This is a genomic window from Pseudomonas sp. MCal1 (genome assembly GCF_026341415.1).
Taxonomy (GTDB): Bacteria; Pseudomonadota; Gammaproteobacteria; order Pseudomonadales; family Pseudomonadaceae; genus Aquipseudomonas.
The window spans coordinates 112,920-169,576 of record NZ_JAKUMP010000016.1 but is presented as its reverse complement, the minus strand read 5'-3'; the positions used below and the strand labels follow the sequence as shown (position 1 = coordinate 169,576).

The 56,657-nt window shown below is 61.2% G+C and carries 52 protein-coding genes (2 of these 52 cut by a window edge); 22 read left to right on the top strand and 30 right to left on the bottom strand.

Annotation, left to right across the window (positions count from 1 at the left end; all coding sequences use genetic code 11):
• Both MKZ87_RS24710 and MKZ87_RS24705 read left to right on the top strand, forming a co-directional pair.
• Positions 1-2,384 carry the 3' portion of a circularly permuted type 2 ATP-grasp protein gene (locus MKZ87_RS24710; protein WP_266202095.1) on the top strand. The gene continues 103 nt to the left of window position 1, outside the view, so the window shows 2,384 of its 2,487 coding nt (coding positions 104-2,487); its start codon lies beyond the left edge, outside the window; the stop codon is at positions 2,382-2,384.
• The gene (locus MKZ87_RS24705) at positions 2,384-3,277 is read left to right on the top strand and encodes a transglutaminase family protein (RefSeq protein WP_085685125.1); all 894 of its coding nucleotides are present in this window, start codon (positions 2,384-2,386) and stop codon (positions 3,275-3,277) included. Before MKZ87_RS24710 ends, MKZ87_RS24705 begins: the two co-directional genes overlap by 1 nt.
• A gap of 128 nt (positions 3,278-3,405) precedes the next feature.
• Here MKZ87_RS24705 and MKZ87_RS24700 read toward each other — a convergent pair whose 3' ends face one another.
• Positions 3,406-3,585 (bottom strand): hypothetical protein, encoded by a 180-nt coding sequence (locus tag MKZ87_RS24700; protein WP_085701299.1) that lies wholly within the window; start codon positions 3,583-3,585, stop codon positions 3,406-3,408.
• 68 nt (positions 3,586-3,653) lie between these two features.
• A complete protein-coding gene (locus MKZ87_RS24695) occupies positions 3,654-4,241 on the bottom strand; it encodes a TIGR00730 family Rossman fold protein (protein ID WP_085701298.1) in 588 nt (195 codons plus the stop codon).
• Positions 4,242-4,579: 338 nt separating this feature from the next.
• Here MKZ87_RS24695 and azu point away from each other — a divergent pair, with 338 nt between their 5' ends.
• Positions 4,580-5,026 carry an azurin gene (gene azu / locus MKZ87_RS24690; protein WP_085701297.1) on the top strand — a complete coding sequence of 149 codons (447 nt, stop codon included), beginning with the start codon at positions 4,580-4,582 and terminating at the stop codon, positions 5,024-5,026.
• Between the two features lie 55 nt (positions 5,027-5,081).
• Here azu and nadE read toward each other — a convergent pair whose 3' ends face one another.
• From nadE to MKZ87_RS24670, 4 genes are all read right to left on the bottom strand, one after another.
• Complete coding sequence (gene nadE, locus MKZ87_RS24685; protein ID WP_085701296.1) at positions 5,082-5,909, bottom strand: ammonia-dependent NAD(+) synthetase; 828 nt, start codon at positions 5,907-5,909, stop codon at positions 5,082-5,084.
• 4 nt (positions 5,910-5,913) lie between these two features.
• Complete coding sequence (pncB, locus tag MKZ87_RS24680) at positions 5,914-7,137, bottom strand: nicotinate phosphoribosyltransferase (protein ID WP_266202094.1); 1,224 nt, start codon at positions 7,135-7,137, stop codon at positions 5,914-5,916.
• Between the two features lie 301 nt (positions 7,138-7,438).
• Positions 7,439-7,708 carry a hypothetical protein gene (locus tag MKZ87_RS24675; RefSeq protein ID WP_266202093.1) on the bottom strand — a complete coding sequence of 90 codons (270 nt, stop codon included), beginning with the start codon at positions 7,706-7,708 and terminating at the stop codon, positions 7,439-7,441.
• A 136-nt stretch (positions 7,709-7,844) separates the two neighbouring features.
• A complete protein-coding gene (locus tag MKZ87_RS24670; RefSeq protein WP_266202092.1) occupies positions 7,845-9,305 on the bottom strand; it encodes an alanine/glycine:cation symporter family protein in 1,461 nt (486 codons plus the stop codon).
• Positions 9,306-9,481: 176 nt separating this feature from the next.
• Here MKZ87_RS24670 and MKZ87_RS24665 point away from each other — a divergent pair, with 176 nt between their 5' ends.
• On the top strand, positions 9,482-10,291 hold the full coding sequence (locus MKZ87_RS24665) for a helix-turn-helix domain-containing protein (protein ID WP_085701293.1): 810 nt from the start codon (positions 9,482-9,484) through the stop codon (positions 10,289-10,291).
• A gap of 3 nt (positions 10,292-10,294) precedes the next feature.
• Here the strand turns inward: MKZ87_RS24665 and MKZ87_RS24660 are convergent, their stop codons facing one another.
• The gene (locus tag MKZ87_RS24660) at positions 10,295-11,197 is read right to left on the bottom strand and encodes a LysR family transcriptional regulator (protein ID WP_085703413.1); all 903 of its coding nucleotides are present in this window, start codon (positions 11,195-11,197) and stop codon (positions 10,295-10,297) included.
• A 161-nt stretch (positions 11,198-11,358) separates the two neighbouring features.
• Between MKZ87_RS24660 and MKZ87_RS24655 the strand changes: the two genes are divergently transcribed.
• The 8 genes from MKZ87_RS24655 to MKZ87_RS24620 all read left to right on the top strand — a co-directional run bounded on the left by MKZ87_RS24655 (position 11,359) and on the right by MKZ87_RS24620 (position 21,358).
• Positions 11,359-12,849, top strand: a complete 1,491-nt coding sequence (locus MKZ87_RS24655; RefSeq protein ID WP_266202091.1) for an aldehyde dehydrogenase family protein — start codon at positions 11,359-11,361, stop codon at positions 12,847-12,849.
• Positions 12,850-13,014: 165 nt separating this feature from the next.
• The gene (locus MKZ87_RS24650; RefSeq protein WP_266202090.1) at positions 13,015-14,298 is read left to right on the top strand and encodes an NAD(P)/FAD-dependent oxidoreductase; all 1,284 of its coding nucleotides are present in this window, start codon (positions 13,015-13,017) and stop codon (positions 14,296-14,298) included.
• A gap of 364 nt (positions 14,299-14,662) precedes the next feature.
• Entirely contained in the window at positions 14,663-15,796 is a 1,134-nt protein-coding gene (locus MKZ87_RS24645) for an ABC transporter substrate-binding protein (RefSeq protein ID WP_085701290.1), read from the top strand.
• Positions 15,797-16,052: 256 nt separating this feature from the next.
• Entirely contained in the window at positions 16,053-16,967 is a 915-nt protein-coding gene (locus MKZ87_RS24640) for an ABC transporter permease subunit (RefSeq protein WP_085701289.1), read from the top strand.
• Between the two features lie 3 nt (positions 16,968-16,970).
• On the top strand, positions 16,971-18,272 hold the full coding sequence (gene livM, locus MKZ87_RS24635) for a high-affinity branched-chain amino acid ABC transporter permease LivM (RefSeq protein WP_085701288.1): 1,302 nt from the start codon (positions 16,971-16,973) through the stop codon (positions 18,270-18,272).
• Positions 18,269-19,141 (top strand): ATP-binding cassette domain-containing protein, encoded by an 873-nt coding sequence (locus tag MKZ87_RS24630; RefSeq protein ID WP_085701287.1) that lies wholly within the window; start codon positions 18,269-18,271, stop codon positions 19,139-19,141. The genes livM and MKZ87_RS24630 overlap by 4 nt, the downstream gene beginning before the upstream one ends.
• Positions 19,138-19,854 (top strand): ABC transporter ATP-binding protein, encoded by a 717-nt coding sequence (locus tag MKZ87_RS24625; protein ID WP_064388664.1) that lies wholly within the window; start codon positions 19,138-19,140, stop codon positions 19,852-19,854. The genes MKZ87_RS24630 and MKZ87_RS24625 overlap by 4 nt, the downstream gene beginning before the upstream one ends.
• A 739-nt stretch (positions 19,855-20,593) precedes the next feature.
• The gene (locus tag MKZ87_RS24620) at positions 20,594-21,358 is read left to right on the top strand and encodes an SDR family oxidoreductase (protein WP_085701286.1); all 765 of its coding nucleotides are present in this window, start codon (positions 20,594-20,596) and stop codon (positions 21,356-21,358) included.
• A gap of 43 nt (positions 21,359-21,401) precedes the next feature.
• Here the strand turns inward: MKZ87_RS24620 and MKZ87_RS24615 are convergent, their stop codons facing one another.
• The 7 genes from MKZ87_RS24615 to MKZ87_RS24585 form a co-directional block, all read right to left on the bottom strand.
• Positions 21,402-22,535: an AGE family epimerase/isomerase gene (locus tag MKZ87_RS24615; RefSeq protein WP_266202089.1), complete on the bottom strand. Its 1,134-nt coding sequence runs from the start codon at positions 22,533-22,535 to the stop codon at positions 21,402-21,404.
• Positions 22,536-22,730: 195 nt separating this feature from the next.
• Positions 22,731-23,303 (bottom strand): HupE/UreJ family protein, encoded by a 573-nt coding sequence (locus MKZ87_RS24610; RefSeq protein WP_085703420.1) that lies wholly within the window; start codon positions 23,301-23,303, stop codon positions 22,731-22,733.
• Between the two features lie 27 nt (positions 23,304-23,330).
• Entirely contained in the window at positions 23,331-23,945 is a 615-nt protein-coding gene (gene ureG, locus MKZ87_RS24605; protein WP_007950645.1) for an urease accessory protein UreG, read from the bottom strand.
• Between the two features lie 22 nt (positions 23,946-23,967).
• Positions 23,968-24,642, bottom strand: a complete 675-nt coding sequence (locus MKZ87_RS24600; RefSeq protein ID WP_085703421.1) for an urease accessory protein UreF — start codon at positions 24,640-24,642, stop codon at positions 23,968-23,970.
• Complete coding sequence (gene ureE, locus MKZ87_RS24595; protein WP_085701283.1) at positions 24,639-25,139, bottom strand: urease accessory protein UreE; 501 nt, start codon at positions 25,137-25,139, stop codon at positions 24,639-24,641. The genes MKZ87_RS24600 and ureE overlap by 4 nt, the downstream gene beginning before the upstream one ends.
• Before the next feature lie 276 nt (positions 25,140-25,415).
• On the bottom strand, positions 25,416-26,048 hold the full coding sequence (locus tag MKZ87_RS24590) for a TetR family transcriptional regulator (protein WP_007950628.1): 633 nt from the start codon (positions 26,046-26,048) through the stop codon (positions 25,416-25,418).
• A gap of 175 nt (positions 26,049-26,223) precedes the next feature.
• Positions 26,224-26,730, bottom strand: a complete 507-nt coding sequence (locus MKZ87_RS24585; RefSeq protein ID WP_085701281.1) for a hypothetical protein — start codon at positions 26,728-26,730, stop codon at positions 26,224-26,226.
• 382 nt (positions 26,731-27,112) lie between these two features.
• On the opposite strand from MKZ87_RS24585, the gene MKZ87_RS24580 reads away from it, so the two are divergent.
• The gene (locus MKZ87_RS24580; protein WP_266202088.1) at positions 27,113-29,188 is read left to right on the top strand and encodes an AsmA family protein; all 2,076 of its coding nucleotides are present in this window, start codon (positions 27,113-27,115) and stop codon (positions 29,186-29,188) included.
• A gap of 136 nt (positions 29,189-29,324) precedes the next feature.
• Here MKZ87_RS24580 and MKZ87_RS24575 read toward each other — a convergent pair whose 3' ends face one another.
• Positions 29,325-29,855, bottom strand: coding sequence for a ferritin-like domain-containing protein (locus tag MKZ87_RS24575; RefSeq protein ID WP_064379129.1), 531 nt, complete (start codon positions 29,853-29,855; stop codon positions 29,325-29,327).
• Between the two features lie 98 nt (positions 29,856-29,953).
• Positions 29,954-30,856: a LysR substrate-binding domain-containing protein gene (locus tag MKZ87_RS24570; RefSeq protein WP_266202087.1), complete on the bottom strand. Its 903-nt coding sequence runs from the start codon at positions 30,854-30,856 to the stop codon at positions 29,954-29,956.
• 119 nt (positions 30,857-30,975) lie between these two features.
• On the opposite strand from MKZ87_RS24570, the gene MKZ87_RS24565 reads away from it, so the two are divergent.
• The 3 genes from MKZ87_RS24565 to MKZ87_RS24555 all read left to right on the top strand — a co-directional run bounded on the left by MKZ87_RS24565 (position 30,976) and on the right by MKZ87_RS24555 (position 32,902).
• Entirely contained in the window at positions 30,976-31,614 is a 639-nt protein-coding gene (locus MKZ87_RS24565; RefSeq protein WP_085609212.1) for an FMN-dependent NADH-azoreductase, read from the top strand.
• On the top strand, positions 31,615-31,920 hold the full coding sequence (locus MKZ87_RS24560; RefSeq protein WP_085701278.1) for a DMT family transporter: 306 nt from the start codon (positions 31,615-31,617) through the stop codon (positions 31,918-31,920).
• Positions 31,921-32,011: 91 nt separating this feature from the next.
• The gene (locus tag MKZ87_RS24555; protein WP_085701277.1) at positions 32,012-32,902 is read left to right on the top strand and encodes an esterase/lipase family protein; all 891 of its coding nucleotides are present in this window, start codon (positions 32,012-32,014) and stop codon (positions 32,900-32,902) included.
• A gap of 96 nt (positions 32,903-32,998) precedes the next feature.
• Here the strand turns inward: MKZ87_RS24555 and MKZ87_RS24550 are convergent, their stop codons facing one another.
• Complete coding sequence (locus MKZ87_RS24550; protein WP_085701276.1) at positions 32,999-33,886, bottom strand: DMT family transporter; 888 nt, start codon at positions 33,884-33,886, stop codon at positions 32,999-33,001.
• Positions 33,887-33,984: 98 nt separating this feature from the next.
• Here MKZ87_RS24550 and MKZ87_RS24545 point away from each other — a divergent pair, with 98 nt between their 5' ends.
• The 3 genes from MKZ87_RS24545 (at position 33,985) to MKZ87_RS24535 (ending at position 36,376) form a co-directional block, all read left to right on the top strand.
• Complete coding sequence (locus MKZ87_RS24545; RefSeq protein ID WP_266202086.1) at positions 33,985-34,779, top strand: AraC family transcriptional regulator; 795 nt, start codon at positions 33,985-33,987, stop codon at positions 34,777-34,779.
• A gap of 63 nt (positions 34,780-34,842) precedes the next feature.
• Entirely contained in the window at positions 34,843-35,148 is a 306-nt protein-coding gene (locus tag MKZ87_RS24540) for a PsiF family protein (protein ID WP_065258819.1), read from the top strand.
• Between the two features lie 214 nt (positions 35,149-35,362).
• Positions 35,363-36,376, top strand: coding sequence for an AI-2E family transporter (locus MKZ87_RS24535; protein WP_085701018.1), 1,014 nt, complete (start codon positions 35,363-35,365; stop codon positions 36,374-36,376).
• Between the two features lie 115 nt (positions 36,377-36,491).
• On the opposite strand, the gene MKZ87_RS24530 is transcribed toward MKZ87_RS24535, so the two are convergent.
• Entirely contained in the window at positions 36,492-37,766 is a 1,275-nt protein-coding gene (locus MKZ87_RS24530; protein ID WP_085685051.1) for an Hsp70 family protein, read from the bottom strand.
• 293 nt (positions 37,767-38,059) lie between these two features.
• On the opposite strand from MKZ87_RS24530, the gene MKZ87_RS24525 reads away from it, so the two are divergent.
• Both MKZ87_RS24525 and MKZ87_RS24520 read left to right on the top strand, forming a co-directional pair.
• Complete coding sequence (locus MKZ87_RS24525; RefSeq protein WP_085685048.1) at positions 38,060-39,007, top strand: DnaJ C-terminal domain-containing protein; 948 nt, start codon at positions 38,060-38,062, stop codon at positions 39,005-39,007.
• Positions 39,008-39,030: 23 nt separating this feature from the next.
• Complete coding sequence (locus MKZ87_RS24520) at positions 39,031-39,336, top strand: chaperone modulator CbpM (RefSeq protein WP_266202085.1); 306 nt, start codon at positions 39,031-39,033, stop codon at positions 39,334-39,336.
• A gap of 3 nt (positions 39,337-39,339) precedes the next feature.
• On the opposite strand, the gene MKZ87_RS24515 is transcribed toward MKZ87_RS24520, so the two are convergent.
• Entirely contained in the window at positions 39,340-40,467 is a 1,128-nt protein-coding gene (locus MKZ87_RS24515) for a sensor histidine kinase (protein WP_266202084.1), read from the bottom strand.
• A 178-nt stretch (positions 40,468-40,645) separates the two neighbouring features.
• On the opposite strand from MKZ87_RS24515, the gene MKZ87_RS24510 reads away from it, so the two are divergent.
• Positions 40,646-47,671, top strand: a complete 7,026-nt coding sequence (locus MKZ87_RS24510) for an NEL-type E3 ubiquitin ligase domain-containing protein (RefSeq protein ID WP_266202083.1) — start codon at positions 40,646-40,648, stop codon at positions 47,669-47,671.
• Between the two features lie 47 nt (positions 47,672-47,718).
• On the opposite strand, the gene ureC is transcribed toward MKZ87_RS24510, so the two are convergent.
• From ureC to urtA, 11 genes are all read right to left on the bottom strand, one after another.
• A complete protein-coding gene (gene ureC / locus MKZ87_RS24505; RefSeq protein WP_085701023.1) occupies positions 47,719-49,419 on the bottom strand; it encodes an urease subunit alpha in 1,701 nt (566 codons plus the stop codon).
• A gap of 141 nt (positions 49,420-49,560) precedes the next feature.
• The gene (locus MKZ87_RS24500) at positions 49,561-49,866 is read right to left on the bottom strand and encodes an urease subunit beta (RefSeq protein WP_085701013.1); all 306 of its coding nucleotides are present in this window, start codon (positions 49,864-49,866) and stop codon (positions 49,561-49,563) included.
• Positions 49,866-50,399, bottom strand: a complete 534-nt coding sequence (locus MKZ87_RS24495) for a GNAT family N-acetyltransferase (protein ID WP_085685035.1) — start codon at positions 50,397-50,399, stop codon at positions 49,866-49,868. The genes MKZ87_RS24500 and MKZ87_RS24495 overlap by 1 nt, the downstream gene beginning before the upstream one ends.
• Before the next feature lie 5 nt (positions 50,400-50,404).
• Positions 50,405-50,938 carry a GNAT family N-acetyltransferase gene (locus tag MKZ87_RS24490; RefSeq protein ID WP_085703430.1) on the bottom strand — a complete coding sequence of 178 codons (534 nt, stop codon included), beginning with the start codon at positions 50,936-50,938 and terminating at the stop codon, positions 50,405-50,407.
• Between the two features lie 9 nt (positions 50,939-50,947).
• Entirely contained in the window at positions 50,948-51,250 is a 303-nt protein-coding gene (gene ureA, locus MKZ87_RS24485; RefSeq protein ID WP_039766748.1) for an urease subunit gamma, read from the bottom strand.
• Between the two features lie 33 nt (positions 51,251-51,283).
• Positions 51,284-52,123, bottom strand: coding sequence for an urease accessory protein UreD (locus MKZ87_RS24480; protein ID WP_085701011.1), 840 nt, complete (start codon positions 52,121-52,123; stop codon positions 51,284-51,286).
• A gap of 43 nt (positions 52,124-52,166) precedes the next feature.
• Positions 52,167-52,865, bottom strand: coding sequence for an urea ABC transporter ATP-binding subunit UrtE (gene urtE / locus MKZ87_RS24475; RefSeq protein ID WP_085685026.1), 699 nt, complete (start codon positions 52,863-52,865; stop codon positions 52,167-52,169).
• 138 nt (positions 52,866-53,003) lie between these two features.
• Positions 53,004-53,873, bottom strand: coding sequence for an urea ABC transporter ATP-binding protein UrtD (gene urtD, locus MKZ87_RS24470; RefSeq protein ID WP_416383555.1), 870 nt, complete (start codon positions 53,871-53,873; stop codon positions 53,004-53,006).
• Complete coding sequence (gene urtC / locus MKZ87_RS24465; protein WP_085701010.1) at positions 53,870-54,949, bottom strand: urea ABC transporter permease subunit UrtC; 1,080 nt, start codon at positions 54,947-54,949, stop codon at positions 53,870-53,872. Before urtC ends, urtD begins: the two co-directional genes overlap by 4 nt.
• Positions 54,949-56,451, bottom strand: a complete 1,503-nt coding sequence (urtB, locus tag MKZ87_RS24460; RefSeq protein ID WP_266202082.1) for an urea ABC transporter permease subunit UrtB — start codon at positions 56,449-56,451, stop codon at positions 54,949-54,951. Before urtB ends, urtC begins: the two co-directional genes overlap by 1 nt.
• A gap of 159 nt (positions 56,452-56,610) precedes the next feature.
• Positions 56,611-56,657 carry the 3' end of an urea ABC transporter substrate-binding protein gene (gene urtA, locus MKZ87_RS24455; protein WP_085703434.1) on the bottom strand. 1,219 nt of this gene lie beyond the right edge of the window, so the window shows 47 of its 1,266 coding nt (coding positions 1,220-1,266); the start codon falls outside the window, past its right edge; its stop codon occupies positions 56,611-56,613.

Genomic DNA, 56,657 nt, shown 5'->3' with positions numbered 1-56,657 from the left:
AATTGCAGCGCAGCACTCCGGCGCAACTGGCGCAGCGCCAGGCGTTGCTGACCCGGCAGATTCAGGAAAACGGCGTCACCTACAACGTCTATGCCGACCCCAAGGGTGCGGATCGTCCTTGGGAGCTGGACCTGCTGCCCCATGTGATCGCCGCCGATGAGTGGCAACAGCTGTCTGCCGGAATCGCCCAGCGCGCGCGGCTGCTCAATGCGGTGCTGGCGGACCTGTATGGCCCGCAACAGTTGATTCGCGAAGGCTTGCTGCCGGCGGAGCTGGTGTTCGGTCACAACAACTTCCTCTGGCCCTGTCAGGGCATTGCGCCGCCGGAGGGGGCCTTTCTGCACCTGTATGCCGTGGATCTGGCGCGCACGCCGGACGGGCGCTGGTGGGTGACGGCGGATCGTACTCAGGCGCCATCGGGTGCCGGTTACGCGCTGGAAAACCGCACCATCGTGTCCCGTGCCTTCCCCGAGATGTACCGGGATATGAAGGTGCAGCATCTGGCCGGATTCTTCCGCACCTTGCAGGAAACCCTGGCCCGTCAGGCGCCTTGCGACGATGACGCACCGCTGGTGGTGTTGCTGACCCCAGGGCGTTTCAACGAGAGCTATTTCGAACATCTTTATCTGGCGCGCCAGCTCGGTTATCCGCTGGTGGAGGGCGGTGACCTGACGGTGCGCGATGCCACGGTCTACCTGAAGACCCTCAGTGGCCTGCGCCGGGTACACGCGATCATGCGCCGGCTCGACGATGACTTTTGCGATCCGCTGGAGTTGCGCACGGATTCGGCGCTCGGCGTTCCGGGATTGCTGGAGGCGGTGCGTCAGGGCCGGGTGCTGGTGGCCAATGCGCTGGGCAGCGGGGTGCTGGAGTCGCCGGGGCTGCTGGGTTTCCTGCCGAAGATCAATCAGTACCTGTTCGGCGAAGAGCTGATCCTGCCGTCCATTGCCACGTGGTGGTGCGGTGAGGTGCCGGTGTTGGCTCAGGCGCTGGAGAAACTGCCGGAGCTGTTGATCAAACCGGCGTTCCCGTCGCAAAGCTTCGCACCGGTTTTTGCCCGGGATCTGAGCGAAAAACAGCGTGAAAGTCTCGCCGCGCGCATACAGGCCCGTCCTTATGCGTACGTTGCGCAAGAACTCGCCCAGTTGTCCCAGGCACCGATCTGGCAGCCCGAGGACGGGCAACTGCAACCCCGGGCAATCGGCATGCGCATGTACGCCGTGGCCAGTCACGACGGTTATCGGGTGCTGCCCGGTGGGCTGACCCGGGTCGCGGCCGAAGCCGATGCCGAAGTGGTATCGATGCAGCGCGGCGGCGCGAGCAAGGACACCTGGGTGCTGGGGGATCGGCCGCCGAGCGGCGAGCAGTGGAAAGCCCAGCGCAACATCGGCGTGCCTGATCTGGTGCGCCGCGATCCGTATCTGCCGTCGCGGGTGGTGGAGAACCTGTTCTGGTTCGGCCGTTACTGCGAGCGTTGCGACGACAGTGCGCGGCTGCTGCGGATCATGCTGGCGCGCTACGTCGACGGCGATGACCCGCAGGCCCTGCAGGCTGCCGTGGAGCTCGGCGAGCGACTGATGCTGCTGCCGGACGAAGGCAAGCTGCCGGAGCGCCTGCTCGCGGCACTGCTCGGCGAGGACTGGTCGTTCAGCCTGCGCTCCAACCTGCAACGCTTGCAGTGGGCGGCATCCCAGGTGCGCGGCAAGCTGTCCCGTGAAAACTGGCAGGCGCTGGTGGAGCTGCAACGCGAGGCTTCGGAGCTGGACACCGACGAACCGGATTTTGGCGAACTGCTGGATTTTCTCAACCGATTGGTGATGTCGCTGGCGGCGCTGTCCGGGTTTGCTCTCGATGACATGACCCGCGACGAAGGCTGGCGTTTCCTGATGATCGGCCGGCGGATCGAGCGCCTGCAGTTTCTCAGCAGCAGCCTCGCGGGATTCCTGCGCGGCGCCGGGGCGTTCGATCAGGCCGGGCTTGAGTGGTTGCTGGAGTTGGGGAATAGCAGCATCACCTATCGCTCGCGCTATCTGGCGGTGGCGCAATTGATTCCGGTGCTCGACCTGTTGCTGCTGGATGAGCAGAACCCCCATGCGGTGTTGTTCCAGTTGAAGCTGGTGACCCGCACCCTCAAGCGTCTGAACGATGATTTCGGTGTGCCGAGGGAGGCTGGATTGCCGCCGCTGGTCGAGCGTCTGGCGCGTTTCGACCTGAGCTGTCTGGAGAATCCGCTGTTCGGCGAATCCAGCGTGCGCGCGGCCCTCGATGGTCTGGCGGATCTGTTGCAGGAGATCGCCGACGCCAGCAGTCAGGTGTCGGATCGTCTGGCGCTGCGCCATTTCGCCCATGTCGATGATGTCAGCCAGCGCACGGTGTCCGTCTGATGAGCGCCCATTACCAGATCTTTCACGACACCTGCTATCGCTATGACAGCCCGGTGTCCCTGGCTCAGCAACTGGCGCACCTGTGGCCGCGCGAATGCGAGTGGCAGCGCTGCACCGAACAGCAATTGCTGATCAGTCCGGAGCCGACCACCCGCCGTGACGAGCAGGATGTGTTCGGCAATCCGCTGACCCGCCTGGCCTTCGAACGGCCACATGATGAGTTGCAGGTCAATGCACGGCTGACGGTCGAGGTGCTGGCACGGCCCGTGGTGGATTTTCATCAGTCGCCGGCCTGGGAATTGACGCGTAACGCGCTGACCTACAGCAGCCAGCCGCTGTCTGCTTCGTTGCTGGAAGCCTGCCGCTATCGATTCCAGTCGCCCTACGTGCACCTGAAGCGCAGTTTCGTCGAGTTCTCGGAGAGCTGTTTCCCGGCCGGCAGACCATTGATGCTGGGTGTGCAGGCCCTGATGCAGAAGATCTTCAGCGAATTCACCTTCGACGCCGAAGCAACGCAAGTCGCGACGCCACTCGTTGAAGTGTTGGAGCGCCGGCGCGGGGTCTGTCAGGACTTCGCGCACTTGATGCTCGCCTGCGTGCGATCACGCGGGTTGGCGGCGCGTTACGTCAGCGGCTATCTGCTGACTCAACCGCCACCGGGGCAGCCACGGTTGATCGGTGCCGATGCGTCCCATGCCTGGGTTTCAGTGTTTTGCCCGGTGCTGGGCTGGGTGGATTTCGACCCGACGAACAATGTGCAGCCGGCGCTGGAGCACATCACCTTGGCCTGGGGGCGGGATTTCTCCGATGTGTCGCCGTTGCGCGGGGTGATATTGGGCGGTGGCAATCACGACCCGGAAGTCCGCGTCACCGTGATGCCTCTGGAGGAGTGAAGGTCAAATGTGGGAGCGGGCTTGCTCGCGAAAGCAATATGTCAGTCACATCCATCGTGAATGTCACGGCGCTTTCGCAAGCAAGCCCGCTCCCACAGGAATTGCGTTCAGTGGTCCTGCGGTATTGCTCAGGCCTCGGGTGCCTGGTCTTTCGGTGCCTCAACATCATCATCGGTCGCCACTTCACCGTCAGGGTTCAGTGCCGCTTCTTCAGCCATCTGTTTCTTGCGCTGAAGCTTTTCCTCTTTCTTCTGTTCCTTGGCCAGGTCACGTTGACGTTTGGCGAAGGAGTAATTGGGTTTGGCCATGGGCGATCCTCTGGGGTCGAAGGTGAGGTTGAGCGGCGCGTATTCTGCCCTGTATCGGTGCCCGGCGGTTAACCGGGTTTCTGGTCGACCCATTTGGGCGTGACGGTGGGCTTCCAGTTATCGAGGGCTTCGAGCAGCGTTTGAGGCGATTCACTCACTTGCAGCATGTCACGGTGTGGTGCGCGAACGAAGCCTTCGCCGACGATGTGATCGAGAAATGCAGTGAGTTTGCTGTAGAAACCGTTCACTTCCAGCAGGCCGAGCGGCTTGCCGTGGTAGCCGAGCTGGCCCCAGGTCCAGACTTCGAACAGCTCTTCCAGGGTGCCGAGGCCGCCGGGAAGGGCGATGAACGCATCGCTGAGTTCGGCCATCCGCGCCTTGCGCGCGTGCATGCCGTCGACTACTTCCAGACGTGTCAGGCTTTTGTGACCGATTTCCTTGTCCATCAGGCTCTGCGGGATGATGCCGATCACTTCGCCACCGGCCGCCAGCGCGGCATCGGCGACAATCCCCATCAGGCCGACGGCGCCACCGCCATAGACCAGGGTCAGCTTACGTTCGGCGATAGCCTTGCCGAGGGCAATGGCGGCTTCGGTGTACGCCGGGGTGGTGCCGGCGTTGGCACCGCAAAATACACAAACGGATGTGAGAGACATGCCTTCCTCCTGGGTCAATCGGTCACAGGGTAATGGCTGGCACGCCCTGATCCAAGGGCTAGACTTCGTGTTTCGGGGTTTCATAAGTACCGCTGGCACCACAGGCGTAGGCGGCGAGCAGACTGCACAACAGGCTGTTGAAGGACATGACGGATGCTCCGGTTGAGTTGAGCCCTGAAGATACGTCCCGCCCAAACGTCTGGCTGTTAGATTGTTTCGATGAGTGTCATAGCCTGAAAGTTGTATACAATTTTTGACTCAAGTCATAGGAACTTGCGAAGATTTCAGGCAGTCTTCCAACCATTCGTGTTTTGTTAACCCTGCCTTGGAGATTCACCATGTTTTCCAAAGTTGTTGCGGTATCCCTGCTGGCGCTGGCCAGCAGCCAATTGATGGCTGCCGAGTGCAAAACCACCGTTGACTCCACCGACCAGATGTCCTTCAACACCAAGGAGATCGTGATCGACAAGAGCTGCAAGACCTTCACCGTCGAACTGACCCACTCCGGCAGCCTGCCGAAGAACGTCATGGGCCATAACCTGGTGATCAGCAAAGAAGCCGACATGCAGCCGATCGCCACCGACGGCCTGGCCGCCGGCATCGACAAGAACTACCTGAAGGACGGCGACGAGCGCGTCATCGCTCACACCAAAATCATCGGCGCCAAGGAAACCGACTCGCTGACCATCGACGTATCCAAGTTGAAGGCTGACGAAAAGTACGGCTTCTTCTGCTCGTTCCCGGGCCACATCTCGATGATGAAAGGCACCGTGACCCTGAAGTAAGCAACACAAGGTCAAAAAAAAGCGTCCCGAGGGACGCTTTTTTTATGCCCGGAATTCAAGGCGCAAACGGCATGACGCGCTTGTGATGAGTCTTTTTGTAGGTGTTGACGATGATGTCGAACGCCTCCTGACGCACCGGCTCGCCGTGCAGGAAAGCGTCGATCTCGGCGTAGGTCACGCCGTGGGACGCTTCGTCCGGTTTGCCCGGCGACAGGTCTTCCAGATCCGCCGTCGGCACTTTTTCCACCAGCGATTCCGGTGCCCCGAAGCTGCGGGCGATGGCCCGGACCTGGTTTTTCACCAGACCGCTCAGCGGTGCCAGATCGCAGGCGCCGTCACCGAACTTGGTGAAGAAACCCATTACCGCTTCCGCCGCGTGGTCGGTGCCGATCACCAGACCATGCGCCGCGCCGGCGATCGTGTACTGGGCGACCATGCGCATCCGCGCCTTGGTGTTGCCGAGCACGAAATCCACCGACACCGCGTGCTTGCCTTCGAAGGCTGCGACTTCGCTGGCCAGGGATTTCACTGCCGGGCCGATGTTGACGGTATGGCGCTCGTCCGGGGCGATGAAGTCCACCGAAGCCTGGGCATCGTGCTCATCGAACTGCACGTCGTACGGCAGGCGCACGGCGATGAACTTGTAGGCCTCGTCGCCGGTGCGCTCGCGCAGTTCACGTACGGCGCGCTGGGCCAGCAGACCTGCGGTCAGCGAGTCGACACCGCCGCTGATGCCCAGCACCAGGGTCTTGAGCCCGGAATTGGTCAGGCAGTCCTGGATGAAGGTGATGCGTCGGGCGACTTCCGCTTCGAGGGCCTGGTAATCGGCGAACGGCGGCTGAACGTTGAGCTGTTCAGCAATCTCACGCTGTACGGCTTGCATGAATTCACTCCTTGCTAGAAAGGCTGGAAACGGCAGGAACCTGGAAAACGTGTCGCAAATAGGCGACGAAATTCGGGTCTTTGCAGTAGGTCTTGCCTGGCTCGTCGGAGATCTTCGCCACCGGTTGGCCGTTGCAGGCGGTCATTTTAAGCACGATGCTCATCGGTTCGACACCCGGAATGTCACAGGTCAGGTTGGTGCCGATGCCGAAGCTGACATTGATCCGCCCCCGCAGTGCCCGGAAGATCTCCAGCGACTTGGGCAGCGTCAGGCTGTCGGAGAACACCAGAGTCTTGCTCATCGGATCGATGCCGAGCTTGTGATAGTGGGCGATGCATTTTTCGCCCCACAGCACCGGATCCCCGGAATCGTGGCGCAAGCCGTCGAATAGCTTGGCGAAGAACAGATCGAAGTCGCCGAGGAAGGCATCGGTGGTGATGCAGTCGGTCAGGGCGATTCCCAGCAGGCCGCGGTACTCGCGGACCCAGCAATCGAGGGCGGCAATCTGGCTGTCGATCAGTCGCGGGCCGAGTTGCTGGTGCGCCATGATCCACTCGTGGGCCATGGTGCCCAGTGGTTTCATGTCCAGCTCGCGGGACAGGTGCACGTTGCTGGTGCCGACAAAACGCCCGGGGAAATCGTGCTTGAGCACGTTCACCACTTCTTCCTGCACCCGGTAGGAAAACCGTCGACGGGTGCCGAAATCGGCGACCTGCAACTGCGACAGTTCTTCGGCCGAGGCGTTGGCGGTCAGCCAGTCGAACTTGCGGTAAAGCTGTTCGCGGGCCTGTTCCAGCAGCGTTTCGCGGTAGCGATAGCGGTTGCGCACTTCACTGACGATCGCCAGCAGCGGCACTTCAAACAGAATCACATGCAACCACGGCCCGCGCAGGCGGATGAACAGCTCGCCGTTCTCGATGCCGGTGTGCAGGTAGCGCAGGTTGAAACGGAACAGACCGAGGAAACGCAGGAAATCCGGCTTGAGGAACGAGATGCGCTCGAGAAAGCTCAACTGATCGGCGCTCAGACTCAACTCGGCCAGGCGCTCGACCTGAAAGCGGATCTCCGCCAGATACGGACGCAGATCCTCACTGTTACGGCAACGGAACTCCCATTCGACTTCGACGTTGGGGTAGTTGTGCAGCACCGCCTGCATCATCGTCAGTTTGTAGAAGTCGGTGTCGAGCAGGTTCTGCACGATGCGATCGGCAAATACACTCTCGCTCATAACGGGGTCTCCAGGCGGGCCGCGCATTGGCGCGGTATCAATCAATGGCGCTAGTGGCGCATATCCTGAATGAAGATTGCTAGCGATTTTTTGCTCGGTGGCCTGCTTTCGTCTTTGAAGGCTTTCGCTTTTTTTTCCTGAAGCAGTTTTTTGTTCGGGATACACATCGAGCGCGGCTTGAATGACCCGCTCAAGTCGCTCCCAGCTTTTTATGTACTCTTCGAGAAGCGAATGCCTAGGGATGAGATTTGTTTCAACCGCTTTGATCATTGCTGCCCTGAGCATTGCATAAGTGGCTGCTTCAGGCATTGGCGAAGCCCCCCTTGAAGGAAAGCTGATCGAGTGTGTCAACGCCATCCTGAAGCAATACATAAACTGGGAGTAGCAGTCGGTAAAGATCTGAGTCATTGATGTCCTTGATGGTTACGGATGTCAGAGTCTCTAAAAGGTCGACAGCCGCGCGGATTCTGAAACTGGCATCTTCGAATAGTTCGCTGGGCGCGGCGTGTGTATCTATTAAATAGGTCGGGCTGTTGGTCGAGTTGGCTTTAAGTGGGGAATAACGATTCATCGGGCGCGTCCTGATAATTGTTTTCGGCTTAATGAGTAGAAGAGCTGTTTGTTCTTTAATTCGATTCGGTGAAGTACTTGTGTATTGGTTAGCTGAGCCATCGCGGGTCAAATGGCTCAGCACTCGGCCTGATTTTTCAAGCTGATCGTGTAGTTGCTTCGTTGGTTACCGATGACGAACTGCGATTTATTGTTTGTACTTCCCTTGGTTGCGGCGGCCAGGCCAATGGGTCGAGATCAAGATCAAGAAACTTGCTGGAGTCGAAAAGGGGCGTCTTGATTCCGATACGACGCTGCTCGTCGTAATCTCGCAAGATCCGCAGGCAAACTTTAAACAGCAGTGCCATGGATACAAGGTTGACCAGCGCCAGCAACGTCATGGTGATGTCGGCGAAAGCAAGCACGGTCGAAAGATCCTCTACCGCCCCCCATAACACCAAAACCAATACCAGCGATCGGTAGAAGAACAGCGTTTTTCGGGGTTCGCCAAACATGAACCGAAGGCTGTTTTCCCCGAGGTAGTAGTTGTAGAGCATCGCCGTGAAGACGAACAGCGCCAGCACCACACTGATGAACATTCGCCCCCATTCACCGACCACGGCTGCCAACGAGTTTTGCGCCAGCGCAACGCCGTCGCCCTCAAATCCCGGCGAGTAGAAACCCGAAAGCAAAATGAGTAATGCCGTGCACGTACAAATCACGAACGTGTCGATGAATACGCTGAATGCCTGCACGACGCCCTGTGCCACCGGATGGTCGGTTTTCGCCACGGCAGCAACATTGGGAGCGCTGCCCAGTCCCGCTTCATTGGAAAACACGCCGCGTCTCACCCCCATGACTATTGCGCCGCCGACCAATCCACCAAAGGCCTGATCCAGGCCGAATGCACTGCGGATGATGGTCATCAGCATTGGCGCAACCTGATCGAACTGCAGCACGATCACATAGCTCGTAACGCCGATGTAAGCGAGAACCTTCAGCGGCACCAACAGGTCGGCTACGGCAGCTATTCGTTTTATCCCGCCCATGAAAACTACCCCGAGCAGTAGCGCCAATATGAGCCCTGACCCTATCGGCGCCAGACCGAAAGCGTCTTTCAGCGAATGTGAGACCGCATGTGATTCGAGACCATTGATTGCAAATCCAAACGTCACCAGCAGCAGAAGTGCTGCAATTGATCCGAGCCAGCGTTTGCCCAGTCCGTGCTCGATGTACCAGGAGGGCCCGCCTCGAAACAGGCCATTCCCATCGCTACGTTTGTAGAGCTGGCCCAGTGTGCATTCGAAGAAGCTGCTCGACATGCCGAGCAACGCTGTCATCCACATCCAGAACACGGCACCGGGGCCCCCCATGCTCACAGCAATCCCTACCCCGACGATGTTGCCCGTGCCCACCCGCCCGGCGAGGCTGAGGGTCAATGCCTGAAGCGAACTCAGTTGGCGACTGCCGCTGCGCCAACTGCCCGGTAAAACGGTAAACATGTGCAGGAAATATCTGAACTGGACAAACCTTGATCGGATGGTGAAATAGCTACCCAGTCCAAGGACTACAGGGATCAAAACCTTTCCCGAAAGAAAGTCGTTGATGATGTCTAGCATTCAAAGCTCCTTGCTATTGAAAGTGCTGGCGTTTTTTATTGGCTGGTCAATTCCTGAAACCTTTCAGGGCTCGTAATATCCGGCCATATTTCGTTGGGCGCAATTTCGCAAGTTGCTTAAAAGTGATGCGGGTTGCTGCTATGTTTGTGTCTTCTAAAATCGTTTCAGGAATATTTATGTGGGAGTTTCTTCCAGCTAACTTAAGGCTTTTGTGCAGTCACTACAGATCTGTCGCGGAAGTCTGTAGGAAGATTCGAATTAATCGTGGGCAATTTAATAAGTATCTATGTGGGAATAGTGTGCCTACAGCTTTCAACTTGAAAAGAATCTGCGACTTTTTCGGAGTCGAGGCGTTTGAAATAGCGCTTCCGACAGAGCAATTCATCACACTGATCGGCATGAGATCGAGGAAGCCCGGTACGGTCGAAGAACAAACTGCTTCGCAGAGAATGCTTGGACACCTGCGTCAACACTCCTCGCCGGAACTCAAGGCGCATACTGGTTACTACTATGAGTACTACCACGCTATGACGGAGCCTGGCTCGATCCTGTGCTCGCTGGTGCACGTCCGTGAAGAGGGATCAGACATCGTCTATGAGCGAAACGAGTGCTTACAGATTGCGGGTGCCGAAGGTGAGTTTGAAAGGTATCGATACATCGGGTTCGCTTACTACCTCAGAGATCGCCTGTTCCTTATCGACTACGAGTCACTGACCTCGAACGAGATCAGCCAGACCATTCTCATACCAAGCTTCAAGAGCTGCATCACTCGGCTTAACGGTCTGAAAATGGGCGTGTCCGCTGCGGATAATCGTGCTCCGGCTTGTTCGCGAGTCGTTTGGGAATATCTGGGCCAGGAAATCAATCGGATCGATGCCTATCGCCGAGTACGTCTTTATGACGTTGATGATCCGGTTATCGATGACGACCTGCGTGCGCGACTCACTCAAACCAAAGTCGTGGATGGGTTGTTTGTTATTGCCTGACCTTTAGCCAATAGGACTGTCGATCTGCTCCAGCATCCACTTCACGAAATCCCGTACCTTGGGCACTTCCGCCGCGTGTTCCGGGTAGGCCAGGTAATACGCATCGCTGCTGGGCATTGCATGCTGCCAGGGAATGATCAGTTTGCCGTCGGCCAATTCCTCTTCCACCAGAAACCTCGGCAGCAGGGCGACGCCGCAACCGACCTGCGCGGCGCGGATGCACATATAAAAGGTTTCGAAGCGCGGGCCGTGGTAGCTGTGCTCGGTCTGGTAGCCCTGGCTGTCGAACCAGTCGTGCCACGCTTGCGGGCGCGAAGCATTCTGCAGCAGGACCATATCGGTGAGTTGCGTTGGATCAGTCAACGGCGTGTCCGGCAGGCTGCCGGGCGCGCAGACCGGCACCAACTCTTCGCCGAACAACTTCAGGCATTCGGTGCCGGGGCGTGAACCCTGGCCGAAATAGAACGCCAGATCGCTGCGCCCTTGCAGCAAATCATCGGCTTCCTGTTCGTTGCACAGATCCAGATGAATCGACGGATGGCGCAGGCGCCAGCCCTTGAGGCGCGGCACCAGCCAGCGTGCGCCGAAGGTCGAGGGCGTCGAAACGCGCAGGACTTCGGTCTCGCCGCCGTAGGAACGCAGGTAATGGGTCGACATCTCGACCTGGGTCAGTATTTTTCTGACTTCCACCAGGTACAGATCGCCAGCCGGGGTCATCTGCAAACGGCGGCGCACCCGGCGGAACAACAAGTGCTGCAGCAATTCTTCGAGCTGCGCCACCTGCTTGCTGACAGCGCTCTGGGTCAGGTTCAGTTCCTCGGCGGCCCGGGTGAAACTCAGGTGCCGGGTCACGGCCTCGAAGCACTGCAACGCGGTGATCGACGGCAAGTGGCGTTTGTTCAGCATGGGCGATCCTTTTCTTGTCTTTCTGCGCAGCATGAATAAACGGAATGATATCTCGCGTAAAGGTCGTTTGTTGCACAGCCTTCCTGACGCTACAACTAAAGGTCTGCCCGGTCGTGAAAACGCGCCCGCACACATTCAGTTTTTTGCTTGAGGAGTGACCCATGGTTGCCGCATTGCTTGATCGTCTAGGTGTGAACCCGGCCCTGTACCAGAACGGCAAAGTGCCGGTGCATTCGCCCATCGACGGCAGCCGCATCGGCGCCGTGAACTGGGAAGGCCCGGCCGAAGTCGAGCAGCACATCAGTCGCGCTGATCATGCGTTCGAACAATGGCGCAAGGTGCCAGCCCCGCGTCGCGGCGAGCTGGTGCGTCAGTTCGGCGAAGTGCTGCGCGAATACAAGACCGAGCTCGGCGAACTGGTGTCCTGGGAAGCGGGCAAGATCACCCAGGAAGGCCTCGGTGAAGTGCAGGAGATGATCGACATCTGCGACTTCGCCGTCGGTCTGTCCCGCCAGTTGTACGGTTTGACCATCGCCTCCGAGCGCCCGGGCCACCACATGCGTGAAACCTGGCATCCGCTGGGCGTGGTTGGCGTGATCAGTGCATTCAACTTCCCGGTCGCGGTGTGGGCGTGGAACACCACGCTGGCGCTGGTCTGCGGCAACCCGGTGGTGTGGAAACCTTCGGAGAAAACCCCGCTGACCGCGCTGGCCTGTCAGGCGCTGTTCGAACGCGTACTGAAGAATTTCAGCGATGCCCCGGCGCACTTGAGCCAGGTAATCATCGGCGGTCGCGATGCCGGCGAAGCGCTGGTGGATGACCCGCGTGTCGCGCTGATCAGCGCCACCGGCAGCACCCGCATGGGCCGCGAGGTGGCGCCGAAAGTCGCCGCACGCTTTGCCCGCAGCATTCTCGAATTGGGCGGCAACAACGCGATGATTCTCGGCCCGAGCGCCGATCTGGACATGGCCGTGCGCGCCATTCTGTTCAGCGCCGTCGGCACTGCCGGCCAGCGGTGCACCACATTGCGGCGCCTGATCGCCCACGAATCGGTGAAAGATGAGATCGTCACCCGCCTCAAAGCCGCGTACTCCAAAGTCCGCATCGGCCATCCGCTGGAAGGCAACCTGATCGGCCCGCTGATCGACAAGCACAGCTTCGAAAACATGCAGGATGCGCTGGAGCAGGCGCTGAGCGAGGGCGGTCGGGTGTTCGGCGGCAAGCGCCAACTGGAAGATCAATTCCCGAATGCCTACTACGTGTCGCCGGCCATCGTTGAAATGCCGGAGCAGAGCGATGTGGTGTGCAGCGAGACCTTCGCGCCGATCCTTTACGTGGTCGGCTACAGCGATTTCGAAGAGGCGCTGCGCCTGAACAACGCCGTGCCTCAAGGCCTGTCGTCGTGCATCTTCACTACCGATGTGCGTGAGGCAGAGAAATTCATGTCGGCAGTCGGCAGTGACTGCGGCATCGCCAACGTCAATATCGGCCCGAGCGGTGCCGAGATCGGCGGCGCGTTCGGCGGCGAGAAAGAAACCGGCGGCGGTCGAGAGTCGGGCTCGGATGCGTGGCGCGCGTATATGCGCCGGCAGACCAATACCGTGAACTATTCGCTGGAGTTGCCGCTGGCGCAGGGCATAACGTTCGACTGACAGTTTTCTCAAAGCTATTGATCGTTCCCACGCTCTGCGTGGGAATGCTGCACCGAACGCTCCGCGTTCGCTTTCGGGACGCAGAGCGTCCCTGACTGCGTTACCACGCAGAGCGTGGGAACGATCTTTTAGGTGTGTTTGGCAGGTTTCTGTTGGAGTCTGGCAATGCCGTTACGCGAAGAATGTCTGTGGGAAAAACTCACGCCGCAACGTCCGGATAACACGGCGCTCAGGGGCGAGGTCAAGGTTGATGTCTGCGTGATCGGCGCCGGATTTACCGGGCTGTCGGCGGCGCTGCATCTGTTGGAGAAGGGCAAAAGCGTCTGTGTGCTCGAAGCCCATCGCGCCGGGCATGGCGGCTCCGGGCGCAACGTCGGACTGGTGAACGCCGGGATGTGGATCCCGCCGGACGAGATCGAGGCCGGCTTCGGCGAAGCGGTCGGCAGCCAGCTCAACCGCATGCTGGGTGCGGCGCCGGCGCTGGTGTTCAGCCTTGTGGATAAATACAACATCGATTGCCAGTTGCGCCGCGAAGGCACCCTGCACATGGCGCACAACGCCAAGGGTGAGGCGGATCTGCGCAGTCGCGAAGAACAGTGGAAGCGCCGGGGGGCGCCGGTCGAACTGCTGACCGGCAAGGCGTGTGAGCAGGCGACCGGTACGCAAAAGATCGCCGCTGCGCTGCTCGACCGGCGCGCCGGTACGCTCAATCCGATGGCTTATGTCACGGGGCTGGCCAACGCTGTCATCAACCTTGGCGGTCAGATGTTCGATCACTCCCCGGTCGCGCGTCTTGAGCGCCAGGGGCCGAAATGGTCGGTGCAGACCGAACAGGGTTCGGTGCTCACCGAGCAAGTGGTGATCGCCTCCAATGCCTACACCGAAGGCGACTGGACCGAACTCAAACGCAATTTTTTCCCCGGTTACTACTATCAGGTCGCTTCGGTGCCGCTCACCGAAGATGCCGCTCAGGAAATCCTCCCGGGCGGACAGGGCTCGTGGGATACCCGTCAGGTGTTGAGCAGCATCCGCCGTGACAAGGACGGGCGTCTGTTGCTGGGCAGTCTCGGCAACGGTAATCAGAAACCGACGTGGTTCCTCAAGGCCTGGGCCGATCGGGTGCAGCAGCATTACTTCCCCAATCTCAAACCCGTGGAGTGGGAATGCACCTGGACCGGGCGCATCGCTTTCACTCCCGATCACCTGATGCGCCTGTTCGAACCGGCGCCCGGACTGGTGGCCGTCACCGGTTACAACGGCCGTGGCGTGACCACCGGCACTGTGGTCGGCAAAGCCTTCGCCGACTACCTGTGTAACGGAAATCCTCAGGCATTGCCGATTCCCTTCGCACCGATGCAACCCCTGACGGGTGCGGGCTTGCGCAGTTGCCTGTACGAGGCCGGATTCTCGCTGTATCACGCGGGCCAGTGCCTGCGGATCGTCATCTGAGTGTTGAAAATTGTTGCGTGACGCGGCGCTTTTCAATGTAGCGACTAGCCTGTAATGGTGCGGGTTGTAGCAGTCCCGCACCAGCAGTGTGCAGTTCGGTGACGCGGGCTGTTACAGGCTGGTTGCACGTCGTTTGGTGCCGCGGTTGCAATGATGGCGCGTGCGGGTTGCGCCTTGAAAAATAATTGGTTTCACCTTCCGCGGTTTAGACGGTTGCACGCCCAATGAAAATGGGAACGAAACAGTCGAAATAACAAGAAAGCAGCGACTTTTTGAAGAATAAAAAACCGATGGCACGGCCCTTGCTCTGAGCATTCAAGTGAAGTCGCAGTGCCAACTAAAAAAAACCTTGGAGCACCACCTCATGTCCCAGACGTTTTACAAGAAAGGCTTTCTGGCCCTCGCAGTGGCTACTGCGCTGGGTGTTTCTTCGTTTGCACAAGCTGATGTGAAAATCGGCGTGGCGGGTCCGATGACGGGCGCCAACGCGGCATTTGGCGAACAGTACATGAAAGGGGCACAAGCGGCGGCCGACGCGGTAAACGCGGCGGGCGGCGTCAACGGGGAGAAAATCGTTCTGGTCAAGGGCGATGACGCCTGCGAGCCGAAACAGGCGGTGACGGTCGCCAAGGACCTCACCAATCAGAAAGTCGCCGGTGTGGTCGGCCACTTCTGCTCGTCCTCCACCATTCCTGCGTCCGAGATCTACGATGAAGCCGGCATCATCGCGATCACCCCGGGCTCCACCAACCCGCAGGTGACCGAGCGCGGCCTGAGCGCCATGTTCCGCATGTGCGGGCGTGACGACCAGCAAGGCATCGTCGCCGGCGATTACATCGTCGACGTGCTCAAGGGCAAGAAAGTGGCCGTGCTGCACGACAAGGACACCTATGGTCAGGGCCTGGCCGATGCGACCAAGGCTCAGCTGGAAAAACGCGGCGTGAAGCCGGTGCTGTACGAAGGCCTGACCCGTGGTGAAAAAGACTTCAGCGCCGTGGTCACCAAGATCCGCGCGGCCGGTGCCGACGTTGTCTACTTTGGTGGCCTGCATCCGGAAGCCGGTCCACTGGTCAAGCAACTGCGTACCGAAGGCCTGAAAGACGTGAAGTTCATGTCTGACGACGGCATCGTGACCGACGAACTGGTGACCACCGCCGGCGGCCCGCAATACGTCGACGGCGTGCTGATGACCTTCGGCGCCGACCCGCGTCTGCTGCCGGACAGCAAAACCGTGGTAGACGCATTCCGCAAGGCCGGCACCGAGCCTGAAGGCTACACCCTGTACGCCTACGCCTCGATCCAGGCACTGGCCGCCGGTTTCAATGGCGCCAAGTCCAACAATGGCGAAGACGCTGCCAAATGGCTGAAAGCCAACCCGGTCAAGACCGTGATGGGCGAGAAGACCTGGGACGCCAAGGGCGACCTGAAAGTCTCCGACTACGTGGTTTACCAGTGGGACAAGGACGGCAAATATCACCAGCTGGAAAAGCAGAAGTAAGGGCTGACGCGATCAGTTGATCCCACTCATCCCATGTGGGAGCGAGCTTGCTCCGGGCGGCGTTCCGACGAAGACGGAATCACAGGCAACATCCCTGTTGAATGTTTAACCGCTTTCGCGAGCAAGCTCGCTCCCACAGGATCCTGTGGTGGTCGGGCTGACTGCGCTCTGACAATGCTCCGACGTAAATCTGTATTTTTCCTAGAAGAACCGCGCGCCCCCGGGTGCGCAGGTTCTCACTGCGTGAGATTGCGTTATGGATGGTATTTTCCTGCAGCAACTGGTCAACGGCCTGACCCTCGGGTCGGTCTATGGCCTGATCGCCATCGGCTACACAATGGTCTACGGCATCATCGGCATGATTAACTTCGCCCACGGCGAGGTTTACATGATTTCCGCTTACCTCGCGGCAATCAGTCTGGCTCTGCTGGCTTACTTCGGTATCGAATCCTTCCCGCTGCTGATGCTCGGCACACTGGTTTTCACCATCGTCGTCACGGGTGTGTATGGCTGGGTCATCGAACGCATCGCCTACAAACCACTGCGCAACTCGACCCGACTGGCTCCGCTGATCAGTGCCATCGGTATCTCCCTGATCCTGCAAAACTATGCGCAGATCAGCCAGGGCGCCCGCCAACAGGGTGTTCCGACGCTGCTCTCCGGCGCCTGGCGCATCGATGTCGGCTCGGGCTTCGTCCAGCTGACCTACACCAAAGTCTTCATTCTCGTCGCGGCGTTCGTCGGGATGGGCCTGCTGACCTACGTGATCAAGTACACCAAGCTCGGCCGCATGTGCCGCGCTACCCAGCAAGACCGCAAAATGGCATCGATCCTGGGGATCAACACCGACCGGGTGATTTCCTATGTGTTCATCATCGGTGCAGCGATGGCGGCTCTGGCCGGCGTGTTGATCACCATGAACTACGGCACGTTCGACTTCTACGCAGGCTTCGTCATCGGCATCAAGGCGTTTACCGCCGCGGTGCTCGGCGGGATCGGCTCGCTGCCTGGCGCCATGCTCGGCGGGATCATCCTCGGGATCTCCGAGTCGCTGTTCTCGGGCCTGGTCAACTCCGACTACAAAGACGTGTTCAGCTTCTCGCTGCTCGTACTTGTTCTGGTCTTCCGGCCTCAGGGCCTGCTGGGCCGTCCTCTTGTGTCGAAGGTGTAAGCGATGTCTTCAACCACTGCAAAATCCATTGATGTGAAAAAGAGCCTGGTTGAGGCGATTCTCGCCGGTCTGATCGCCCTGATCGTGTTCGGGCCGATTGTCGGCGTGGTACTCGACGGCTACAGCTTCAACCTCGAACCGACCCGCGTGGCGTGGATCATTGCCATCGTCATGGCCGGCCGGTTTGCCCTGAGCCTGTTCCTGCAAACCCCCAGGGGCCTGAAAATCCTCGAAGGATTCGAGAGCTCCGGTTCAGGCGTGCATGTGCTGCCCGCCGATCACAAATCCAGGCTGCGCTGGATCATCCCGCTGCTGATCGTGATCGCCGTGATCGTGCCTTTCGTTTCCAACTCGTACCTGCTGGGCGTGGTCATCCTCGGACTGATCTACGTGCTGCTGGGGCTGGGGCTGAACATCGTGGTCGGTCTCGCCGGGCTGCTCGACCTGGGTTACGTGGCGTTCTACGCCATCGGCGCCTACGGTCTGGCGCTCGGTTACCAGTACCTCGGGCTGGGCTTCTGGACGGTGCTGCCGCTGGCGGCGATCACTGCCGGACTCGCCGGTTGCATCCTCGGTTTCCCGGTGCTGCGCCTGCATGGCGACTACCTGGCGATCGTGACCCTGGGCTTCGGTGAAATCATTCGTCTGGTACTCAACAACTGGCTATCGCTGACTGGCGGCCCTAACGGCATGCCGGCGCCACTGCCGACCTTCTTCGGTCTGGAATTCGGCAAGCGGGCGAAAGATGGAGGAGTGCCGTTCCACGAGTTTTTCGGCATCGCCTACAACCCGGACGTGAAGTATTACTTCATCTATGCGGTGCTGTTCCTGGTGGTGCTGGCTGTGCTTTACATCAAGCATCGTCTGGTGAAAATGCCGGTCGGCCGCGCCTGGGAAGCCCTGCGCGAAGACGAAATCGCCTGCCGCTCGATGGGTTTGAACCACGTGCTGGTCAAGCTCTCGGCGTTCGCCATCGGTGCATCCACGGCGGGTCTGGCGGGTGTGTTCTTCGCCACCTACCAAGGCTTCGTCAACCCGACCTCGTTCACCTTCTTCGAGTCGGCGCTGATCCTCGCCATCGTCGTGCTCGGCGGCATGGGCTCGACCATCGGTGTGGTGATCGCAGCGTTCGTGCTGACCGTCGCCCCGGAACTGCTGCGCGGCTTCGCCGAATACCGCGTGCTGCTGTTCGGGATCCTGATGGTGTTGATGATGATCTGGCGACCGCGCGGGCTGATCCGCATCAGCCGTACCGGGGTCACTCCACGCAAAGGTGCCATTCACTATGAGAGGACTGCGCCATGAGTGAAGTCGTACTCTCTGTTGAAAAACTGATGATGCATTTCGGTGGCATCAAGGCCTTGAGCGATGTCAGCCTGAAGGTCAAACGCAACTCGATCTTTGCCCTGATCGGCCCCAACGGCGCCGGCAAGACCACGGTATTCAACTGCCTGACCGGCTTCTACAAGGCCTCCGGCGGCAAGATCGAACTCAACGTGCGCGGCCGGCAGACCAACGTCATCCAGCTGCTGGGCGAATCGTTCAAGCCGACCGACTTCGTCTCACCGAAAAACTTCGCCAGTCGCCTGTACTACAAGATGTTCGGTGGCACCCATCTGGTGAACCGCGCGGGCCTGGCCCGGACGTTCCAGAACATTCGCCTGTTCAAGGAAATGTCGGTGCTGGAAAACCTGCTGGTGGCGCAGCACATGTGGGTCAACCGCAACATGCTGGCCGGCATCTTCAACACCAAAGGCTATCGCAAGGCTGAAAGCGACGCGCTGGACTGCGCGTTCTACTGGCTGGAAGTGGTGGATCTGGTGGACTGCGCCAACCGTCTGGCCGGTGAACTGTCCTACGGCCAGCAACGCCGTCTGGAAATCGCCCGGGCCATGTGTACGCGGCCGCAGATCATCTGCCTCGACGAACCGGCCGCCGGCCTCAACCCTCAGGAAACCGAAGCGCTGAGCGCGATGATCCGGCTGCTGCGCGACGAGCACGATCTGACCGTGGTGCTGATCGAACACGACATGGGCATGGTAATGAGCATTTCCGATCACATCGTGGTGCTGGACCACGGCATCGTCATCGCCGAGGGCGGTCCGGATGCCATTCGTAACGATCCGAAAGTGATCGCAGCCTACCTGGGCGCCGACGAAGAGGAAGTCGTATGACGCAACCCATCCTCGAACTCAAGGATCTGGACGTGTTCTACGGCCCGATCCAGGCCCTCAAAGGCGTTTCGCTGCAGATCAACGAAGGCGAAACCGTCAGCCTGATCGGCTCCAACGGTGCGGGGAAGTCGACGCTGTTGATGTCGATCTTCGGCCAGCCTCGCGCGGCGGGCGGGCAGATCCTTTATCAGGGCGTGGACATTACCCACAAGTCATCGCACTACATCGCCTCCAACGGCATCGCGCAGTCGCCGGAAGGGCGGCGGGTGTTCCCCGACATGACCGTCGAGGAAAACCTGCTGATGGGCACCATCCCGATCGGCGACAAGTACGCCAAGGAAGACATGCAGCGCATGTTCGAGCTGTTTCCGCGGCTCGAAGAACGCCGCAATCAGCGCGCGATGACCATGTCCGGCGGCGAGCAGCAGATGCTCGCCATCGCCCGGGCGCTGATGAGCCGGCCCAAGCTGTTGCTGCTGGATGAGCCGAGCCTGGGCCTGGCGCCGATCGTGGTGAAACAGATTTTCGCCACCCTGCGGGAGCTGGCGAAAACCGGTATGACCATTTTCCTCGTCGAGCAGAACGCCAACCATGCGTTGAAACTGTCCGACCGGGCCTACGTGATGGTCAACGGCGAGATCCGCCTGACGGGCACCGGCAAGGAGCTGCTGGTGAACGAGGAGGTGCGTAACGCTTACCTCGGCGGTCACTGACCGTTTGGAGTTGTCCACAAGCCCCGATGCGTGAGTGTCGGGGCTTTTTTACGTCTGCTCGTCCACTGAACACCAGGACTTTCGGGAAATTGTGGAAAACAAAATCGCCAACCTGCCAAAGCGCGACATATAGACGCTGCAAATGGCTGTTTTTCCACAGTTTTGACTTGTCCCCGTTTGCTGTGGAGCTGGCTGTGAATAACGTGGGTGTAGCTGGCTGAAAGCCTTGAAAACCGTGGCTTGCAGAGGTGTGTTTGTTTTTTGAACAGTGTGTTTTTGCTGAGGGGAAGGCCCGTTTGTCAACCTTTTTATCGAGGTGAAAAACGACGCGGATCGCTGTGGTCATTCCTGTGGATAAGTCTGTGATTAAACTCTGGAAAGACTCGGCTGAGGGCCGTAATTGCTGGCCTCGCGCAATCATGGCCATGACCGGCCGGTCGTGCGAAATGCTCTTGCCGGCACAACTGATTGTGCAGGGTCAAGCAAAAAACTTTCTGAATCGCCCGCAAAGCCTTGTGTGGCGCGGCTTTGCGCTTTCCCACTTGCCCCCGGAAACTGTGGAAGGGCTTGTGGATAACGTGCGTGCACATGGCTACAGGGCACGTTGCGTATGGCGTAGCGGCCGTTGATCAATTAATGAGCAGGATTCGGTGGTTGCCGGCTAAAGCAGGGCCGGGCATGCTGCCCGCTGATTTTCTATTCCAATGGCTGCCCCTGCGGCCGAAGCAAGGAGAACACGATGTCCAACACCCTGTTTATCACCGGCGCGACCTCCGGTTTTGGTGAAGCCTGTGCCCGTCGTTTTGCCGAGGCCGGCTGGAAACTGGTGCTGACCGGTCGTCGTGAAGAACGCCTCAACGCGCTGTGCGCCGAGCTGTCGAAGCAGACCGAAGTGCATGGGCTGGTGCTGGACGTGCGTGATCGTAAGGCGATGGAGGAGGCGATTGCCAACCTGCCGCCGTCGTTCGCCAAACTGCGCGGCCTGATCAACAACGCCGGGCTGGCGCTGGGCGTGGACCCTGCACCGAAGTGCGACCTCGACGATTGGGACACCATGGTCGACACCAACGTCAAAGGCCTGATGTACAGCACCCGTCTGCTGCTGCCACGCCTGATCGCTCACGGTCGCGGCGCCGGCATCGTCAACCTGGGTTCCATCGCCGGTAACTACCCGTACCCGGGCAGCCACGTCTACGGCGCGACCAAGGCGTTCGTCAAACAGTTCTCGCTGAACCTGCGTTGCGACTTGCAGGGCACTGGCGTGCGCGTCAGCAACATCGAGCCGGGCCTGTGCGAGAGCGAGTTCTCGCTGGTGCGTTTCGGCGGTGATCAGGCGCGTTACGACGCGACCTACGCCGGTGCCGAGCCGATCCAGCCGCAGGACATCGCCGAGACGATTTTCTGGGTACTGAATGCCCCGGCGCACATCAACATCAACAGCCTGGAACTGATGCCGGTCAGCCAGACCTGGGCGGGTTTTGCCATCGAGCGCAACAAGGCTTGAACCGGATAACGACCTGTCGCCAGCACAGCTGGCGATTTATCCGTCAGCGGAGATATTCCGCCAGACCGGCATAGCAGGTCGCCAAGTGATACGGCGTGGTCGACGGCATGTCCTTGCGGCTGACCTCGCCTCGCTCGTCGCGGCATTCATGCCAGCCACCGGTATGCAGGAAGCGCTGCTGCAACGCCTGCAATTGGCGCAGCACCGCGCTTTCACTGTCCGGGCGTAATGTCAGGGCGCGCAGGTATTCGGCCTGGGCCCAGATACGTTGGGTCGAATCTTTTGGCCGCCCGTCCATATTCAGATCAAGCATGGCCCGCACGGCACCAGACGATTGCACCACGCCGTACTGCTCGGTGAAGGCAAAGGCCCGGTCCAGCGCGGCATGCAGTTTCGAGCCGCGAAGCAGCGGCGAGGACTCCAGCAGGAAATACCACTCGAACTGATGGCCCGGCTCATACCAGTTATCCACAGCTCCCAGCGGTTTTTCCATCAGCACACCGGCTTGCGGATCAACGAAGTGCTTGTGCATGGCTGTGCATAACTCGCTCAGCGCGTGCTTGACCTGCGCGTCTTCGCGCACAGCCAGCGTCGCCAGGAACGCCTCGGCCAGGTGCATGAGCGGGTTTTGCAGCGGGCCGGTTTCCAGTGTGATCCAGTCGCGGTCGAGGCAGGCTTCATAGAGGCCGTCTCCAGTGGCGAAACGCCGGCCGATGACTTCCAGCGCGGCGTTGAGCGTGGATTCCACCAACGGCTCGCGAGACTTGTCCCAATAGTGGGCGCAAGCGAACAGGATGAAGGCGTGGGTGTAGAGATCCTTGCGCTGATCCAGCGGTTTGCCCTGCGGATCAATGCTGTAGAACCAGCCGCCGTGTTCGGCATCGTGGAAGTGTCGTTGCAGGGAGCGGAACAGCGCAGCCGCGCGGACTTCGGCGTTATCCACAACCCCGATCAGGCTGGAAAACAGATACAGCTGCCGTGCGCAGGCCATGGCCCGATAGCGCTGCGGTGGCAGCGGCTGGTGCGCGGCGTCCAACGCCTCGTAGGGCAGCGCCATGTCGGCGTTCCAGCCCGGTCCTTGCCAGAGCGGCACGATCACGTCCAGAAAGTGCTGTTGCACTTCACCGAACAGGGCGGTCAATTCAGGCAGGGAGGTGGAGCGGGAAGCGTGGGGCATGGGCGGACGTCGTCACGGCAGGGGCGATTGCGCGACATGGTAGCAGAGCAACGGCGTGATGAGACGCGGTGTCTGTCAGTCCGCCTTCGTCGGATCGCCGCCCGGACCAAGCTCGCTCCCACATTGGTTTTGCAGCGTTTACAAACCTTGTGGGAGCGAGCTTGCTCGCGAAGAGGCCTGATCAGGCGATAGAAATCATCCGGCCAGCAACCACGCACCGGTCACCGCCGAAGCCGCTCCGGCCAGTCGAACCAGCGGCGCGGCCGCCTGAGGCAGAAAACGCACGACCGCATAACCCGCAGCATGCAGTGCAGCCGTTGCGATCACGAAACCTGCGGCATAGGCCCATGGGCTCGACATGTCCGGCAGCTCCAGGCCATGGGCCACGCCATGGAACAGCGCAAACAGCGCCGTCGCCGCTACCGCCATCACCAGCGGCGGACGCACCGTCAGTGCCACCGCCAGGCCCAACGCCAGCACCGACGCGGCAATCCCGCTTTCCAGCGCCGGCAACTCCAGCCCTTCAAATCCGAGCAGGCCGCCGATCAGCATGGTACCGACGAAGGTGCACGGCAGCGCCCAGCGCGCGGCGCCTTGTTGCTGCGCCGCCCACAGACCGACGGCCACCATCGCCAGCAAATGGTCGAGGCCGCCGATCGGGTGGCTGATGCCGGCCACCAGGCCAGAGTCGCCGTGACCGGGGTGGGCGAAGGCCAGGGCCGGTGTCAGCAGCAGTGCGACGGCGCCGAGAATGCGTTTGAGTGTCATGGATAAGCTTCCTTGTTGATCAGTGAATCAGGCTGCGGTCAGCAGGCCCTGGCGTTCGATGAAGGCGATGATGTCTTCCAGGCCCTGACCGGTTTTCTGGTTGCTGAACACGAACGGCTTGCCGTTGCGCATGCGTTGGGTGTCGCTGTTCATCATCTCCAGCGAGGCGCCGACCAGCGGCGCGAGGTCGATCTTGTTGATCACCAGCAGGTCGGATTTGCAAATGCCGGGCCCGCCCTTGCGCGGCAGCTTGTCGCCGGCCGACACGTCGATCACATAGATGGTCAGGTCGGACAGTTCCGGGCTGAAGGTCGCGGAAAGGTTGTCGCCACCGGACTCCACCAGGATCAGGTCCAGCCCCGGAAAACGCCGGTTCAGTTGATCCACCGCCTCGAGGTTGATCGAGGCGTCTTCGCGGATCGCGGTGTGCGGGCAGCCGCCGGTTTCAACGCCGATGATCCGCTCCGGTGCCAGCGCTTCGTTGCGCACCAGGAAGTCGGCGTCTTCGCGGGTGTAGATGTCGTTGGTGACCACCGCCAGGTTGTAGCGCTCGCGCAGGGCCAGACACAGGGCCAGGGTCAATGCGGTCTTGCCGGAACCGACCGGGCCACCGATGCCGACGCGCAGGGGTTGTGTGTTCATGTGATTCTCCAGATAAAAGGCCCTAGGAACGGAACAGGCGGCTGTACTGGCGCTCATGGGCCATGCACGCCAGGGACAGACCGAACGCGGCGCTGCCGAGGTGTTCGGGATTGATTCGGGTGGCGTCCTGCTGCGCCTGTTGCAGCAGCGGCAGCAGTTCGCTGGTCAGTCGCTGGGCGGCTTGCTGGCCCAGCGGCAGGGTTTTCATCAGCACCGCGAGCTGGTTTTCCAGCCAGCTCCACAGCCACGCAGCGAGGGCGTCTTGCGGGCTGATCTGCCAGGCGCGGGCCGCAAATGCCCAGCACAGGGCCAGGTGCGGTTCGGTGCATTGCTCAAGAAAATCGCGGGCCGGTGCGTCGAGCTCGGGCAAGCCGTGGAGCAACTGCTGCAACGAGTAGCCCATCTGCCGACTCTCCAGATGCAGTTCGCGGGTTTCGCGGCTGGCGCGGTGGCTTTCGCAGAGCCTGCGCAATTCATCCCAGCTTTCGTTTGCCGCAGCCTGGCAATGGGCGAGCAGCATGGGGGCTTCGAACCGGGCGAGATTGAGCAGTAACTGATCGCTGATCCAGCGGCGGGCGCTGTCCGGGCTGTCGACGCGACCGTTATCCACCGCCATCTCCAGGCCCTGGGAATAGCTGTAGCCGCCAATCGGCAATTGCGGACTGGCCAGGCGCAGCAGCGCCCAGGCCGGGTTCACAAACGGACGCCGAACTGATGGAGTTTCGGCGCGTAGTTGAAGTCCTCGTCACCGTGCCGCGAATGATGATGGCCGCCACCGTAGGCGCCATGTTCCGGCTGGAACGGCGCTTCGATCGATTCCACGGCGGCACCGAGCTGTTCGAGCATCGCTTTGAGCACGTAATCGTCGAGCAGCCGCAACCAGCCGTCACCGACTTGCAGCGCAACATGGCGATTGCCCAGGTGATAGGCCGCGCGAGTCAGTTCGAAGGCGTTGGCGCAGGTGACGTGAAGCAATTGTTCGGGGCGGGCGCAGACCCGGACGATCCGGCCATCTTCGGCTTGCAGGCATTCGCCGTCGTACAGTGGTGGCTGGCCGCGCTCCAGAAACAGACCGACGTCTTCGCCTTCGGCACTGAAACAGCGCAGCCGGCTTTTGCTCCGGGCTTCGAAGCTCAGGTGCAACTCGGCGGCCCAGACGGGTTGGGGGTCGATTCTGCGATGAATCACCAGCATCGGAAAGCTTCCAGCAATGGACAATGCTCAGGCTAGAGCAAGGGGCTTGCCAATCGGACGATATGTAGGAAAACCCTGTCGGAGCGTAGCGGATGTTTCAAGATGTTGCAGGATTGTGAGGTGTTTTGGTGCATGAAGTTTTTTACATGCACCAAACAAGAGCCAGTGTGGGAGCGAGCTTGCTCGCGATGGCTTCCGCCCAGTCATATAGAGTTGACTGACACACCGCTATCGCGAGCAAGCTCGCTCCCACAGGGTATTGGGGCTGGAGAGGAATTATTCGGTACTACCAAGGCCTTGCCAGTGCTTCAACCCGATAAAGATGAAGCGCAACTGCTGGGTGATCTTCGCCTGTGGCGTCAGATGCTCGGGCAGGGCTTCGGCCGGCGGGTCGATGATGTCCGGCAGGGTGGCGAACACCGATTTGACGATCAGGTCCGCCATCACGCTCAAGCCTTCGCGATTGAGGTGCTGAAGCTTGGGCATCAAGGCCAGATCCGCCGCCAGGTCGGAGCTGATGTCCTCGCGCAAACGGCCAATGGCCTGACGCACCGGCAACGATCCGCCGTACTGCTCGCGGGCGAGAAACAGGAATTGCGAACGGTTGGCGCTGACCACGTCGAGGAAAATTCGCACCGAGGCATCGATGATCCCGCCCATGACGAATTCGTTGTGGCGCACCAGGCGGATGGTTTCGCGGAAGGTCTGGCCGACTTCGCTGACCAGTACCAGGCCGAGTTCGTCCATGTCGGCGAAATGCCGGTAGAAACCGGTGGGCACGATGCCGGCGGTTTTCGTCACTTCACGCAGGCTCAGGCTGCCGAATCCTCGGCCGCTTTCCATCAAGTGGCGGGCAGCGTCCATCAGGGCGTTGCGGGTCTGTTGTTTCTGTTCGGCGCGGGGCAGCATCGCAAGGGTGTGTTCTTAGGCAAGACAAGCGCCGCACTCTAGCAAATCGGCTTTGTCGGCGTCGAACGGCAGCGGGGGAGAGGGAACAGGGAAATTTCGGCTTCTTTAATACCGGCTGATGAAAAGTCAAAAGCCCAATCCGGGGATTGGGCTTTTTTTCCAGGCCGCCATGGGCTTAGCTCAAAGCGCTGTTGCGTTCGATCACGCGGTCACCACCACCTTCGGCCAGGGTTTGACCTTGTGGGGTTTTGTCGTAGCCGTCAGCAGCGAGGGTCTGACCTTGTGGGGTACGGTCGCCACCGTCAGAAGCCAGAGTCTGGCCTTGTGGGGTACGGTCGCTACCGTCAGATGCCAGGATTTGGCCTTGTGGAGTGCGATCCGAGCCGTCTTGAACCAGACCTTTCTCTTCCAGGCGATCACGGCCGCCTTCAGCTACGAATTGACCTTGAGGGGTTTTGTCATAGCCATCTTGAACCAGGCCTTTTTCTTCCAGGCGGTTACGACCGTTTTCAGCCAGGGTCTGGCCTTGTGGAGTGCGGTCCGAACCATCAGCGGCAACAGTCTGGCTGAACACCGAGTGGCTGGTTTTGACTTGCGGAGTCGCTTGATCGGCAGCTGGCAGAGCGAAAGCGGTGCTGGCCAGCATCGAGAGGGTAAGACTGAACAGAAGTTGGCGTTTCATGATGGGTTGCTCCTTGGGAGGGCGATAAAGTGGGTACGAGGGCAATGCTACTCTCGATAAGTCGATATAAAAGTTCATAAACACAATGGTAATAATCAACAGAATTGATTGTTCGCTTGGGAGGCTCTAGCTCGGGCGTTTCAGGCGGGCGGTTTTGCACTGCGGTGGGTATTTTCCACCCACTTGCGCCCCGCAAATGTGCGGGACCGGTAACGCCCATTCGACCGATCGGTCAGAATGGCGACCGTTTTTTGCCCTCGATAGGGCTTTGGATTAAACCTGCGGGCTGTTTGTCAGTCACAGATTTCATGAGGGCCATCATGGCCCGTCGTTTCAGCTGCGTCGTGCCAATGGATGCAGTCGTCTTCAGGAGCTTTGTGCAATGACGCGCGCGCGTAAAATCTTCGCCTGGACCTTCACCACCCTCGTGCTGCTTCTGGCGGTGCTGGTGCTGATCATCGTGTTCTTCGACTGGAACCGGATCAAACCGCCGCTCAACGCCAAAGTTTCGGAAGAACTGCATCGACCGTTTGCCATCAACGGCAATCTGTCGGTGGTCTGGCGGCGCGAACTCGACGAGGGCGGCTGGCGCGCCTGGGTGCCGTGGCCGCATGTGGTGGCCGAAGACCTGACTCTGGGCAATCCCGACTGGTCGAAGCAGCCGCAGATGGTCACCCTGAAAAGGGTTGAATTGCGCATTTCGCCGCTGGCCTTGCTGGCACAACGGGTGACGATCCCGCGCATCGACTTGACCGAACCGAACGCGCAATTGCAGCGCCTTGCCGATGGTCGCGCCAACTGGACCTTCAACTTCGATCCCAAGGATCCTAATGCCGAACCCTCGAACTGGGTGGTCGACATCGGTGCCATCGGTTTCGACAAGGGCCACGTCACCCTGGATGACCAGACCCTCAAGACCAACCTCGATCTGTTGATCGACCCGCTGGGCAAGCCGATTCCGTTCAGCGACATCGTCGGCGACAAAGCGGCGAAAACCGCACAGGACAAGGGCGGCGCGCCGCAGGATTACGCCTTCAGCCTGAAAGTCACCGGCCAGTACCACGGCCAGAAACTCGCCGGCCAGGGCAAGATCGGCGGCCTGCTGGCCCTGCAGGATGCGAGCAAACCGTTCCCGTTGCAGGCCCAGGCGAAAATCGGCGATACCAGCATCGAACTCGCCGGTACCTTGACCGATCCGCTCAATCTCGGCGCCCTCGATCTGCGCCTGAAACTGGCAGGCGCCAGCCTCGGCAACCTGTATCCGCTGACCGGCGTAACACTGCCGGACACCCCGCCGTACGCCACCGACGGTCATTTGATCGCCAAACTGCACGAGCCGGGCGGTGCGCAATTTCGCTATGAACAGTTCAACGGCAAGATCGGCAGCAGCGACATCCATGGTGATCTGGCCTACGTCGCCAGCCAGCCGCGGCCCAAACTGAGTGGTGCGCTGCTGTCCAATCAACTGCTGTTTGCCGACCTCGCGCCGCTGATCGGGGCCGACTCCAATGCCAAGCAGAAGGCCCGTGGCGGCGAAAGCAAACAGCCGGCGGACAAGGTGCTGCCGGTGGAAGAGTTCAAGACCGAACGCTGGCGCGACATGGACGCCGACGTCGAATTCACCGGCAAGCGCATTGTCCACAGCGAAGAACTGCCGTTCACCGACCTCTATACCCACCTCAAACTCAACGACGGCGAACTGAGCCTGGAACCGCTGCGGTTCGGCGTGGCCGGCGGCAATCTCGACGCGCAGATTCGCCTCAACGGTCGCACCGAGCCGTTGGAGGGCCGGGCCAAACTGACCGCGCGCAAGTTCAAGCTCAAGCAGCTGTTCCCGACCTTTGAACCGATGAAGACCAGTTTCGGCGAGCTCAACGGCGATGCCGATATCACCGGTCGCGGCAACTCGGTGGCCAAATTGCTGGGCGGCGCCAACGGCAACCTGAAGATGCTGATCAACGACGGCGCGATCAGTCGCGAGTTGATGGAGCTGGCAGGTCTCAACGTCGGCAACTACGTGGTCGGCAAGATCTTTGGCGACAAGGAAGTGAAGATCAACTGCGCGGCAGCGGACTTCGATATCAAGACCGGCCTGGCGAGCACGCGGCTGTTTGTGTTCGATACCGAGAACGCGATCATCTACATCGACGGCACGGCGAACATGGCGACCGAGCAACTGGATCTGACCGTGACGCCGGAATCCAAGGGCTGGCGCCTGATTTCCCTGCGTTCGCCGCTCTATGTACGCGGCAAGTTCATCAAGCCGGATGCCGGGGTCAAAGCCGTGCCGCTGATGTTGCGCGGAGCAGGGATGGTGGCGCTGGGTGTGATCGCTGCGCCGGCGGCGGGGCTGCTGGCGCTGGTGGCGCCGAGCGGTGGCGAGCCTAACCAGTGCGCGCCGTTGCTGGAGCAGATGAAGGCGGGCAAGGCGCCAGCAACTGTCAAACCCACCAAGTAATTGCTGCAACTCAGATCGTTCCCACGCTCTGGAATGCATCCCGGGACGCTCCGCGTCCCAACAGCGGACGCAGAGCGTCCATGGCGGCATTCCCACGCAGAGCGTGGGAACGATCGGTCGGTGGGGTTAGCGGGGATTAGAGGTCTTTCAGAATATCCGCCATGTCATCCGCATGCTCTTCTTCCTGAGCCAGGATGTCTTCGAAGATCCGGCGCGTGGTCGGATCCTTTTCACCGATGTACTGGATGATCTCGCGATAGCTGTCGATGGCGATCCGCTCGGCCACCAAGTCTTCGTAAACCATTTCCTTCAAGGTGTTGCCGGCCACGTATTGCGCGTGGGACATCTTCGACAGCAGGTCAGGGTTGAACTCAGGCTCACCGCCCAGTTGCACGATGCGCTCGGCGAGACGGTCGGCATGTTCGGCTTCCTGAGTGGCGTGCTCAAGGAATTCGTCGGCGGCGACGTTGGCTTTCAGGCCGTTGGCCATGAAGTAGTGGCGCTTGTAGCGCAGGACGCAGACCAGTTCAGTGGCCAGCGATTCGTTGAGCAGGCGCAGCACTTCTTCACGGTTGGCGCTGTAGCTTTCGGTCACCGCGCCATTTTCCACATGCTGGCGTGCGCGCTCGCGCAGGGTTTGAACATCAGACAAATGCAGGTCACTCATTTCAGTCTCCTGGAGGCTAATCCAATTGGCGTCACGTTCTGCTGACGTGATCGTTACCTGGTTGTGAGTGATAAACACCGCAAAAAGTTTTGTCGGATTCAGCGCGGGACATGCCCGGAAAGCTGTGCTTCTTCGCGCAGCCAGGCAAAAAACGCTTTCACCGGTGGATGCCGCTCACGGCCCGGTACACAGAGGGCACTGTAACCGGCACCGTCGACCTGCACTTCACCCTTGTACGGCATCAGCAAACCATTGGCGACGCTCTCCGACACCAGAATGTTGCTCGCCAGCACCAGCCCTTGCCCGGCGATGGCCGCTTGCAGGGCGTAATGCTCTTCGTCGTATTCGCGGACGGCCGGGTGCTGATTCAACCAGTTCTCGCCTGATTGTGCGCACCAGGCTTCCCAACCGTGGGCGTAGAGCTTCGAGTTGTGCCAGCGCACGCTGATCAGCGCCGGGGTGCGACGGGCGGCCAGTGCCACCTGTTCCGGCGAGCCGTACACGCCGAACGATTCATCGAAGAGGCACAACCCGTAGAGGTTCGGGTAGTCGTCGAGGCTGTAGCGCAGCACCAGATCGACGCTGGCGTCCTGATGCAGGTCGATGACTTCGCAGTGGGTGTCCAGTCGCACATTGATGTTCGGGTGCTTGGCATAAAACCGCCCCAGTCGCGGCACCAGCCACAGCGCAGCGAACGCGGCGGTGGTCGACAGCGTCAGGTTGCTGCCGCTGCGTTGCGGACGCAGCGTGTCGACGCTTTGCGCCACCTCCAGAAACGCGCCGTGCAGGCTGCGAAACAGCCGCTCGCCACCCTCGGTCAGGCGCACCTGGCGCGGCAGGCGTTCGAACAGCGCCACGCCGAGCCAGTCCTCCAGCGAGCGGATCTGATGGGAAATCGCCGTCGGCGTCACCGCCAGTTCTTCGGCGGCCGCCTTGAAACTCAACAGGCGTGAGGCGGATTCGAACGCGCGCAGGGCGGTCAGGGGCAAGGCAGCGAACATGAAAACTCCACGGATGAAATCAATTCATCCAGACTGATTTTTGCTCATTTGAGCCGATGACATGAGCGCTGCAATCTGGCGCCACACAGTCACTCAAGTCTAGCCCCGAGGAGATTCAGATGAGCAAGATTCTTGCGATCCATGCCAGCCCACGCGGTGAGCGTTCCCATTCGCGGCGCCTGGCGGAAAGTTTTCTCAGCGCCTGGCAAGTCCGTCATCCACAGGCTCAGGTCACCCGCCGTGAAGTCGGGCGGGCGCTGATTCCGGCCGTGAATGAAGCGTTTGTCGCGGCGGCGTTTTATCCGGAGCCCGAAGCACGGCCGCTGACGATGCAGGCCGATCTGGCGCTCAGCGATCAACTGGTGGGCGAGTTGTTCGATCATGATCTGCTGTTGATTTCCACGCCGATGTACAACTTCAACGTGCCCAGCGGCCTCAAGGCCTGGGTCGATCAGATCGTGCGTCTGGGCCTGACGTTCGACCATACGCTGGACAACGGCATCGCCCAGTACACGCCGCTGTTGCACGGCAAGAAGGCGCTGATCGTTACCAGTCGCGGTGGTTTCGGATTCGGCCCTGGCGGGGAACTGGAGGCGCTGAATCACGCCGATCCATGGTTGCGCACGGCGCTGGGTTTCATCGGCATCAACGACGTCACGGTGGTCGCCGCCGAGGGCGAGGAATCCGCCGAGCGCACCTTCGCGGTGTCGGTGGCCGAGGCCGAGCAGCGCTTGCTCGACCTCGCCCGGGAGTTCTAGGTGGCCTGGCTGTTTCTGCTGATCGCGGCGGGGTTCGAGGTCACGTTCGCCATGGGCATGAAGTACGCCGAAGGTTTCACCCGGCTGTGGCCGTCGCTGATCACCGTGGTTGCGGCGGTGGGCGGGGTGTACTTCCTGACCCTGGCGATGCGCGAGTTGCCGGTGAGCATCGCTTATCCGGTCTGGACCGCCATCGGTTCGCTCGGCACGGTGTTTCTCGGTTTTGCCCTGCTGGGTGAGAGCCTGACGCTGGTGAAGTTGCTGTCGGTGGGGCTGATTGTGGCGGGGGTGGTGGGGCTGAAGTAGGCTGGTCGTGGAGTTGTCATCATCGAGGAGGATGCTTGGCGGGCGTTTTGCACGCCCTGCATCCACTTACCGACCACAAGGATGTTTGCCCATGTCGCAAGATTCGGCCACACGTTATCCCCTGGTGCTGGTGCCGGGAATGCTCGGTTTTATCCGTCTGGTGCTGTATCCGTACTGGTACGGGATCATCAAGGCGTTGCGCCGGGGTGGTGCGACGGTGATTGCGGTGCAGGTGTCGCCGCTCAATTCCACCGAAGTGCGCGGCGAGCAGTTGCTGACGCGCATCGATGAAATTCTCCGTGAGACCGGCGCGGCCAAGGTCAATCTGTTCGGCCATAGCCAGGGCTCGCTGACGGCGCGTTATGCGGCGGCCAAACGTCCGGATCTGGTGGCTTCAGTCACGTCGGTGGCCGGGCCCAATCACGGTTCGGAACTGGCCGACTATCTGGCGAAGCATTACCCGGCGGACAGCGCCAAGGGCCGAGTCCTTGAGGCGCTGTTGCGTTTTGTCGGCTGGCTGATGGCGCTGCTGGAAACCGGCTACCACGGGCCGAAACTGCCGGTGGATATCCACGCCTCGCACCATTCCCTGACCACCGAAGGCGTGGCGCTGTTCAACCAGCGTTATCCACAGGGCCTGCCGCAAACCTGGGGTGGGCACGGGGCGGAAGAGGTCAACGGTGTGCGTTATTACTCGTGGTCCGGCACGTTGCAGCCGGGCAAGACCGATCGCGGCGGCAATCTGTTTGACGGCACCAATCGCAGTTGCCGGTTGTTCGCCAAAACCTTCGTGCGCGAACCGGGGCAGTGCGACGGCATGGTCGGACGCTACAGCTCGCACCTGGGCACCGTCATCGGCGATGACTACCCGATGGATCACTTCGATATCGTCAACCAGTCACTGGGTCTGGTCGGCAAAGGCGCGGACCCGGTGCGGCTGTTCGTCGAGCATGCCGCGCGGTTGAAAGCCGCCGGGGTTTAACCGTTAAACCGAGTTATCGTTCTTCGCGAGCAAGCTCGCTCCCACATTTGGAATGCGCTCCCCTGTGGGAGCGAGCTTGCTCGCGAAGAGGCCGGATCAGGCGACGCTGAGTTTGCGGCCGAGGACAGTGGTCCAGCGCTCGGAAAGAACCACACCCCCCAGCGTCAGCAAGCCACCGACCAGGTGATACATCGCCAGCTGTTCCTTCAGCACCACCGCTGCAATCAGTGCGGTGATCAGCGGCAGCAGGTTGAAGAACAGCGTGGTCCGGCTCGGCCCCAGGCGCTGCACGGCCTGCATCCACGCCAGCGGCGCGAGCATCGAGGCCAGCAGGCACGCGTAGAGCACCAGTGGAATGTTCTGCAGGGTCAGGCCGGTCTTCGGTGAAACGGCATACAGCGGAAACAGCACCACCACCGCCACCAGCACCTGCAAATACAGCAACACCAGTGGCGGCAGGCGCAGTTGCCATTTTTTCAGCAGGGTGCTGTAGATCGCGTAGGCGAGGGTGGCGATCAGCATCATCGCGTCACCCAGGTTAACGCCGTGTTGTAGCAGTGCGCCGAGGCTGCCGGACGACACCACCACCAGCACACCCGCGAATGACAGCACCGCACCGACCAATGCGCCGGCAGTCAGGCGCTGGCCGAGGCTGATGATCGCCATGGCCAGCGACATCAACGGCATCAGTGACAGGATGATGCCCATGTTGGTGGCGCTGGTCAGGGTCGCGGCGAAGTAGGCCAGGCTCTGGTAGACCGCCATGCCGAGCACGCCGAGGATGAAGATCCTGCCCAGATTCGGGCGGATCTGCGGCCAGTGCGCGATCACCTTTTTCAGCATGAACGGCGTGAACAGCAGGCCGGCGAGCAACCAGCGGTAGAAGCCGATCTCGGCGGGGAAAATTGCACCGACCGCGAGCTTGTTGATCACGGTGTTGCCGGCCCAGATGAAAATCGCCAGCAGGGGAAACGCGTATTGCATGGGAAGAGAAACCAGTACGTTGATGAACGCTGATTATCCTCTGTCTGGATACAGGCCTATACTGCGAACCGGACAACCCGCCCCTGATTCCGGACAGCATGAACAGTAAGCACATCGACCTGCTGGATTTCAGCGAACTGCCGTCGGCGGTGTATTTCCGCTATGCCGACTTCAACGCTCATGAATACGCCGCACCGCACCGCCATCCGTGGGGCACGCTGGAGTACGCGGCCCACGGTGTGCTGCACATGGATGTCGACGGCAACCGCTTCATGTCGCCGCCACAATACGCAGTGTGGGTGCCGCCGCAGGTCGAGCACAGTTTCTACAGCCATCAGCCGGTCAACTATCGGGCGGTGTGTCTGGCGCCGGAGGTGTGTTCCGACTTGCCGGCGCAGGCCTGCACCCTGGCAATCAGCGACATCCTCAAGGCGATTCTCAAGGACTTCGCCGCCCGTGATGTGAAGATCCCCGCGTTCGAGGCCGACCAGAGACTGGCTCAGGTACTGGTGGATCAGCTGCGTCAGGCGCCGGTTCACCAATGCTATTTGCCTTACGCCAGCAGCCCCGGCTTGCTGACCATCCTCGAAACCCTGCAGGCCGAGCCCGGCAACAACCAGCCGCTGGCGCACTGGGCGGCGCAGGTGCATGTCAGCGAACGCACCCTGGCCCGGCAATTTGTGCGGGAGTTGGGAATGAGTTTCGGCGAATGGCGCCAGCGGCTGCGTTATCTGGCGGCAATCGAGGCGCTGGAGTCGGCGCGCAGCGTGCAGGAAATCGCCTTCGATCTCGGTTACAGCAGCGGCTCGGCCTTCATCGCCATGTTCGCCCGGCAGGCCGGATGTACCCCGGAGCAATACCGGCGCAGTCACCTGGAGAGCAGGAAGGTGTAACAAGCTTTGACTACACTCAGCCGGAGGCCGTATCCATCGATGCGGCGACAAGGAGAAAACTCCATGAAGATGCTGCGTGTCCCTTTGTTGATGATCGGTCTGCTGCTGTGCTCCCAGGGTTTCGCCGCCACGGCGCAACAGAACAAAATGACCACCTGCAACGCCGACGCCACGGCCAAGAGCCTCAAGGGCGACGAGCGCAAAGCCTTCATGAGCACTTGCCTCAAGGCCGCCCCGGCCGCCAATGACGCCAAGACCCTGACCCCGCAGCAGGAAAAGATGAAGACCTGCAATGCCGACGCCAAGACCAAGGCCCTGACCGGCGACGCGCGCAAGGCGTTCATGAGTGATTGCCTGAAGAAAAAATAAACGCCGGAGCATTGTGGTGAGTGTGCTGGCCCTTTCGCGAGCAAGCTCGCTCCCACACCGGATTCGTGAGCAATGCAGTACAACTGTGGGAGCGAGCTTGCTCGCGAAGAGGCTGCTCGGGGCAGCGGCAATCTCAAACCCTGCATATCCCTAGTGCTCGCCTCGGATCGCTGGCAGACTGCCAATCCTTTTACGCCGTTCGTTTTGAGGCTGTATGCCAACGTTTTCTGAGCGTCATGTAGTGTTCTGGGTCAGTTGCATCATCATTTTCGGCGGCCTGTTGCTGGTGTTGCCGTTGCGATTGTTGCCCAGTCTGTTGGCAGGATTGCTGGTGTACGAGCTGGTCAACATGCTCACCCCGCAACTGCAACGGCTGATCGAAGGCCGGCGTGCGCGCTGGCTGGCGGTGGCGCTGCTGGGCACGCTGGTGGTGAGTGTGCTGACGCTGATCTTTGCCGGCGCCATCAGTTTCCTGCTGCATGAAGCGGAAAACCCTGGCGCTTCTCTCGACAAATTCATGGGTGTGGTTGACCGTGCGCGCGGGCAGTTGCCGCCGTTCATCGATGCCTATCTGCCGGCCAGCGCTGCCGAGTTCCGGGTGGCCATCGGTGAGTGGGCGAGCAAGCATTTGTCCGAACTGCAATTGGTGGGCAAGGACGCGGCGCACATGTTCGTGACGCTGCTGATCGGCATGGTGCTCGGCGCGATCATCGCCTTGCAGCGCGTACCGGACGTCACCAAGCGCAAACCGCTGGCGGCCGCACTGTTCGACCGTCTGCACCTGCTGGTTCAGGCGTTTCGCAACATCGTGTTCGCACAGATCAAGATTTCCCTGCTCAACACTTTCTTCACCGGGATCTTCCTGGCGGTGATCCTGCCGCTGTTCGGGATCAAGCTGCCGCTGACCAAGACCCTGATCGTGCTGACGTTCCTGCTGGGTCTGCTGCCGGTGATCGGCAACCTGATGTCGAACACGCTGATCACCATCGTCGGCCTGTCGCTGTCGATCTGGGTGGCGATTGCGGCGCTGGGCTACCTGATCTTTATCCACAAGCTGGAATACTTTCTCAACGCGCGCATCGTCGGCGGGCAGATCAGTGCCAAGTCCTGGGAGTTGCTGCTGGCGATGCTGGTGTTCGAGGCCGCGTTCGGCCTGCCGGGAGTGGTGGCAGGGCCGATCTATTACGCGTATCTGAAGAGTGAGTTGAAGCTGGGCGGGATGGTTTGATCCAGGCCTTGTAGCGTCTGAACCGGTCATTTCGCGAGCAAGCTCGCTCCCACAGGTTCAATTTGATCCTGTGGGAGCGAGCTTGCTCGCGATTGGCAGCGCCGCAGAAACTGGATCAGTTTACTGAGCCGTAACGTTTCATGGCTTCAATTGCCAGGCCGCTACCAATGCTGCCAAAGATATTCCCTTCGACATGCCGCGCGTTCGGCAGCATTGCCGAGACGCTATTGCGCAGCGCCGGGATACCGCTGGAACCGCCGGTGAAGAACACCGTATCGACCTGACCGACCGCCACGTTGGCGTCTGCCAGCAACTGGGTGACGCTGCCGCGCACGCGCTCGAGCTGCGATTCGATGGCCGACTCGAACAGTGCCCGGGTCAATTCAACGCTCAGACCCGGCTCGATGCGATCCAGCGCCACATGGCGGCTGTCGTTGTGGGTCAGCTGGATCTTGGTTTCTTCCACTTCCATCGCCAGCCAGTGCCCGGCGCGCTGTTCGATCAGCTTGAACAGACGGTCGATGCCGCCGGTGTCTTCGATGTCGTAGCGCATGCTGCCCAGGGCCAGGGTCGATTTCTGTGAGTACACCGAGTTGATGGTGTGCCAGGTCGCCAGGTTCATGTGATGACTGGTCGGCATGAACGCGCCGCTTTTCATGCGGCTGCCATAGCCGAACAGCGGCATCAGGCCTTGCAGGCTCAGTTGCTTGTCGAAGTCGGTTCCGCCGATGTGCACGCCGCCGGTGGCGAGGATGTCGTCGTGACGGTTATCCACACCGCGACGCTCGGGCGACAGGCGCACCAGCGAGAAGTCCGAAGTACCACCGCCGATGTCGACGATCAGTACCAGCTCTTCCTTTTCGATGGTCGACTCATAGTCGAACGCGGCGGCAATCGGCTCGTACTGGAAGGAAACGTCCTTGAAACCGAGCTTGCGCGCCACTTCCACCAGGGTGTCTTCGGCTTCCTGGTCGGCCAGCGGATCGTCGTCGACGAAGAACACCGGGCGGCCCAGAACAACCTGCTCGAACTCACGACCGGCGGCAGTTTCGGCGCGGCTCTTGAGCTGGCCGATGAACAGCCCGAGCAAGTCCTTGAACGGCATCGCCGTGCCGAGGACGCTGGTGTCGTGCTTGATCAGCTTGGAACCGAGCAGGCTCTTGAGCGAGCGCATCAGCCGGCCTTCGTAGCCTTCCAGGTATTCGTGCAGCGCCAGACGGCCGTAAACCGGGCGACGTTCTTCGATGTTGAAGAAGACCACCGACGGTAGGGTGATCTTGTCGTCTTCCAGCGCGATCATCGTTTCCACGCCGGGGCGCAGCCAGCCGACGGTGGAGTTGGACGTGCCGAAGTCGATGCCGCAGGCACGGGCTGGAGAGGCGTCTTTCATGGTCTTTCGGTTCCGGTCAAAAAAACGGCCGCGCAGTGTATGCCAGTGCGCGACAGATTCGAAGGCCGGTCATCTGCTATTTAGCGACTAAGCTTGCTTGAAAGTCGGCGCTTTGCCCCAAACTTGCTGGCATGGGCCGGCAGGCACACCGGCGGTCGCAAGAACCGCTGTCCACTGCCGATAAACTTCTGCTGCGCCACCCGGTCACAAACTTGAGATCGGTCAACCCGGCACGCGCAAATCGGCGCATGCTGGCAACGGCGCGAAATCGTTAACGGATGGTGATTCCTTCGATGGACTTCAAAGACTATTACAAGATACTCGGCGTGGAGCCGACGGCGGACGACAAGGCAATCAAGGCTGCCTATCGCAAGCTGGCGCGCAAATACCACCCCGATGTCAGCAAGGAAAAGGACGCCGAGGCCAAGTTCAAGGATGCCTCGGAAGCCTATGAAGCGCTGAAAAGCGCCGACAAGCGCGCCGAATACGACGACCTGCGCCGCTACGGCCAGCACGGGCAGCCGTTCCAGGGCCCGCCGGGCTGGCAGAGCCGTGGCGGTTTCGGCGGCGGTGGCGACACCGGCGACTTCTCGGACTTCTTCAGTTCGATCTTCGGCAATCGCGGCCCCGGTTTCGGTGGCGGCGCTGGCCGGCAATCCCGCAGCGCCGGACGGCGAGGGCAAGACGTGGAACTGGAACTGCCGATCTTTCTGGAAGAGACGCTTTCGAACGAATCGAAAAAGATCAGCTTCCAGGTGCCGCAATACAACGGCTCGGGCCAGCACGTCAGCAACACCAGCAAGAGCCTGAACGTGAAAATTCCGGCGGGCGTGACCGACGGCGAGCGCATCCGCCTCAAGGGCCAGGGCGCACCGGGCATCGGTGGCGGCGCCAATGGCGATCTGTACCTGACCATCCGTTTCGCGCCACACCCGAAATTCGATGTCGAAGGCGAAAACCTGATCATCACCTTGCCGCTCGCACCGTGGGAACTGGCGCTGGGCGCCGAAGTGGCCGTGCCGACCCTGACCGGCAAGATCAACCTCAAGGTCCCGGCCGGCAGCCAGAACGGCCAGCGCATGCGCGCCAAGGGCCACGGTCTGCAGAACAAGGCCGGCGAACGCGGTTATCTGTTCGTCCAGCTCAAGGCCGTGATGCCCAAAGCCAACGGCGATGACGTCAAGGCGCTGTGGCAGGAACTGGCGAAGAAAGCCGCCTTCAACCCGCGCGAGAACTTCTGATACTGACGACGGAGTAGCCCATCATGAGCAGCCCCCTGATCGTTCAACTGGACATGGCAGAATTCTGTGAGGCGGCCGAGTTGTCGGACGTCTACGTGATCGAAATCGTCGAACACGGCATCCTCGAACCTCAGGGCACGCAGCCCAGGGAATGGCGCTTCACCGACTACGAACTGGCCCTGGCCAAACGCGCCGCCAAACTGCGGCGCGACCTTGACCTGGAATGGGAAGGCGTCGCCCTGGCGCTCGACCTGCTGGAAGAGGTCAAGGAGCTGCGGGCCGAGAACCGCATGCTCCGTCAGCGGCTGGGGCGGCTGGTGGTCGAGTAGCGCTCAGGCCTGTCTGGGCAGCATCACGCTGAACAGCGTTCCTTCGGCTTCGCTTGAGCTGACTTCGATGGTTCCGCCGTGGGCGGTCACCACTTCCTTGACGATAAACAGGCCCAGCCCGAGGCTGGTCGAGGCCTGACCGAGCTCTTCATTGGAGCTACGCACCAAGGGGTCGAAAATCGTGCCGATGGCTTCTTCGGAAATCGGCTCGCCATGGTTGTGCACCGTCAGGCTCACGACATCGCCTTCACCTTTCAGCGTCACGATCAGATCCCGCGGGTGAGTCCCGTACTGCAAGGCGTTGCCGATCAGGTTTTGCAGCAGTTGTGCCAGTCGACCGGAGTCCCAGACACCCCGCGTATCGCCTTCGATGATCAGCGTCGGATCGCTTTGCGGGTTGCCGGCACAGGCTTCGGCAATCGCTGCCCGCGCCGCATCGGCCAAGTCCATCGGCGCGGGCTCTATCGGCAGGCTCTTGCCCAGGCGACTGCGCACCAGTTCCAGCAGATCGCTGACCATCGCCGCCATGTGCCGCGCACCTTGCTTGATGCTCAACGCACAGCTCAGCGCATCGCCCTCCAGAGCTGTTTTGCGCATCAGCAACTCAGTAGACATGCTGACCGCTTGCAGCGGTGCGCGCAGGTCGTGACCGAGGATCGCGAGGAAAATGTCGCGCGAGCGGTTGACCTGCTCGGCGTAGGCGGCGGTCGACTCGGCGAGGGCTTCATCGATGGCTTCGTTGAAACGGATCATGTCCTGGAAGTACGCCATGTCCGGGGTTTCCAGACTGTTGGCCCAGAGGCGGATCACGCAGGCGCGCAGATGGCGGAATTCCGATGTCATCTGCACCAGGTCGAAGCCCACGGCATGGCGCAACTCACCGTGGCTGGCACCGGCCTCATCCAGGCTCGGGGTTTTCTCCGGGCCTTCGCCCTTGGCCTTGGCGATTTGTTCGCGGGCGGTTTGTGTGGTGTCCATGTCCCGCGCGGCGGCCAGCAGGATGGCCTTGGCATGGTCGCGCAGTGCCGCCTGATCCATGGTGTCGGCCGCCGGGCTGATGGTCCTGGCGAACTGTTCCCACTCCTCGACGATGTGATCCGCGTGTTGCCTGATGAATTCGGATAAACGCATGACCGGGTTCCTGGAAATTCAAGGCGGGGCGTTCGAATATTAGACCGTTTGCGCGGGAATGAAAGCGCCGCTCCAGCCTGAAACTTCCACTGACAAGCTGCCCCGTTGCGATATTTATGTACCGCAGCCACGGAGGTTGGTCATGGTCTGCTTTTGCTCCATTTGAAGGAGTGAAACCATGTCCGAAATCCCTGCCGCTTCATCTTCCCCGGACCCCGTTGCAGCGCCGAGCGCCTTTGTAACGCAAAGTCTGCACGCCGACCTGCTGCAGCGGTCCAGTCCCGGATGGCTGATCGATGCTTCGCAGCGCCAGCGTGAGGCGTTGAAGCATACTGATGTCGCCACACCGGACTGGTACAGGCACGCATCCCGCGATCAACGCAAAGCCGTGGGCGATGCCTTGACCGCCAGCCTCGCCGCTCAGGCACGGCTGGACAATGCCATGTCGGATTTTCAGGACATCGATCGCTTCGCAGCGCCCTTGCTGACCCAGGCCCTGAAGGACCGGTTCAACGTGACCCTCGACGTCAACAAGACCTGGCTGGTGCTGAACAAACCGGTGGAGGTGGGGATTTTCGCCATCGAAATCGATTCTTTCCAGGTCCTGAAACTGCCTTTGCTGCAAGCAGCGCTGCACAATTTCGAAGCCCGCGAATGTAAGGGCGGGGCCTTTCATCGAACTTCGGGATTTCGCATTGAAACCTCGAAACCGGGCACCCTGGAACCGTTAACCACCCGTTTGACAGTCGAGCAGTTCACCGGACTGTGCCGTTCGCTGGACATCGGAGCGAAGTATCAGGATTACCTTAAGGCGTTTCTGTACCCCAAGGATGCGGTGGCCAGGAATGTGCTGCGCGACAAGTTCATCGACGCCCACAAGACTGCTTTGCGGGCAGCGGCCGAAGTGGCGCTGCTCACGGGCGATATCGGGCGCGAAGACTACGCCTCGATTCGCTCGATCCTCAATGGCGAGCTTGCGCCGCGCCAGGGCAAGCGACAGATCTGGTTCTGCGATCTGGGCCTGATGGGGCGGCGCATGACCGGCTGTGTGTTGTTCGCGATCTGCGAGAAGTACCGCTACAGCGACGACTCGATCCTGTATATCCCGGGCGATCCTTATCACCCGCTCAAGCGTTACAAGGGCCAGGAAATCGAAGCGATGTTCAAGCAGCGCTTCACTGCGCGCGATGCCACGCAGGCTCATCCGGCGGACCCGAATGCGTATCAGCGGTTCTTCAGTCAGTTCGTGGCCTATGCCGACCGGTCTTACTATTTCAGTCAGTTCACCGATGACAAGCCAGGCCGAACGGCCTTACAAAGATTGACGCCCTACGCTCCACTGCTTAATGAGGCTTTCAAGGCCATCAACCCGATCAGCGGGACGTTTGTCGGCATCCGCGAGTTGCCGCCTGCGCCTGCCGTCGAGCAGGTCCCGAATCCTGATCCGTATCTGAATCCCGTGGACTTGTCGCGCAAGGGCCACGGGATCTGGGCGGACAATGTCGACCTGTGGGAATACCTGTTCGATCAGCATCGCGATCGACTGATCGCCGATGCCCGTAGCCACGCCGTAGCCACCGCGGATGTCGATGCCAGGGTGCGCTCGGAAAAACTCGCCGGGTTGCTCAATCTCGGAATGCTGGTGCTGACCGGTGTTTCGATGTTCGTGCCGGTGCTGGGGGAATTGATGATGGGGGTGATGGCCGGGCAACTGCTCGACGAAACCTTTGAAGGTGCCATCGAATGGAGTGAGGGCGATCGCAAGGCCGCGAAGGCGCATCTGATCGATGTCGCGCAGAACCTGGCATTGATCGCTCTGATGTCAGGTGGCGGTAAAGCGTTCGCCAGGCTGACGACTGCCAGGCCGGTGCCGGCCATCGAGAACCTGCATCAGGTGCAGATGCCCGATGGCACCACCCGCTTGTGGAAGCCTGACCTGAGCGCTTACGAGAGTCCGGTGAAACTGGACTCGCGCGCAGCGCCCAATGCGCTGGGGCAATACGAAGTCGGGCAGGACAAATACATTCAGCTTGACGGCAAGACGTATCGGCAGACTTATGACGAGTCGCTCAAAGCGTGGCGTATCAGCCATCCAAGTGATCCGCAGGCCTATCAGCCGCCGTTGGCGCACAACGGCGCCGGCGCCTGGCGACACACGCTTGAGCGCCCGCAGCGCTGGGATCGACTGAAACTGCTCAGGCGGATCGGCCACAGTACTGACGCCTTCGCCGACGAACAGTTGCTGATCCTTGGCGACGTGGCCGGTGTCAGCGATGAAGCCGTGCGCAAAATGCACCTGGACAACGCCTTGCCTCCCCCGGAGCTGGCGGACGCCATGAGACTTTTCCGCGCCGAACGGGATGCCGGACTGATCGTCGAACAGGTGGCCGGTACGCAACCCATCGACGAGCGATACCTGCAGGTTTTGCCCTTGCTGCCCGAGATGCCACGCTGGCCGTGGGGGCGGCAGTTGCAGGTCTACGAGTCTCCTGATTTGTCGGGTAGTGCGCTGCGTTACGGGACACGGCGCGGTGGCAGGGCGCCCATCCGGATCAGCCGGGCCGAGGTGCTGAGCGGTGGGTTGCCGGCGCGGATTCTGGCCTCACTGGATGAGGCCGAAGTGGTTGGATTACTCGGTGATGAGCCTGCACGGGTCGCCGCCGTGAGGCCGCTGGAACTGGCCCGGCAGATCGGCGATTTTGCCGACGCTCGCAAACCGGCGCTGCTCGAGAGCCTTTTACGGCCCGTCGATCCTGTTGCGCCACGGATCGCGAAATTGCAGCGAAGCCAGCCAGGCCTGACAGAGCGGGCCGCGCAGACTGTGTTGCATCAGGCGAATGCCGACGAACTCGCGCGGCTGGACAGTTCACCACGCGTTCCCCTGCATTTGCAGGAGCTCAGTCGCGAGTATGCCGGTGAAGGGCGCCTGACCCGGGCCATGGCCGGGCTGCACGGCGAAACCATGGCGTCGAACGATAGCGCCCGACTGGCGCTGCATGCATTGAGCAGACTACCTGGCTGGCCTGGCGATGTACGTCTGGAACTACGCGCAGGCGGTGTCGGCGGACCGCTGATCGATGCCATTGGCAGCGAGGCCGCGCCGCATCACAAATTCGTGGTCAGGAACGGTACGGCCTGGCAGGCCTTTGACGATCGTGCTGAAACACTCAACAGTATGCCCGCCAGAGGGGACAACTTTTACGCCTCGCTGATGCACGCGCTGCCCGATGAGGCTCGGCGCTCGATCGGATTGCCACAGGTGGGGCAAAGCAGGGAACTGCAACGCGCGATCATTGATTACGCACGCACTCATCGCACGGCGTGCGCGCAGGTGTTTCGACCCGCCGCCCGTTGGTTCAGGCCGCCTCGTCGCATGGCTTCCGGGCGGCTGGGGTATCCGGCCAGTGGTGAGAGCGCCGGGCTGGATCCGGTGTTGACCAGCCACGTCCAGGCGCTCTATCCCGGACTGAGTGACGCACAGGCCCGAGGTTTCATTCTCGAACAATGGCGCCTGGGCAAGACCGATCAACAGATCTTCCATCTGCTCAACAATCGCATGAGCGAATGGCGACAGCTTGAAACGACACTTGATCAATGGTCGATGTCACCGGACCTGCGCCAGCGAGAGTCCCGCGACGCAATCATGCACACGGCGCAAAGCATCAAGGATGGCTGGCGCAATGCACCGTTGGCGGGACACGATCCTGAAGCGGCGCGCCTCACCCTCATCAGTGATGCGCCATTGCCGCCACTGGCGGCAGATTTCGCCCACGTCCGCGAACTGACCCTGCGCGCGCCGGCGGTCGCCGAAACGCTCGCCGTGTTTCCCAATGTCGAGAGGCTGACACTGACCACGAGTACGGCGGAGTTCGAGAAGACGCTTGCGACGCTGAAGTCGCTGCGGCACATGACCCGTCTGAAACTTTCGACGCCGTTGACTGCGACTGTGGCGACGCGGCTTCGAGAGTTGAGCCGGCTTGAAGAGTTTGAGCTGCACTGTACCGGTGGCGGGATGAATCCAGTCGTACCGACGACCCTTGATGTCAGCGGCATGCGGCAGTTGCGCAGGCTCGAAGTCAACGCCCTGCAAATGGACCAATGGCCGCGCGGTGTGCTGGACCTGCCCCGGCTCGAGCGCTTGAACCTGCGCTCGACCGCCATCAACAGCCTGCCTGTGGACATCTATGAAGGGCACCAGCGCCTGTTGTCCGGTCTGTCTCTGGACTGGTCGAGGTTCACGCGACGAGTGTTCAAGCCGATCTACGAGTTTGTCCGCAGCCAACCCCGGCATCTGCTCGATCTGGACGAAATGGTTGCCGATTACTGTCGCGGCGAACTCAAGCGTTTCGTCCGCATGGAGTCCGGCCTGCTCGATGTCTTGAACAATGGTTTCAAAGCGCAATTTACCGATGCGATGAGCCGGTTTGCGGCCATCGAAACCCTGAGCGAGCAGTTCAACGAACTCAATCGGTTGCAGGAGTGGGTGGGGTCCGAGCCGACCGTGTTCAACGGCGGAACAGCACGCTCGGAAGTGGCTGAAGCGCTGATGAGCAGTTGGCGCAGCGGGTTGCTTCAGCGCTATGGCACACGCACTGAAAGCGTGTTTTACAACCTGTATGTCAGTTTTCCCAACGACGCCTCGGTGCTGGATATCGCCGGTTCGCCGATGGAGAGTCTGCCAACCTTATCTCCTGAAGGTTTCAACCATGTCCGCAACCTGTATCTGGCAGGGTTAAAGGCCCCGCTGGAGCAAATGCGCGGTTTTCTCCGTACTTTCCAGCACCTCGATACGCTGGATCTGAGCGATTGCAATCTGTCTGCGTTGCCGCTGGAGCCAGGTGATCTGCCGACGCTGGAAACCCTGAACCTGCATGACAATCCGTTGAGCAATATTGATGTGCGCGGCATGAACCGACTGAGGGCGCTCGACCTGAGCAAGACTGCCATTGATCAATGGCCGACCGGTGCCGAGACGCTGCCCGAGCTGACCTGGCTGGATCTCAGTGACAGCCGCCTGACGTCGTTACCGCAGGCGTTGCTGTCTCGTGATCAGCTGTTGCTCGACACCAGCCTGACCGACACTCCGCTGAGTCCGCAGGCGCGTGCCGATCTCGCTGCTGCCCGGTCGCGGATCGAGGACAGCCATGGCCTGGTCGCCGGCTCGCTGCAACGCTTTGCACTGGAAGAGCCGCGTCACCGGACACCGCCCATGGAAAGCGGCTCGGTGGTTGCTCGGCGCCTGTTGCCGCTGCCACCGTTGCCGACGGGCGAAGGTCCGGTAACGTGGGAAGCGCCTTTGCGGCGGCTGCGCCCGGATTACGACGCCGCCCGTGCGCAGACGTCCATTGAACAGATGCGGGACGCCGGCCTGGTCGATACACAGATCAGTGCCCGGATCGCGCAATGGGAGCAGTCATTCGAGTCGCTCACCCGGCGCCTGAACGACTGGCTGTTCACCCATGAAACCCGGGGCACGCACTGGGTCGTATCGTCGCGCAGCCGCCAGCTCGCCGCGCAGCGCATCATCAGGTGCTGGCGCGAAGGTTCGATTGACTGGAACGGCGTGGCAGATCACGAATTGAGCCTCGACGGTCTACAGGTGGGTAATCTGCCTGAGCTGGGCGAATCAATGCCTGCGGTGAGCAATCTGAATCTGTCCGGGGTCAAGCTCACCACAAGTGGTTCGAACGGTTTTCTCGGGGCATTTACGCAGCTGCGTCGGCTCAGTCTCAGCGGCAACCATCTGTTGGCAATTCCTGAACCTGTTGCGCAGATGCGCTTGCTGGAACGGCTTGAGTTGTCGTCCACGGGCCTGGCGCAATCCACACCCATGTATCCGATCCTTCAGGGGCTGGAGCAATTGCGCTGGCTGGATCTGAGCCATAACAGCCTGTACACGTTCGATGTCACTGGCCTCGGGCGGCTGGAACGGCTGGACCTGCGTGACAATCTGCTGGCTGCCTGGCCTGACGGTGTATTGCATTTGCCGAATCTGCAAGCGGTCGATCTGAGCAGCAACGAAATCGCGTCGATTCCTTCCGAGCTGTATGACGGCACTCATACCGCGCTGATCGCGAGCAGCAACCTGTCGGAGAATTACGAAATATCGCAGCAAAGCCTTGTCCGGTTGCGAGCGTACGCCGATACCCAGGGACGCCATGAGGTGCTGGGCATTACCTATGCCGACATCGACCGGATGATCGATGACATGGATAGCACCACTGAAAGCGACGGTGAGGGTGCGGGGCTCGAGAGCGAGCCGGAGCCGGATGAAGTTCTTTTGACGCCTGCTCAAGGCATCCTCGAACAACAGGCCGCTCCGTGGATGGAAAGCGTTGCCCAGGAGGATGTCGCGTCATATCGGATGATGTGGCAGCGATTGGCTGGCGAACCCGACAACGCTGCGTTCTTCCATCTGTTGTCGCGGATGCCGGATACCGAAGAGTTCCGGGTTTTTCGTGCCGACCTGACCCGGCGAGTATGGAAAATCGTCGAGACGATCGATGGCAGCCAGGAGCTGCGCGACACGGTATTTTCCATGGCGACCACTCACTCCACCTGTGTCGACGGGCGAACCCTGGCGTTCAGTGAAATCGAGGTCAAGGTGTTCGAGTACAACGCCTTGCGCCATTTGCAGCCCGGCCTTGCGGAAAAGGGACGCGCCTTGCTCGACTTGTCACGGCAGCTGTTCCGTCTGGGCGAGGTGGAAAAACTCGCCGCCCGCAGCATGGACCGTCATGCCGATCCGGCGGAGGTGCGTCTGCAGTATCGAATCGGCCTGACCTCGGGCTGGGAGGATGGATTGCAGCTCCCGGGTCAGCCCGGCCAGATGCGGTTCGCCCGGCCGATCAGGGGCGAAGAGCTGGCAGCCGCGCGTGCTGCGGTGGTGAAGGCCGAGAAAAGCGTGCGGTTCTATGAGGACCTGATCAGCCGCGAATACTGGGTGCAATACCTGAACGAGAAATATCCGGAGGCGTTCGCCGCGCTTGGCCGCCATGCCGATGAGCAACTCGAAAGCCTGGAAGGTGAACACGAAGACGTGAGCAGCACGGCCTATCGGGAGGCGGTGCAGATGCTTGAGGTCGAGCGCAGCATTGAGCGCAATACGAAACTGATCGAGTTGTCGCACCTTGAGACCGGCGAACCGATGCCCACCGCCACCGAGGGCACTTCGCAAGACCTGATGAACGCTTCCGCTCGATGATCACCACAGCCCTGGGCGTCGACTGTCTCGACGCCCAGGGCTTTGTCTCAGAACAGGAAGTAACGCTGCGCCATCGGCAGGGTTTCGGCCGGTTCACACCAGAGCAATACGCCGTCGGCCTTGACCTGATAGGTCTGTGGGTCGACGTCGATGTTGGGCAGGTAATCGTTGTGGATCAGGTCGGTTTTCTGCACGTCGCGACAACCTTTGACCACGGCGATTTTCTTCTTCAGGCCCAATGCATCGGGCAGTCCCGCCTCCTGCGCGGCCTGGCTGATGAAGGTCAGGCTGGTGGCGTGCAGCGAGCCGCCGTAGCTGGCGAACATCGGGCGGTAGTGCACCGGTTGCGGGGTTGGAATCGAGGCATTGGCGTCGCCCATCAGGCTCGCGGCGATGGCGCCGCCCTTGAGGATCAGCGTCGGTTTCACGCCGAAGAACGCCGGGCGCCAGAGCACCAGATCGGCCCATTTGCCGACTTCCACCGAACCCACTTCGTGGCTGATGCCGTGGGTGATCGCCGGGTTGATCGTGTACTTGGCGATGTAGCGCTTGGCGCGGAAGTTGTCGTTGCCTTCGCCGTCCTGCGCGAGCGGGCCGCGCTGTTTTTTCATCTTGTCGGCGGTCTGCCAGGTACGCGTGATGACTTCGCCGACGCGGCCCATGGCCTGGCTGTCGGAGCTGATCATCGAGAACGCGCCGAGGTCGTGGAGGATGTCTTCGGCGGCAATCGTTTCGCGGCGGATGCGGCTTTCGGCGAACGCCACGTCTTCGGCAATGCTCGGGTCGAGGTGGTGGCAGACCATCAGCATGTCGAGGTGTTCGTCGATGGTGTTGCGGGTGAACGGCCGGGTCGGGTTGGTCGAACTCGGCAGCACGTTGGCGAAACCGCAGGCCTTGATGATGTCCGGCGCATGGCCGCCGCCGGCACCTTCGGTGTGATAGGTGTGGATGGTGCGACCCTTGAACGCGCCGAGGGTGGTTTCGACGAAACCGGATTCGTTGAGGGTGTCGGTGTGGATCGCCACCTGCACGTCGTACTGGTCGGCGACGCTCAGGCAGTTGTCGATGCTCGCCGGGGTGGTGCCCCAGTCTTCGTGCAGCTTGAGGCCGATGGCGCCGGCCTTGACCTGTTCGATCAACGGCTCCGGCAGGCTGGCGTTGCCCTTGCCGGTGAGGCCGATGTTCATCGGGAACGCATCCGCTGCCTGGAGCATCCGCGCCAGGTGCCACGGGCCGGAAGTGCAGGTGGTGGCGTTGGTGCCGGTGGCCGGGCCGGTGCCGCCGCCGATCATGGTGGTGACGCCGCTCATCAGCGCTTCTTCGATCTGCTGCGGGCAGATGAAGTGGATGTGGGTGTCGATGCCGCCGGCGGTGAGGATCATGCCTTCGCCGGCGATCACTTCGCTGCTGGCGCCGATGGCGATGGTCACGCCGGGCTGCACGTCCGGGTTGCCGGCCTTGCCGATCGCGGCGATGCGCCCGTCCTTGAGGCCGACGTCGGCCTTGACGATGCCCCAGTGGTCGATGATCAACGCGTTGGTGATGACGGTGTCGACCACTTCGGCCGCCAGCAACTGGCTCTGGCCCTGGCCATCGCGGATCACTTTGCCGCCGCCGAATTTCACTTCTTCGCCGTAGGTGGTGAAGTCCTGCTCGACCTCGATCCACAGCTCGGTGTCGGCCAGGCGCACCTTGTCGCCGACGGTGGGGCCGAACATGTCGGCGTAGGCTTGTCTCGAGATTTTCATGCGCATGCCTTGAGATTCAATTGTTTTTGAGACTGTTCGCTTCGCTCACAGATTCGCGAGCAAGCTCGCTCCCACAGAGGGAATGCGATCACCTGTGGGAGCGAGCTTGCTCGCGAAGGGGCCTGCGCAAACGGTATAAATTCAGAGGTCACCCATGACCCGCCCGGCAAACCCGAACACTCGGCGATGCCCGGCGTATTCCACCAGTTCCACCTCGCGGCTTTGTCCCGGCTCGAAGCGCACGGCGGTGCCCGCCGGGATGTTCAGGCGCATGCCACGGCTGGCGGCGCGGTCGAAGGTCAGGGCGTCGTTGGTTTCGAAAAAATGGTAGTGCGAACCGACCTGGATCGGCCGGTCGCCGCTGTTCGCCACTTTCAGGCTGACCGTGCGACGACCGACGTTGAGTTCGATGTCGCCGGGCTGGATCCGGTATTCGCCGGGAATCATCAGTTCGCTCCTTGCAGGACTTTGTAATAGAGGGCCGTCGGGCGATAGGTGCCGTTCGGGTCGCAGGCGTAATCGGGGATTTCCCCGGCGCGGGTGTAACCCAGGGCCTTGTAGAAATCTTCGGCGGGGGAGCCGGCCTCGGTGTCGAGGTAAAGCATGCCGCGCTTGTACTGGCGGGCCGTCAGTTCCAGCGCTTGCATCAACTGCTGGCCGAGGCCGCGCCGCCGGGCGTGTTCGCGCACCAACAGCTTCTGCACCTCGGCACGGTTCAGGCCGTTGGCCTTCTGGCACAGGCTCAACTGGACGCTGGCCTGCACTTGTTCATCCTTGACCACCACCCACAGCAAGACGTTGCCTTTGTTCAGGTTGTCCTGCACGTCGTCGAAATAGGCGCGGGCCTGAGCGGCATCGAGGTCGGCCATGAAGCCGACGCTGGCGCCATAACCAACGGCGTCGAGCAGCAGGTCGATCAGGCCCTGACGATAGTGCGCAAAACTTTCCGCATTGACGCGTCGCAGTTGGGCGGGGTTCATCGTTATCACTCCTTGTTGGCGGGCGGTGGCTCCGCGCCAGGATTGAGGGTCAGTTGCATGAAGGTCAGGTCGAGCCAACGGCCGAACTTGGTGCCGACTTGCGGCATCTGCCCGGTGGTGATGAAACCGGCGCGTTCGTGCAGGCGGATCGACGCGGCGTTGCCGCTCTCGATGGCGGCGACCATGATGTGTTTGCCGCAGGTTTTCGCGCGTGCGATCAGCGCGGTCATCAGTTGCGGGCCGAGGCCGTTGCCACGCTGGTCGCTGCGCACGTAGACCGAGTGCTCGACCGTGTGGCGGAAACCGTCGAATGGCCGCCAGTCACCGAACGAAGCGTAGCCGAGGGTGGCGTTGTCGGCGTCGACGATCACCAGGATCGGATAACCCTGGGCCTGACGCGCGCTGAACCATGCCTGACGGTTGCCGAGGTCGACGGCGGATTCATTCCAGATCGCCGTGGTGTTGAGCACGGCGTCGTTGTAGATGTCGCGGATCGCCGGCAGGTCGGCGTGCAGTGCATCGCGGATGGTGTAAGTCATGGCGCGGCCTCAGACGATCGGTTGGTGGACGGTGACCAGTTTGGTGCCGTCGGGAAACGTCGCTTCGACCTGGATCTCCGGGATCATTTCCGGGATGCCTTCCATCACTTGATCGCGGGTCAGCAGGGTCGTGCCGTAATGCATCAGTTCGGCCACGGTCTGGCCGTCACGGGCGCCTTCAAGCAGCGCCGCCGAGATATAGGCCATGGCTTCCGGGTAGTTGAGCTTCACGCCACGGGCCAGTCGCCGCTCGGCAACGAGGCCGGCGGTGAAGATCAGCAGCTTGTCTTTTTCGCGTGGGGTCAGGTCCATCGTTTGAAATCCATTGTCGGCAGTTGAAGAAAATCAGGTATTCCAGATTCGGGGAGGCAAGGCTTCGCGGCCAAGCAACGCAGGCCTGAGCAATCGCCACAGATCGATCAGCCACGCTCGCGCCAGCAACGCTTCGCTGGCCAGGCAACGGGCGACCAAAAGACCGGGCAACTGCGTCAGATCCCCGCGCACGTCGTGGCCCAGCGAGCGGCAGCGCTCCAGCAGTTCGGCATCGATCTCGCCGGTCACCAGCAACGTCGCGAACACCGGATTGCCATCCAGCCCGATCGGCGAATCAAGCAAACCGTCGGCGCCGACGATGCGCTGGCGTTCGTGCCAAAGCAGTCGGCCATCGCGGCGAATATCCAGATGCGCCTGAAAATGCCCAAGATCGAAACGCTCGCCACTGGCCGGACGACCCAGCGCTATCACGTCCCAGTAGAACAGGCGCGCATCGCCTTCAAGATCGATCGAGGTCGCAAGTTCCGCCTGGGCGGCGCTGTAGACGATGGTTTCCTGGGGCAGCCATTCCAGTGTCGCGCCATCAGCAATATGCAGCTTCAGCGACTGATAGGCGGGGCCTGCCGCGCGATACCACTTGGCCGCGCCGGGGCTGGTGATCTGCGCCCAGGCGCCTTGTTCGACGCGGGCGCTGATGTCGAGCCGGTCACCGCCGGCAATCCCGCCCGGCGGGTGGACGACGATGTGCTGGCAGACCTCGGGCCCTTCGGCGTACAGATGCTTTTGCACCCGCAACGGGCCTAAGTGCCGGCGTCGGGTCGGCCGCGTGCAATCGCCGAAGCGGGCATAGGCCAGCTCCAGCTCGGCGTGCCAGCTCGGGGTAAACAGGGCAGTCGCAACAGGTAAGTTCATGTTTTCTGATTATCGTTAGGACGCTACAGATTAGACCGTAACCTCAAATAGTCACCAGCCCGCGTACACCTTCGGCTTCCATATTCTCGCCCCGGCCCTGCTGCACGATCTCGCCCCGGGACATCACCAGGTACTGATCGGCCAGTTCGGCGGCGAAATCGTAGAACTGCTCCACCAGCAGAATCGCCATGTCGCCACGGGCCGCGAGCTTCTTGATCACCGCGCCGATTTCCTTGATCACCGACGGCTGAATGCCCTCGGTTGGCTCGTCGAGGATCAGCAACCGTGGACGGCTGGCCAGCGCGCGGCCGATCGCGAGCTGCTGTTGCTGACCGCCGGACAGGTCGCCACCGCGCCGCTGTTTCATTTGCAGCAGCACCGGGAACAGCTCGTAGATGAACGCCGGAACCTCTTTGGCTTCGCTGCCGGGAAAGCGCGACAGGCCCATCAGCAGGTTCTCTTCCACGGTCAGCCGGCCGAAGATTTCCCGGCCCTGGGGCACGTAGGCGATACCGGCGTGCACCCGTTGATGCGGCTTGTACGTGGTGATCGGTTGGCCTTCCCAGTTCACCGCGCCTTCCTTGGCCGGCAGCAGGCCCATCAGGCATTTGAGCAACGTGGTCTTGCCCACGCCGTTGCGCCCGAGCAGGCAGGTCACTTCGCCGACCTTCACGTCAAAGCTCAGGCCGCGCAGGATGTGGCTACCGCCGTAGTACTGGTGCAGCTTGTCGACTTGCAGCATGTTCAAATTCTCCCCGGTGATCGTTCCCACGCTCTGCGTGGGAATGCATCTCGTGACGCTCCGCGTCACATAACGGCGGACGCGGAGCGTCCATGGCGGCGTTCCCACGCAGAGCGTGGGAACGATCTGATTTCCTCTTCAGCGGCCGAGATAGACTTCGATCACGCGCTCGTTGTCCTGCACCTGTTCCAGTGATCCTTCGGCCAGCACGCTGCCCTGATGCAGCACGGTGACGTGGTCGGCGATCGAGCCGACGAAGCCCATGTCGTGTTCCACCACCATCAGCGAATGCTTGCCCGCGAGCGACTTGAACAGTTCGGCGGTGAACTCGGTTTCGGCATCGGTCATGCCCGCCACCGGTTCGTCGAGCAGCAGCAGTTGCGGGTCCTGCATCAGCAACATGCCGATCTCCAGAAACTGTTTCTGCCCGTGGGACAGCAGCCCCGCCGGACGATTGACCGAGGAGGTCAGGCGAATGGTGTCGAGCACTTCGCTGATCCGGTCTTTCTGCTCGCCGCTCAACTTCGCCCGCAGGCTGGCCCACACCGACTTGTCGGTCTTCTGCGCCAGTTCCAGGTTCTCGAATACGCTCAGCGCTTCGAACACCGTCGGTTTCTGGAACTTGCGACCGATGCCGGCCTGGGCGGTCTGTACTTCGCTCATCTGCGTCAGGTCGAGGGTTTCGCCGAACCACGCCTTGCCGTGGCTCGGGCGGGTCTTGCCGGTGATGACGTCCATCAGCGTGGTCTTGCCCGCGCCGTTGGGGCCGATGATGCAGCGCAGTTCGCCGACGCCGATGTACAGGTTCAGATTGTTCAACGCCCGAAAGCCATCGAAGCTGACGCTGATGTCTTCCAGGGTCAGGATCGTGCCGTGACGGGTGTCGAGGCCCGGACCGACGCGTTGCCCGAGGCCGATCGAGTCGCGGCTGGTGCCTTCGTCCTTGTTGGGCTCCACCGGGAAAAAGGCCGGTTCCAGCATGAATTCAGCGCTCGCCGTGACTCTCATGATTCACCTCGTTTCTTCAGCAGACCGATCACGCCTTTGGGCAGGTACAACGTCACGACGATGAACAGCGCGCCGAGGAAGAACAGCCAGTATTCGGGGAAGGCCACGGTGAACCAGCTCTTCATGCCGTTGACCACGCCGGCGCCGAGCAGCGGGCCGATCAGGGTGCCGCGTCCGCCCAAGGCTACCCACACGGCGGCTTCGATCGAGTTGGTCGGCGACATTTCGCTCGGGTTGATGATCCCCACCTGCGGCACGTACAACGCACCGGCCAGACCACACAACACCGCGCTCAAGACCCAGACGAACAGCTTGAAACCGCGCGGGTCGTAGCCACAGAACATCAGGCGGTTTTCCGCATCGCGCAGTGCCGTCAGTACCCGGCCGAACTTGCTGCGGGCCAGGCGCCAGCCGATGAACAGACTCGCCACCAGCAGCAACACCGTTGCCAGAAACAGCACCGCGCGAGTGCCGGGTTCGGTGATGCCGAAACCGAGGATCGTGCGGAAATTGGTGAAGCCGTTGTTGCCGCCGAAGCCGGTCTCGTTGCGGAAAAACAGCAGCATCCCGGCGAAGGTCAGGGCCTGGGTCATGATCGAGAAATACACGCCCTTGATCCGCGAGCGGAAGGCGAAAAACCCGAACACCAGCGCCAGCAGTCCCGGTGCCAACACCACCAGGCACATTGCCCAGAGGAAGTTGCCGGTGCCGCTCCAGTACCACGGCAATTCGGTCCACGACAGGAAGGTCATGAACGCCGGCAGACCATCACCGGCAGCCTGACGCATCAGGTACATGCCCATCGCATAACCGCCAAGGGCGAAGAACAGACCGTGGCCCAGCGACAGCAGACCTGCGTAACCCCAGACCAGATCCAGTGCCAGGGCGACGATGGCGTAGCAGAGAATCTTGCCGACCAGTGTCAGGGTGTAAGCCGAGACATGCAGCGCACTGTCCGTCGGCAGCAGCGACAGCAGCGGCAGGGCGATCAGCAATGCGAGAACGACCGCGCCGATGGCGAGCGTGACTTTCGGGCCGGCCTTTTGTGTAGCCGTGACTAGTAGAGGCTGGTTCATCAGTCGATCACCCGTCCTTTCAGTGCGAAGAGGCCTTGCGGACGTTTCTGGATGAACAGAATGATCAGCGCGAGGATCAGGATCTTGCCGAGCACCGCACCGATCTGCGGTTCGAGAATCTTGTTGGCGATGCCCAGGCCGAACGCGGCGAACACGCTGCCGGCCAGTTGGCCGACGCCGCCGAGCACCACCACCAGGAACGAGTCGATGATGTAGCTCTGGCCCAGATCCGGGCCGACGTTGCCGATCTGGCTAAGGGCAACGCCACCGAGCCCGGCAATGCCCGAGCCGAGGCCGAAGGCGAGCATGTCGACACGCCCGGTGGGCACACCGCAGCAGGCGGCCATGTTGCGATTCTGGGTGACGGCGCGCACGTTCAGACCGAGGCGGGTCTTGTTCAGCAGCAGCCAGGTCAGCACCACTACGAACAATGCGAAGGCGATGATCACGATGCGGTTGTACGGCAGCACCAGATTCGGCAGCACCTGAATCCCGCCGGACAGCCATGCCGGGTTAGCCACTTCAACGTTTTGCGCACCGAACAGCAACCGGACAAGCTGGATCAGCATCAGGCTGATGCCCCAGGTCGCGAGCAGGGTTTCCAGCGGGCGACCGTAGAGGTGACGGATCACCGTGCGCTCCAGTGCCATGCCGATGGCGGCGGTGACGAAGAACGCCACGGGCAGCGCAATCAGTGGATAGAACTCGATGGCCTGCGGGGCGTAGCGCTGGAACATCAACTGCACGACGTAGGTCGAGTAGGCGCCGAGCATCAGCATTTCGCCGTGGGCCATGTTGATCACGCCGAGCAGGCCGAAGGTAATCGCCAGACCGAGTGCCGCGAGCAGCAGAATCGAACCGAGGGACATGCCGCTGAAGGCTTGGCCGAGCAGTTCGCCGACCAGCAGTTTGCGCTTGACCTGGGCGAGGCTGGTTTCGGCGGCGGTGCGCACATTGGCATCGGTTTCGACACCGGGTTCGAGCAAGCCTTCGAGGCGGGTGCGGGCCAGTGGATCGCCGGTTTCACCGAGCAGGCGCACGGCCGCGAGGCGCACCGCCGGGTCGGTGTCGACCAGTTGCAGGTTGGCCAGCGCCAGGCTCAGGGCGGCGTGGACGCTTTCGTCTTGTTCGCCAGCCAGTTGCTGGTCGAGGAATTTCAGCTGCGCCGGTTTGGCGCTTTTCTGCAATTGCTGCGCGGCGCTCAGACGGATTTTGGCGTCGACGGCGAGCAATTGGTGGCTGGCCAGTGCGGTGTCGATCAGACCCCGCAGGCGGTTGTTCAGGCGCACTGTCTTGGGTTGGCCGTCGACGGTCAGCTCGCCTTGTTGCAGGGCGTTGATCAGTTCGACACGGGCCGGATCGGGCTGCGCGGCCCAGGCTTCCAGCAGTTTGGCCTGTTGCATCGGGTTGGCGGCGACGAAGTCTTCGGCGTCCCCGGCATGGGCGGCCATCGGCAGCAAAAGTGCCAGGGCCAGGATCAAGCGGTAAAGGGCAGTGGGCATATGAAATGGCCTTGCGTAGTGATCGTTCCCACGCTCCGCGTGGGAATGCAGCCCGGGACGCTCCGCGTCCCAAAAGCGGACGCAGAGCGTCCATTGAGGCATTCCCACGCAGACGGTTCGACGCCTCGACGTGGGAACGATCAGGTTGAGCGGGTTAACTCAGTTGCTCTTCACCGCATAATCCGGCTTCTTGTCGTTACCCGGAA

Bases quoted from the DNA above. Each gene is read 5' to 3' on its own strand.
- MKZ87_RS24705 (WP_085685125.1), top strand. From the start codon at position 2,384: ATGAGCGCCCATTACCAGATCTTTCACGACACCTGCTATCGCTATGAC.
- MKZ87_RS24590 (WP_007950628.1), bottom strand. From the start codon at position 26,048: ATGCTGCCCCGCGCCGAACAGAAACAACAGACCCGCAACGCCCTGATG.
- pncB (WP_266202094.1), bottom strand. From the start codon at position 7,137: ATGAGCGAGAGTGTATTTGCCGATCGCATCGTGCAGAACCTGCTCGAC.
- MKZ87_RS24495 (WP_085685035.1), bottom strand. From the start codon at position 50,399: ATGAACCCCGCCCAACTGCGACGCGTCAATGCGGAAAGTTTTGCGCAC.
- MKZ87_RS24655 (WP_266202091.1), top strand. From the start codon at position 11,359: ATGGTTGCCGCATTGCTTGATCGTCTAGGTGTGAACCCGGCCCTGTAC.
- MKZ87_RS24535 (WP_085701018.1), top strand. From the start codon at position 35,363: ATGCCAACGTTTTCTGAGCGTCATGTAGTGTTCTGGGTCAGTTGCATC.
- urtC (WP_085701010.1), bottom strand. From the start codon at position 54,949: ATGAACCAGCCTCTACTAGTCACGGCTACACAAAAGGCCGGCCCGAAA.
- urtE (WP_085685026.1), bottom strand. From the start codon at position 52,865: ATGCTGCAAGTCGACAAGCTGCACCAGTACTACGGCGGTAGCCACATC.
- MKZ87_RS24520 (WP_266202085.1), top strand. From the start codon at position 39,031: ATGAGCAGCCCCCTGATCGTTCAACTGGACATGGCAGAATTCTGTGAG.
- MKZ87_RS24525 (WP_085685048.1), top strand. From the start codon at position 38,060: ATGGACTTCAAAGACTATTACAAGATACTCGGCGTGGAGCCGACGGCG.
- MKZ87_RS24650 (WP_266202090.1), top strand. From the start codon at position 13,015: ATGCCGTTACGCGAAGAATGTCTGTGGGAAAAACTCACGCCGCAACGT.
- MKZ87_RS24610 (WP_085703420.1), bottom strand. From the start codon at position 23,303: ATGACACTCAAACGCATTCTCGGCGCCGTCGCACTGCTGCTGACACCG.
- ureA (WP_039766748.1), bottom strand. From the start codon at position 51,250: ATGGACCTGACCCCACGCGAAAAAGACAAGCTGCTGATCTTCACCGCC.
- MKZ87_RS24490 (WP_085703430.1), bottom strand. From the start codon at position 50,938: ATGACTTACACCATCCGCGATGCACTGCACGCCGACCTGCCGGCGATC.
- ureE (WP_085701283.1), bottom strand. From the start codon at position 25,139: ATGCTGGTGATTCATCGCAGAATCGACCCCCAACCCGTCTGGGCCGCC.
- MKZ87_RS24575 (WP_064379129.1), bottom strand. From the start codon at position 29,855: ATGAGTGACCTGCATTTGTCTGATGTTCAAACCCTGCGCGAGCGCGCA.
- MKZ87_RS24515 (WP_266202084.1), bottom strand. From the start codon at position 40,467: ATGCGTTTATCCGAATTCATCAGGCAACACGCGGATCACATCGTCGAG.
- MKZ87_RS24660 (WP_085703413.1), bottom strand. From the start codon at position 11,197: ATGCTGAACAAACGCCACTTGCCGTCGATCACCGCGTTGCAGTGCTTC.
- MKZ87_RS24545 (WP_266202086.1), top strand. From the start codon at position 33,985: ATGAACAGTAAGCACATCGACCTGCTGGATTTCAGCGAACTGCCGTCG.
- MKZ87_RS24640 (WP_085701289.1), top strand. From the start codon at position 16,053: ATGGATGGTATTTTCCTGCAGCAACTGGTCAACGGCCTGACCCTCGGG.
- livM (WP_085701288.1), top strand. From the start codon at position 16,971: ATGTCTTCAACCACTGCAAAATCCATTGATGTGAAAAAGAGCCTGGTT.
- MKZ87_RS24555 (WP_085701277.1), top strand. From the start codon at position 32,012: ATGTCGCAAGATTCGGCCACACGTTATCCCCTGGTGCTGGTGCCGGGA.
- MKZ87_RS24625 (WP_064388664.1), top strand. From the start codon at position 19,138: ATGACGCAACCCATCCTCGAACTCAAGGATCTGGACGTGTTCTACGGC.
- MKZ87_RS24670 (WP_266202092.1), bottom strand. From the start codon at position 9,305: ATGCTAGACATCATCAACGACTTTCTTTCGGGAAAGGTTTTGATCCCT.
- MKZ87_RS24645 (WP_085701290.1), top strand. From the start codon at position 14,663: ATGTCCCAGACGTTTTACAAGAAAGGCTTTCTGGCCCTCGCAGTGGCT.
- MKZ87_RS24550 (WP_085701276.1), bottom strand. From the start codon at position 33,886: ATGCAATACGCGTTTCCCCTGCTGGCGATTTTCATCTGGGCCGGCAAC.
- MKZ87_RS24480 (WP_085701011.1), bottom strand. From the start codon at position 52,123: ATGAACTTACCTGTTGCGACTGCCCTGTTTACCCCGAGCTGGCACGCC.
- urtB (WP_266202082.1), bottom strand. From the start codon at position 56,451: ATGCCCACTGCCCTTTACCGCTTGATCCTGGCCCTGGCACTTTTGCTG.
- MKZ87_RS24675 (WP_266202093.1), bottom strand. From the start codon at position 7,708: ATGAATCGTTATTCCCCACTTAAAGCCAACTCGACCAACAGCCCGACC.
- MKZ87_RS24565 (WP_085609212.1), top strand. From the start codon at position 30,976: ATGAGCAAGATTCTTGCGATCCATGCCAGCCCACGCGGTGAGCGTTCC.
- MKZ87_RS24580 (WP_266202088.1), top strand. From the start codon at position 27,113: ATGACGCGCGCGCGTAAAATCTTCGCCTGGACCTTCACCACCCTCGTG.
- MKZ87_RS24700 (WP_085701299.1), bottom strand. From the start codon at position 3,585: ATGGCCAAACCCAATTACTCCTTCGCCAAACGTCAACGTGACCTGGCC.
- ureG (WP_007950645.1), bottom strand. From the start codon at position 23,945: ATGAACACACAACCCCTGCGCGTCGGCATCGGTGGCCCGGTCGGTTCC.
- MKZ87_RS24620 (WP_085701286.1), top strand. From the start codon at position 20,594: ATGTCCAACACCCTGTTTATCACCGGCGCGACCTCCGGTTTTGGTGAA.
- ureC (WP_085701023.1), bottom strand. From the start codon at position 49,419: ATGAAAATCTCGAGACAAGCCTACGCCGACATGTTCGGCCCCACCGTC.
- MKZ87_RS24615 (WP_266202089.1), bottom strand. From the start codon at position 22,535: ATGCCCCACGCTTCCCGCTCCACCTCCCTGCCTGAATTGACCGCCCTG.
- MKZ87_RS24530 (WP_085685051.1), bottom strand. From the start codon at position 37,766: ATGAAAGACGCCTCTCCAGCCCGTGCCTGCGGCATCGACTTCGGCACG.
- MKZ87_RS24510 (WP_266202083.1), top strand. From the start codon at position 40,646: ATGTCCGAAATCCCTGCCGCTTCATCTTCCCCGGACCCCGTTGCAGCG.
- MKZ87_RS24540 (WP_065258819.1), top strand. From the start codon at position 34,843: ATGAAGATGCTGCGTGTCCCTTTGTTGATGATCGGTCTGCTGCTGTGC.
- nadE (WP_085701296.1), bottom strand. From the start codon at position 5,909: ATGCAAGCCGTACAGCGTGAGATTGCTGAACAGCTCAACGTTCAGCCG.
- MKZ87_RS24665 (WP_085701293.1), top strand. From the start codon at position 9,482: ATGTGGGAGTTTCTTCCAGCTAACTTAAGGCTTTTGTGCAGTCACTAC.
- azu (WP_085701297.1), top strand. From the start codon at position 4,580: ATGTTTTCCAAAGTTGTTGCGGTATCCCTGCTGGCGCTGGCCAGCAGC.
- MKZ87_RS24570 (WP_266202087.1), bottom strand. From the start codon at position 30,856: ATGTTCGCTGCCTTGCCCCTGACCGCCCTGCGCGCGTTCGAATCCGCC.
- urtD (WP_416383555.1), bottom strand. From the start codon at position 53,873: ATGAGAGTCACGGCGAGCGCTGAATTCATGCTGGAACCGGCCTTTTTC.
- MKZ87_RS24500 (WP_085701013.1), bottom strand. From the start codon at position 49,866: ATGATTCCCGGCGAATACCGGATCCAGCCCGGCGACATCGAACTCAAC.
- MKZ87_RS24695 (WP_085701298.1), bottom strand. From the start codon at position 4,241: ATGTCTCTCACATCCGTTTGTGTATTTTGCGGTGCCAACGCCGGCACC.
- MKZ87_RS24585 (WP_085701281.1), bottom strand. From the start codon at position 26,730: ATGAAACGCCAACTTCTGTTCAGTCTTACCCTCTCGATGCTGGCCAGC.
- MKZ87_RS24630 (WP_085701287.1), top strand. From the start codon at position 18,269: ATGAGTGAAGTCGTACTCTCTGTTGAAAAACTGATGATGCATTTCGGT.